Annotated in this window: 40 protein-coding genes, 1 tRNA gene and 2 pseudogenes; 25 read left to right on the forward strand and 18 right to left on the reverse strand. The window is 48.2% G+C overall.

What is annotated here, in order from left to right:
- The first annotated feature begins 177 nt into the window (after positions 1–177).
- Complete coding sequence (locus A8L45_RS04185; protein WP_083228195.1) at positions 178–987, forward strand: hypothetical protein; 810 nt, start codon at positions 178–180, stop codon at positions 985–987.
- Here the strand turns inward: A8L45_RS04185 and plsY are convergent.
- Entirely contained in the window at positions 984–1,604 is a 621-nt protein-coding gene (plsY, locus tag A8L45_RS04190) for a glycerol-3-phosphate 1-O-acyltransferase PlsY (RefSeq protein WP_068899546.1), read from the reverse strand. The two genes, A8L45_RS04185 and plsY, sit on opposite strands and share 4 nt — an antisense overlap.
- A 184-nt stretch (positions 1,605–1,788) precedes the next feature.
- On the opposite strand from plsY, the gene folB reads away from it, so the two are divergent.
- The 3 genes from folB to A8L45_RS04205 are packed head-to-tail and all read left to right on the forward strand — an operon-like array spanning position 1,789 to position 3,504.
- The gene (gene folB, locus A8L45_RS04195; protein ID WP_068899548.1) at positions 1,789–2,148 is read left to right on the forward strand and encodes a dihydroneopterin aldolase; all 360 of its coding nucleotides are present in this window, start codon (positions 1,789–1,791) and stop codon (positions 2,146–2,148) included.
- Positions 2,145–2,639, forward strand: coding sequence for a 2-amino-4-hydroxy-6-hydroxymethyldihydropteridine diphosphokinase (folK, locus tag A8L45_RS04200; protein ID WP_068899550.1), 495 nt, complete (start codon positions 2,145–2,147; stop codon positions 2,637–2,639). The genes folB and folK overlap by 4 nt, the downstream gene beginning before the upstream one ends.
- Before the next feature lie 52 nt (positions 2,640–2,691).
- Positions 2,692–3,504 carry an undecaprenyl-diphosphate phosphatase gene (locus A8L45_RS04205; RefSeq protein ID WP_068899555.1) on the forward strand — a complete coding sequence of 271 codons (813 nt, stop codon included), beginning with the start codon at positions 2,692–2,694 and terminating at the stop codon, positions 3,502–3,504.
- Positions 3,505–3,589: 85 nt separating this feature from the next.
- On the opposite strand, the gene A8L45_RS04210 is transcribed toward A8L45_RS04205, so the two are convergent.
- Positions 3,590–4,813 carry a multifunctional CCA addition/repair protein gene (locus A8L45_RS04210; protein WP_068899557.1) on the reverse strand — a complete coding sequence of 408 codons (1,224 nt, stop codon included), beginning with the start codon at positions 4,811–4,813 and terminating at the stop codon, positions 3,590–3,592.
- 160 nt (positions 4,814–4,973) lie between these two features.
- Here A8L45_RS04210 and A8L45_RS04215 point away from each other — a divergent pair, with 160 nt between their 5' ends.
- The 3 genes and pseudogenes from A8L45_RS04215 to tnpA all read left to right on the forward strand — a co-directional run bounded on the left by A8L45_RS04215 (position 4,974) and on the right by tnpA (position 9,651).
- The gene (locus tag A8L45_RS04215; RefSeq protein WP_068899560.1) at positions 4,974–7,493 is read left to right on the forward strand and encodes an AAA family ATPase; all 2,520 of its coding nucleotides are present in this window, start codon (positions 4,974–4,976) and stop codon (positions 7,491–7,493) included.
- Positions 7,494–8,310: 817 nt separating this feature from the next.
- Positions 8,311–8,607 carry a hypothetical protein gene (locus A8L45_RS04230; protein WP_175401902.1) on the forward strand — a complete coding sequence of 99 codons (297 nt, stop codon included), beginning with the start codon at positions 8,311–8,313 and terminating at the stop codon, positions 8,605–8,607.
- Between the two features lie 610 nt (positions 8,608–9,217).
- Positions 9,218–9,651 (forward strand): annotated as a pseudogene (gene tnpA / locus A8L45_RS04235) (IS200/IS605 family transposase).
- A 103-nt stretch (positions 9,652–9,754) separates the two neighbouring features.
- Here the strand turns inward: tnpA and A8L45_RS04240 are convergent.
- The 3 genes from A8L45_RS04240 to A8L45_RS04250 form a co-directional block, all read right to left on the reverse strand.
- Positions 9,755–10,366, reverse strand: a complete 612-nt coding sequence (locus tag A8L45_RS04240; protein WP_068899640.1) for a TIGR04211 family SH3 domain-containing protein — start codon at positions 10,364–10,366, stop codon at positions 9,755–9,757.
- Between the two features lie 185 nt (positions 10,367–10,551).
- Entirely contained in the window at positions 10,552–11,817 is a 1,266-nt protein-coding gene (locus tag A8L45_RS04245; protein ID WP_068899566.1) for an inorganic phosphate transporter, read from the reverse strand.
- Between the two features lie 34 nt (positions 11,818–11,851).
- Positions 11,852–12,532, reverse strand: coding sequence for a TIGR00153 family protein (locus A8L45_RS04250; protein ID WP_068899567.1), 681 nt, complete (start codon positions 12,530–12,532; stop codon positions 11,852–11,854).
- Positions 12,533–12,731: 199 nt separating this feature from the next.
- On the opposite strand from A8L45_RS04250, the gene A8L45_RS04255 reads away from it, so the two are divergent.
- The 3 genes and pseudogenes from A8L45_RS04255 to glnE all read left to right on the forward strand — a co-directional run bounded on the left by A8L45_RS04255 (position 12,732) and on the right by glnE (position 19,093).
- Positions 12,732–14,255 (forward strand): CYTH and CHAD domain-containing protein, encoded by a 1,524-nt coding sequence (locus tag A8L45_RS04255; RefSeq protein ID WP_068899568.1) that lies wholly within the window; start codon positions 12,732–12,734, stop codon positions 14,253–14,255.
- 214 nt (positions 14,256–14,469) lie between these two features.
- A pseudogene (locus A8L45_RS04260) lies at positions 14,470–16,064 on the forward strand (methyl-accepting chemotaxis protein).
- 179 nt (positions 16,065–16,243) lie between these two features.
- Complete coding sequence (glnE, locus tag A8L45_RS04265) at positions 16,244–19,093, forward strand: bifunctional [glutamate--ammonia ligase]-adenylyl-L-tyrosine phosphorylase/[glutamate--ammonia-ligase] adenylyltransferase (protein ID WP_068899571.1); 2,850 nt, start codon at positions 16,244–16,246, stop codon at positions 19,091–19,093.
- A gap of 59 nt (positions 19,094–19,152) precedes the next feature.
- Here the strand turns inward: glnE and lpxL are convergent, their stop codons facing one another.
- Positions 19,153–20,079 (reverse strand): LpxL/LpxP family Kdo(2)-lipid IV(A) lauroyl/palmitoleoyl acyltransferase, encoded by a 927-nt coding sequence (gene lpxL, locus A8L45_RS04270; RefSeq protein WP_068899643.1) that lies wholly within the window; start codon positions 20,077–20,079, stop codon positions 19,153–19,155.
- Between the two features lie 123 nt (positions 20,080–20,202).
- Here lpxL and hldE point away from each other — a divergent pair, with 123 nt between their 5' ends.
- Positions 20,203–21,633 (forward strand): bifunctional D-glycero-beta-D-manno-heptose-7-phosphate kinase/D-glycero-beta-D-manno-heptose 1-phosphate adenylyltransferase HldE, encoded by a 1,431-nt coding sequence (gene hldE / locus A8L45_RS04275; RefSeq protein ID WP_068899572.1) that lies wholly within the window; start codon positions 20,203–20,205, stop codon positions 21,631–21,633.
- A 91-nt stretch (positions 21,634–21,724) separates the two neighbouring features.
- Here hldE and tolC read toward each other — a convergent pair whose 3' ends face one another.
- A complete protein-coding gene (gene tolC, locus A8L45_RS04280; RefSeq protein WP_068899574.1) occupies positions 21,725–23,050 on the reverse strand; it encodes an outer membrane channel protein TolC in 1,326 nt (441 codons plus the stop codon).
- Positions 23,051–23,309: 259 nt separating this feature from the next.
- On the opposite strand from tolC, the gene nudF reads away from it, so the two are divergent.
- The 8 genes from nudF (at position 23,310) to idi (ending at position 31,817) form a co-directional block, all read left to right on the forward strand.
- Positions 23,310–23,930, forward strand: coding sequence for an ADP-ribose diphosphatase (gene nudF, locus A8L45_RS04285; protein WP_068899575.1), 621 nt, complete (start codon positions 23,310–23,312; stop codon positions 23,928–23,930).
- 137 nt (positions 23,931–24,067) lie between these two features.
- A complete protein-coding gene (locus tag A8L45_RS04290; RefSeq protein WP_068899577.1) occupies positions 24,068–24,496 on the forward strand; it encodes a DUF1249 family protein in 429 nt (142 codons plus the stop codon).
- 37 nt (positions 24,497–24,533) lie between these two features.
- On the forward strand, positions 24,534–25,358 hold the full coding sequence (cpdA, locus tag A8L45_RS04295) for a 3',5'-cyclic-AMP phosphodiesterase (protein ID WP_068899579.1): 825 nt from the start codon (positions 24,534–24,536) through the stop codon (positions 25,356–25,358).
- Position 25,359: 1 nt separating this feature from the next.
- A complete protein-coding gene (gene yqiA / locus A8L45_RS04300) occupies positions 25,360–25,938 on the forward strand; it encodes an esterase YqiA (protein WP_068899581.1) in 579 nt (192 codons plus the stop codon).
- Positions 25,939–26,032: 94 nt separating this feature from the next.
- Positions 26,033–27,925 (forward strand): DNA topoisomerase IV subunit B, encoded by a 1,893-nt coding sequence (gene parE, locus A8L45_RS04305; RefSeq protein WP_068899583.1) that lies wholly within the window; start codon positions 26,033–26,035, stop codon positions 27,923–27,925.
- 26 nt (positions 27,926–27,951) lie between these two features.
- The gene (parC, locus tag A8L45_RS04310; protein ID WP_083228196.1) at positions 27,952–30,219 is read left to right on the forward strand and encodes a DNA topoisomerase IV subunit A; all 2,268 of its coding nucleotides are present in this window, start codon (positions 27,952–27,954) and stop codon (positions 30,217–30,219) included.
- 203 nt (positions 30,220–30,422) lie between these two features.
- Complete coding sequence (locus A8L45_RS04315; RefSeq protein WP_068899584.1) at positions 30,423–31,169, forward strand: 1-acylglycerol-3-phosphate O-acyltransferase; 747 nt, start codon at positions 30,423–30,425, stop codon at positions 31,167–31,169.
- An 84-nt stretch (positions 31,170–31,253) separates the two neighbouring features.
- A complete protein-coding gene (idi, locus tag A8L45_RS04320) occupies positions 31,254–31,817 on the forward strand; it encodes an isopentenyl-diphosphate Delta-isomerase (RefSeq protein WP_068899585.1) in 564 nt (187 codons plus the stop codon).
- 76 nt (positions 31,818–31,893) lie between these two features.
- Here idi and A8L45_RS04325 read toward each other — a convergent pair whose 3' ends face one another.
- From A8L45_RS04325 to arcA, 5 genes are all read right to left on the reverse strand, one after another.
- Positions 31,894–32,283, reverse strand: coding sequence for a RidA family protein (locus A8L45_RS04325; protein ID WP_068899586.1), 390 nt, complete (start codon positions 32,281–32,283; stop codon positions 31,894–31,896).
- A 278-nt stretch (positions 32,284–32,561) separates the two neighbouring features.
- On the reverse strand, positions 32,562–33,029 hold the full coding sequence (pyrI, locus tag A8L45_RS04330; protein WP_068899588.1) for an aspartate carbamoyltransferase regulatory subunit: 468 nt from the start codon (positions 33,027–33,029) through the stop codon (positions 32,562–32,564).
- A gap of 14 nt (positions 33,030–33,043) precedes the next feature.
- On the reverse strand, positions 33,044–33,973 hold the full coding sequence (pyrB, locus tag A8L45_RS04335) for an aspartate carbamoyltransferase (RefSeq protein ID WP_068899590.1): 930 nt from the start codon (positions 33,971–33,973) through the stop codon (positions 33,044–33,046).
- Positions 33,974–34,331: 358 nt separating this feature from the next.
- Positions 34,332–35,336 carry an ornithine carbamoyltransferase gene (gene argF / locus A8L45_RS04340; RefSeq protein WP_068899592.1) on the reverse strand — a complete coding sequence of 335 codons (1,005 nt, stop codon included), beginning with the start codon at positions 35,334–35,336 and terminating at the stop codon, positions 34,332–34,334.
- A gap of 341 nt (positions 35,337–35,677) precedes the next feature.
- Positions 35,678–36,898: an arginine deiminase gene (gene arcA, locus A8L45_RS04345; RefSeq protein ID WP_068899594.1), complete on the reverse strand. Its 1,221-nt coding sequence runs from the start codon at positions 36,896–36,898 to the stop codon at positions 35,678–35,680.
- A 583-nt stretch (positions 36,899–37,481) separates the two neighbouring features.
- Here arcA and rraB point away from each other — a divergent pair.
- Entirely contained in the window at positions 37,482–37,877 is a 396-nt protein-coding gene (rraB, locus tag A8L45_RS04350; RefSeq protein WP_068899596.1) for a ribonuclease E inhibitor RraB, read from the forward strand.
- A gap of 53 nt (positions 37,878–37,930) precedes the next feature.
- On the opposite strand, the gene A8L45_RS04355 is transcribed toward rraB, so the two are convergent.
- Positions 37,931–38,818, reverse strand: a complete 888-nt coding sequence (locus A8L45_RS04355; RefSeq protein ID WP_068899598.1) for a helix-turn-helix domain-containing GNAT family N-acetyltransferase — start codon at positions 38,816–38,818, stop codon at positions 37,931–37,933.
- Positions 38,819–39,156: 338 nt separating this feature from the next.
- Between A8L45_RS04355 and A8L45_RS04360 the strand changes: the two genes are divergently transcribed.
- Positions 39,157–40,320: a YjgN family protein gene (locus A8L45_RS04360; RefSeq protein ID WP_068899600.1), complete on the forward strand. Its 1,164-nt coding sequence runs from the start codon at positions 39,157–39,159 to the stop codon at positions 40,318–40,320.
- Positions 40,320–41,324 carry a M48 family metallopeptidase gene (locus A8L45_RS04365; RefSeq protein ID WP_068899601.1) on the forward strand — a complete coding sequence of 335 codons (1,005 nt, stop codon included), beginning with the start codon at positions 40,320–40,322 and terminating at the stop codon, positions 41,322–41,324. The genes A8L45_RS04360 and A8L45_RS04365 overlap by 1 nt, the downstream gene beginning before the upstream one ends.
- A 68-nt stretch (positions 41,325–41,392) precedes the next feature.
- Here the strand turns inward: A8L45_RS04365 and A8L45_RS04370 are convergent, their stop codons facing one another.
- The 3 genes from A8L45_RS04370 to pepA all read right to left on the reverse strand — a co-directional run bounded on the left by A8L45_RS04370 (position 41,393) and on the right by pepA (position 46,348).
- Complete coding sequence (locus A8L45_RS04370; protein WP_068899603.1) at positions 41,393–44,254, reverse strand: valine--tRNA ligase; 2,862 nt, start codon at positions 44,252–44,254, stop codon at positions 41,393–41,395.
- 15 nt (positions 44,255–44,269) lie between these two features.
- Positions 44,270–44,728 (reverse strand): DNA polymerase III subunit chi, encoded by a 459-nt coding sequence (locus A8L45_RS04375; RefSeq protein WP_068899605.1) that lies wholly within the window; start codon positions 44,726–44,728, stop codon positions 44,270–44,272.
- Between the two features lie 111 nt (positions 44,729–44,839).
- The gene (gene pepA, locus A8L45_RS04380) at positions 44,840–46,348 is read right to left on the reverse strand and encodes a leucyl aminopeptidase (RefSeq protein WP_068899611.1); all 1,509 of its coding nucleotides are present in this window, start codon (positions 46,346–46,348) and stop codon (positions 44,840–44,842) included.
- A gap of 192 nt (positions 46,349–46,540) precedes the next feature.
- On the opposite strand from pepA, the gene lptF reads away from it, so the two are divergent.
- Entirely contained in the window at positions 46,541–47,641 is a 1,101-nt protein-coding gene (gene lptF, locus A8L45_RS04385) for an LPS export ABC transporter permease LptF (RefSeq protein WP_068899613.1), read from the forward strand.
- Positions 47,641–48,714, forward strand: coding sequence for an LPS export ABC transporter permease LptG (lptG, locus tag A8L45_RS04390; protein ID WP_068899615.1), 1,074 nt, complete (start codon positions 47,641–47,643; stop codon positions 48,712–48,714). Before lptF ends, lptG begins: the two co-directional genes overlap by 1 nt.
- Before the next feature lie 67 nt (positions 48,715–48,781).
- On the opposite strand, the gene A8L45_RS04395 is transcribed toward lptG, so the two are convergent.
- Positions 48,782–49,261, reverse strand: a complete 480-nt coding sequence (locus A8L45_RS04395) for an RDD family protein (protein ID WP_068899616.1) — start codon at positions 49,259–49,261, stop codon at positions 48,782–48,784.
- 180 nt (positions 49,262–49,441) lie between these two features.
- Between A8L45_RS04395 and A8L45_RS04400 the strand changes: the two genes are divergently transcribed.
- Positions 49,442–49,526 (forward strand) — tRNA-Leu (locus A8L45_RS04400).
- 216 nt (positions 49,527–49,742) lie between these two features.
- Here the strand turns inward: A8L45_RS04400 and A8L45_RS04405 are convergent.
- On the reverse strand, positions 49,743–51,764 hold the full coding sequence (locus A8L45_RS04405; RefSeq protein WP_217492118.1) for a tetratricopeptide repeat-containing diguanylate cyclase: 2,022 nt from the start codon (positions 51,762–51,764) through the stop codon (positions 49,743–49,745).
- Positions 51,765–52,385: the final 621 nt, after the last annotated feature.

A 52,385-nucleotide genomic window follows, 5' to 3' on the forward strand; every position in this document is an offset into this window, starting at 1 on the left:
CATAACTAGTGACTTAAGCTGTCTGTTATTAAGTCTATTAATAGTAAAACGTCATTTATGCCAACGGAAACTGGCTGCGACATACAAGGGATTGAATACCGCCTGTTGTGACTGTTGAAAGCGACTGCCCGCGTTTGTTGAGATCAGTATCCGATGGTTTGCTGGAAGAACCAAACCATGTTGATTGAAAAGAATTACGTCTTCGCCGTACTTGCCATTCTCGTTGTCGCAACGACAGACGCCGTTGGATCTTTGTTGGGATTCTGGTTTGCCCCTGAAACGGCAGGAAATAAGATGTGGGTGATAAAGGGACTGTTATTACTGGCTCTGGTACTGCTAAGTTTCTCCGTTAAAAGGTGGGTCTATCAACAGACCTCAGACGGGTTTTATCGCAAAGTTGCCTGGCTCAGCCTGCTCTCATTGCTGGTTTGTCTTGGCGGTGACATCACCAATGCCAATTTTTCCGAAACCTTCTATCGCTACGATGGCGTGGTGAAACATGATTATCTGGCGGATTCTGTGATGTTTTTCGGGCCGGGTTATTTGTTGCTGCTTATTAATGGCGCATTAGTCACAAGGCGCAATGGCATAAAACCGACGGTTATCGGGCAGTTCATACTTGCTGGCGTGCTTGCAGGGGCGTTATCGATATTTATTATGCATATACCGGGTACAGGTGTTTTCGTGAAAACGATGACCAGTATCTACGCTGCACTTATCGGTGCCGTTGGCCTGCTGGGCATTTTATTGATTCACTCTTTTGGCGGTATCAGAGCGTCAAAAGGTGTGTGGATGGTGGGTTTCGGGTTTATGTTGGCAGCGATTGCTGATGCGGTGATCGGTCATTTTTGGATTTACGGCAATGGTGGTCAGGGATACTACCCGGATGTTCGCCATGTAAACTGGATTCTCTACGCCGCGTCACAGGCTATGGTGATTTATCTTCCCTTCGTGCTCGTCTCACATGAAAAGGGAAAGACGGCTTAGTCATCACCGTCATTATCTGGTAAAGGCTTGTTTTTATTCCAAATCTTAGGTTCTTTTTTCTCCAGCAGGCGTTTGATATTGGCCTGATGCCTGAGCAGGATCAGACAGCACAACATGGCAACCGGCATGGTGAATTGGGGTTTGATTAACCAAGTGAAAAGCGGGGCCATAAGTACAGTGACAATCGCGGCCAGCGATGAGTATTGAGTGACCACGACCACAATCAGCCAGCAGGCAATCAGCGCCCCTGCCAAATCCAGACCTATCGGAGCCATCGCACCCAGGGCAGTGGCAACGCCTTTACCGCCCTTAAACTGAAAAAATACCGGGAACATATGGCCGAGGCAGGCAGCGACGGCAATCAGGCCAAGAAAAAAGGGATTAATGCCAAGGTAATAGCTCAGCCAGACCGGAATAGTGCCTTTTAACATATCGCAAAACAGTACCAGCACAGCCGCAAATCGTCCGCCGAGCCGCAGTACATTGGTGGCACCCGGATTGCCCGATCCCTCGGTGCGTGGGTCTGGCAGATTCATTGCACGGCAAACCAGAATGGCACTTGAGATAGAGCCAAGCAGGTAGGCGGCAATTATCATGAACAGGGCAATCAATGTCATCCAGGATCCCAATATTGATCAATCGCTAGAGTTTGCAGGATATTACTTGTTATAGTTCGGCACCGTAGCACGACTTCATTGTATCGTCACGAGCTGACAGCATGCTGTTTTGTGGATTATATCCCGAGTTAGCTGATGTTACGCATTTTCAATCGTTTTAGGTATCCGACCTCTGAAATTTTCTATGAACATGGATTTAGTATTTATTGAACAGCTTGAAGTCATTACGACGATTGGTGTGTATGACTGGGAGCAGGAGATTAAACAGAAACTGGTGTTTGATCTTGAAATGGCACACGACAACCGTCCTGCTGCGGACAGTGATGAGGTCTCTCTGGCCCTTGACTACGCGGCGGTCAGTAGTGCGGTGATCGAATTGGTTGCCAATGGCCAGTTTAAGCTGGTTGAACGTGTCGCCGAAGACGTCGCTTCCCTGATCCAGTCCCGCTTCGGGGTGCCGTGGATCCGGGTAAAAGTCAGTAAGCCGGGTGCAGTGGCTGAAGCCCGTACCGTGGGTGTAGTAATTGAGCGAGGCGAGCGGTGACTCAGGTTCTGGTAAGTGTTGGCTCAAATATTGAGCGAGAGCGTCATATCTCTGAAGGACTTCAGGCGCTGAAAGAGTTAGATCCGGCCTGCCGTGTCTCCCGCGTATTTGAAGCGGTGCCGGTTGGCTTTGAAGGACCGAACTTTTTTAATCTGGTGGTGGAGCTCAACACTGAGATGTCACTGGACGGTATCACTGAGGCGCTGCGAGAAATTGAAGCGCGTTGGGGCCGCGAGCGCGACGCGATTAAATTCCGTGACCGGACTCTGGATATCGACCTTTTGACCTACGGTGATCTTTTCCAGCCAGAAGGTCCCACGCTCCCTCGTAAAGACGTTTATAAGTTTGCTTTCACCCTTTGGCCGCTTGCAGAGTTGTGTCCTGATCAACAGATCCCGGGTGACAGTCAAACCTATGCCGAAGCATGGCAGGCGTTTGATGAGGAGCAACCTCTGTGGCCTGTGACTGACTTATCTTTTTTAAATGTTTAAAACGAGACAGTGCTGGTTTAAGTGTGTCTCGAATGACTGATCTGAGAAAAATATGACAAATTTAGAAGCCTTCATGTTGGCTCTGATTCAGGGGCTGACTGAATTCCTTCCTGTTTCCAGCTCTGCCCATCTCATTCTTCCTTCTGCTGTTCTGGGCTGGGCTGATCAGGGACTGGCGTTTGATGTGGCGGTTCACGTTGGTACTTTGCTGGCAGTGCTGGGTTATTTCCGTAAGGAAGTGGTGCAACTGTTGAATGCTTTCTTTGGCTCGATCTTTAAAAAAGAACGCTCTAAAGATGCGATGCTGGCATGGATGATCGTGCTGGCGACCATTCCGGCGGGTTTGTTCGGTCTGTTTGTGAAAGCTTTCGACATTGTTGACCTCTATCTGCGCTCACCTTGGGTGATTGCCACCACGTGTATCGTGTTCGGTGCGCTGCTCTGGTGGGTTGACCGTCGGGCAAGTTGTCAGGTGAATGAATACGAGACGACGCCGAAATCTGCACTGCTGATTGGTCTGGCGCAGGCGATGGCAATCATCCCCGGCACTTCACGTTCAGGCGCGACCATGACCGCAGCTCTGTATCTGGGTTACACCCGTGAAGCGGCTGCCCGCTTCTCCTTCCTGATGTCTATTCCCATCATTGTGCTGGCTGGCGGTCTGCTGAGTATCAGCCTTGCCAAGGGCGAAGCACCGATTATGTGGGAGCCGATGCTGATCGGTGTCGTGGTGTCCTTCATCAGTGCGTATCTGGTGATTCACTGGTTCCTGAAGCTGGTAACCCGTGTTGGTATGTTGCCGTTTGTGATTTACCGCATCCTGCTGGGCTTTGGTCTGGTGTTCTTCCTGTCCATGCATGGCTAGTTTGCTGAGGCAAACCTAGCTTTGCTGAACGGGAAACGAAAAAAGCTGCCATTTGGCAGCTTTTTTTATGGTCGCGGTGAAACCTTTATCGGGTAGCAAGATAGGCTTTGACGGCTTCAACCCGCTGCTGCGTCAGTTGCTCACGAATTGCCGGCCCTTTGAAACCAGCGGCAACGATGGGCTTTACATCCACTTGCTGGGCGGCAGCGAAAGCTTGTTGTAGCCAGTCTGCCTGCGGGTAGTCATTTTGCTCAAACCCCTTGCGGCCGAGATGGTCGGCTTTACTGGCCAACGCCAGTTGCAGTGCCCGCTCAGGCTTACGCCAGAAATCGTTGCGGTCGAAGATTTTGACAAAGGTACTGGCTCTCAGCTCTCCGGCATTGTGAACATTGGTATGTTCAGCACACACTACCAGTGCCGCATCCCGGTATGGGTTGGGCACTTTTAGCCGGGTGCAGAGTGCTTTGATTGGCTTCAGCCCGGTCTGGGTATGCTTGTGATGACTTGGCCATTCTTCTTCCGGGGTCAGCGCTTTGCCAAGATCGTGCAGTTGGGCAGCAAAACGAATCACGGGATCCTCGGTTAGAAGCGCGGCCTGACGGGCAACCATAATATTATGAACGCCGGTATCAATTTCAGGGTGCCAGCGTTCAGGCTGGGGAACACCAAACAAATCATCCAGTTCAGGCAGTACCACTTTCAGTGCGCCGCAATCTCGCAACACAGAGAGAAAAACATCGGGACGCTCGGTGTGCAGGGCTTTTTCCCATTCGCGCCAAACCCGCTCCGGTGTCAGTGCTTCCAGCTCTCCACTGTCACTGATTTGCTGCATCAATGTGATGGTCTCGTCTGCGACGGTAAAGCCCAGTGAGGCAAATCTTGCAGCAAAGCGGGCAACCCGGAGCACCCGGAGTGGGTCTTCTACAAACGCTGGCGAGACATGACGCAGGATCCTATCAGCCAGATCTTGCTGACCGCCATGCGGGTCAACCAGCTCGCCGTCTTCGCCCTGCGCCATCGCATTGATAGTCAGGTCGCGACGAATCAGGTCATCTTCAAGGGTAACATCTGGCGTGAAATCGCAGATGAACCCGGTGTAACCCTGACCGGATTTTCTCTCAGTGCGGGCGAGGGCATATTCCTCATGGGTTTTGGGGTGCAGGAAAACAGGAAAGTCAGCCCCCACCTGCTGATATCCGGCGTCTGTCAGGGTCTGTATGTCTGCGCCAACGACGACCCAGTCTTTGTCTTTTACTTCAAGTCCGAGAAGCTGATCGCGTACTGCGCCACCAACAAGATAGGTTCTCACATCGTATTCCACTATTCTTAAATCACTCTACTTATCTTAAACATCTATGGTGATGAACAAAAATCCAATTGTTATCCTGACTGTGCAACCGCTTTACAGAGTGTATGAGGTTGGTTAGGGTGACGGTCATCGGCGTGTATCAGGGATTAAACAGGTAAAGATGTACAACGACTTTTTCCAGCTAAAGGAATCGCCATTCGCGATTGTGCCGAATCCAAGGTTTTATTACCTCAGTGATCGTCACAAGGAAGCGCTCAAGCATGTGTTGACAGGGATTGCGGACGGAGGTGGTCTGGCACTGCTGTCGGGAGAGGTCGGTACCGGAAAAACCATGACGCTTCGTGCGTTGCGAGAGCGGATGACCGAAAACAGTCAGGTGATTGAGCTGCTTAATCCCGCTGTCAGTGTCAAAGAGTTGATGCAAACCCTGTGTGACGAGCTTGAGCTGCCTTACGACGAAACCGATGGCACCAAGCGGCTCCATGATTTGATTGTCGCCAAACTGAAAGCCAATGACGCCGCTGATATGCAGACGGTATTACTGGTGGATGAAGCCCAGCACTTGCTTCCTGATGTGCTTGAGCAGCTCAGACTGCTGACCAATATCGAAACCAGTGAAAGAAAGCTGCTGAAAGTTATCCTGATTGGTCAACCAGAGTTGCTGGAGCTGCTTCGACAGCCTAATCTGCGTCAGCTTGCCCAACGGATAACCGCGCGCTATCACTTGATGCCTTTGGTGACTGAAGAGGTAAAAGAATACATCTCTCACCGCCTGTCTTGTGCTGGTGGGCTCGACCCGCTGTTTGAACCCGGGGCCATCAAGGTGATTGCCAAAGAGACAGGAGGTATTCCCCGCCTGATCAATCTGGTCTGTGATGCCGCACTGAAGAAAGCCTGTTTGCAACGCTGTTATCGAGTGGACAGCAAGTTGGCTGCAAAAGCGTGTGAAGAGGTGTTGCATTGGCAGGATACGGTTTCCGCCCGGCGCATTCCCCGCTATTGGCCTTATTATTTGGGTACGGCGGCCAGTGCTGTATTGCTGGGTGTGGCAGTTAACACCCTCTTTGAGCGTCAGCCTGTTCAAACAGACGGTGCGACTGTCACGGCGATACCTGCATCATCTAACGTGGCAGGGCAGGACAATGGGCAGAATAGTGCGCTGAACGTCTTGGTCAATCAGCCTGCTTCTCCCGCTCAGCCTGCAGAAACTGGTCCTCCCGTGGCCGCTCAGTCCGTTCGTCAGGTGGATCTGACGCCGCCTGTAGAAAAGAATGAAGGTGATGTCACCGCGCCCAGCGATACGGCTGAGGTGGCAGCTAGTGATATCGAAGAGTCCGAGCCTCAGTTAATTGTGACTTCAGCCCCTGATAGATTTGATGGCAATGATCCACTGACTGACTTCGACAGCTACTTTGAGCCTGAAGATACTTCGCCCTTAGCTGACGGGGTGGCGATGACTGATAATGGCGCAGTCACAGATGACGCGTCCGATGTGATTGATACACCGAAGCCCGCTCCAACGATTTATGAAAAAGCCAGTGTTCCCTCTGTTGCGATACGCAATCTTTATGCCAGTTGGGGAGTCGAGGCGACGGTTGTTAACCAGAGTTGCTCAAAGGCTGTGAAAAATGGCCTCAGTTGTCTGAAAACCTCGCTGACGACATCAAGCCTGTTGACCCTTAACAAACCTGCTGTGCTGACAATCACTGAAAACGGCGCAACTTGGTATGCTGTGCTCGAAGGGCACTATCGGGATCTGGTGGCACTCAATGTGGCCGGAGAACGGATTATTCGCAGTAAGGCATGGTTACAGGCTCACTGGAAAGGCCAGAGCATGGTGTTGTGGCGTCCGCCACTGGGCTCTGCCCGCTCGGTGATTTACGGCCAGCAGGGAGACAGGGTGAAATGGCTTGAAAACATGCTGGGCGTAAAAAGTACAAGGTCCAGTGGCAAGTTCGATGTTCAGTTATGGGAAAAAGTGCTTCAGTTCCAGAAGGATAATAATCTCATTGTGGATGGTATTGCCGGACCCAAAACGCTGATGACCCTTGTCAGTCTCAAAGAGAAAATGGGGCCGGAACTGGAAACCGGCAGATTGGTGCAGGATAGTCAGGAAGATATCCGTTTAGCTTCGACTAGTGAGTCTTCATCGCTGGCGGCTCTGGTTGCCAAGGCGGCCAATGAAACAAAGCCTACCACTTTACCGTCATCGCCATCGCCAGTTGTTACGGCCAAAGCGCCAGTACAGGCAGTATCTCCACAAACGAAACCGCTGGCCGATAGTAAACCAACACCGGATACGGACGAACAGATTGGTCTTGATGATCTGGATCTGTCTTCCCTGCCCAAAGAGCTGGCAGACCGGGTAGAGCTGGCCCTGAGCCGTGACGGCAGTCGAACACTGGATGGTAAGCTGTCTCGTGTCACGCCAACACCATCGAACGTATCGCGTATCTCAGACCTGCCTCCCGGCGTGATGAGTCGCATGCCAAAAATGAACTTCCAGCAACACAATTATGCCTCTGACCCCAATAAGCGATGGGTGAAGGTCAATAACAGAAAAGTGCTGGAAGGCCAGAAGGTCGCCGAGGGCGTGGTGTTGCTTGGTATTGAACCCCAGCAGGTGGTCGTACAGTTTGAGAGGAACCTGATTGCAATCCCTGCATTGTCAGACCGCTGAGTTCTGCTGAGCGCAGTCTGGATCCCTTCGATAAAAAGACATAAAAAAAGCTGCCATGAGCAGCTTTTTTTGTTTTCAGCCCTAAACCACCTACTTCAGTAGGTGGTTATCATTTAGGTAGGCTTTGTCTGTCTAAATACGGTCTTGCCATTACTACTACAGCGTCAGGAGGATATGAATTAGACGTTCCGGGCCAAAAGAGGAGAACGAATGATAAATTTGTCAAGGCTGTCAGATTTGCTAGTATTTTGGGTCTATCAAAAACTACACACTAAGGTCAATTCAGTGATTTTGCTGGTTCCGGTACAGATTATGATGTTTATCTCGGTCCTGGCGGTTTTACTACGGGTGAGTCGGATACTGTTATGCAATCTGCGTCTGTGGGCTTTAGAAGTGGCATATGGGCCTAGGCTATTCGAACTGATACCAGAGTACTTTCGGTTGAGTTTAGTTTAGATGACGGAATTGAATTTCATAATTATGCACCCAGCTGTATTCAGTGGGCTTGTTAACAATATTTAGGGCAAAAAATGGATCACGTTAGCGATAATTTTTTAAATAGTATTGTAATAGTACTATCGTTTACCATCATGATAGTTGCTTTGATGACAGTGGTATATCTGTTTAAAATTAGCAAGGAATTATATTTACACAAGAAAATTGATTATGTTTTATTGGTGAAATTTGCAATATGTATTATTTTTATATTTTCTGTCAGGGAGTTTATCATAGATAGACAAGTAGTCTTTGATATAGGCTACCAAGATACTACTAAAAAATAATTGGCTCTCTTCCCTTTACCGAAAATTTATATGATGTGGGGAAGAGTATATATAACTTAGCAAGTAATGAAGTAATGAAAGAAACCTTTTTCACATTTGTAGGTGGAGCTATTCTGATTAGCGCTATGATTGCATTGACTATTGCAATATTGCATGTGTTTAAATTTTTTTATAAGCTATATATTGAATATAAAATTGAACCATCTGCTCTTTTAAAAGCCATGTTTTTTATTATATATGTTTTTATTTCCTCTCAAGTGATAATTGAATATACAGATTTATTCAATTTTAACTATCATGAGAAAGATATGACTATGAAAGAAGTTAAATAATTAATTTTATTTTAAGATTCCTATTTAGAATTTTTATAAAAATTTGGCATTTAAAATGCATCATCATTGTTCATAAATAACATCTCAGATATGATCTTTTGACTATGATAGGTTAATGTGTCGAGTCACATAGCAATAATTACTCATAAAATTATAAGTCTCGATATAAGTATTGAACACTCGGGAGTGATTAGCTGTCTATCTTCAATTTACACTTATGACTAAAAGTATTAGTTTGTTTTATTACAATCATCAGGAAAAACCACCATAAATAAAAATATGAAAATGATTAATAATTTCAATACAGACTTTCAATACGTGAATTCTTTATGAAATACCATCTAAGTAAGATAGGGCTTTTTATTTAGAGCTAGTAAATCAAACTTAGCTTGGGTCTTAATATTATTATTTTTATTAACTATAAATAAAAGATAAAAAATAATCTTTAAAATTTTCATTGCTAAAAAACTCTATTTTCATCACATAGTAAATAAAAAGTTTAATTGAAATAAAAAGGTTTTTAATTCTTAAAGTTAGTAAATTTTTAATACATTTCTACCCATGCTAAATGGACTCTCGATTTTTAGCGAAGTCGAAGAGGACATAAAGCATGAGTAGATACAAGCAAGCATCGCATGTGTATTGGAAGTGTCAATATCAAATTGTATGAACGCCGAAATATAGATTATTAATTTTAAAGAACAAAGTAGGCAAGGAGGTGTTTCGATGCATCCATGTTTATTGCAGTCAATTAGGATGTGAAGTGGTAGAACTGAGCGTTCAAGTTGACCATGTTCACCTAGTCGTCAAGGTGCCCCAAAACTATCAATATCCAAGCTGATGGGGGCGTTGAAAGGAAAAATAGCTCTGAAGATGTTTAGCAAATTCCCGTATTTGCGTAAGAACAAGCTTTGGGGAAGTCGTTTCTGGCAGAGGGGTTATTTCGTTGATACGGTCGGCATCAATGAAGAAATAATTCGCCGATATGTAAGACACCAAGAAAGGGTGGAAAAGCAAAGTCAGTTAGAGATAGAGCTGGAATAGCCAAAAGCCCCCTTTACGGGGCTAACTGAAAGTAAACATCCACCTTCTTTAGAAGGTGGATGTTTACTTTCAGTTAGCCCTCATACAGGACGAGACTGAACGATTACGCCCAACCGCGTGGGTGCTGTTTTTTCTTCGGGATCAGGTGTGGCAGGAGCAGGCCGAAGAGCAGACCAACACCAGCGACAATGCCACCGTAGAGGAAGTAGCGCATCAGCAGGTCATCTTTTTGCGTGTCCAGCTTGGCGCTGAGTTCGCGTTTCTCCGTCAGTGCTTCTTCGAGCTTCTGACGCAACTGGCTGTTACTCACTTCAAGTTCTTGTAACTGCTTTGAGCGAAGTTCCAGTGATTCAACCAATCCTTTTTGCTTGGAGTCAGCGTCCTGCTGCGCGTTGTTCAGTGCGCTCTTCAGCGTTTTCAGTTCTTTTTCCAATGCAGGCATTCTCACTTTAAGGCCCGGATTGTCAGATACATACTTGCTGTTTATCCAGCCTTTGCGACCACGGGAGTCAATGATTTGAGAATAACCATCCTTTTGCCCACCAATAACAGTGACGGCTTCGCCTGAGTCCACACTGCCGATAATGCGGTACTTCGTACCCGGACCAGAGTGCATGTAGGTAAAAAGGTCTTCGGAGACGTACTGGCTTTTCGCGAATGCGCCGGGTGCCAATAGCAGCATGAGCATCGCCAGAGCTGAAAAGAGTTGCTTCACGGTTTCTTCCTTTGCTGAGGTCGTGAGTAAAATGTCAGACAGATAGTAAAAAATTTCGGATAGAGGCACAACAAAAGGGAGACATAAGCTCCCTTTTTTAGATCACATGATGGCCCTAAACAGCATAGATTCGACCTGTATCACCTTATGAAAGTTCAGTTTACGGTCGAATCTATTTGCAGGTTTTAACGGAAGGCTGCTTCTAGCACGTAGAAGAAGATCACTGACAACAGTGCGCCAGCAGGCAAGGTGACAATCCAGGATGCAACAATGTTGCGAACGACACCCATGTTGAGCGCTGCAATACCGCGGGCAAAGCCCACACCAAGAACTGCACCTACCAGTGTTTGAGTGGTAGAGATCGGCAGACCGGTACCAGAGGCGAGCACTACAGTAGAGGCAGTCGCCAGCTGAGCAGCGAAGCCACGGCTTGGTGTCAGTTCTGTGATACCTGAACCTACGGTTGCCATTACTTTGTGACCCATGGTCGCCAGACCAACAACAATGCCTGCACCACCCAGTGGCAGGATCCACCATGCGATGGTGCTCTTCTCGGCAATGTTCCCCATGTGTTCAACTGTGGACACGATGGCAGACAATGGACCAATGGCGTTTGCCACGTCATTCGAACCATGCGCGAATGCCATGGCACAGGCGGTGACAACCATCAACAGACTAAAGACACGTTCAACACCGGCAAAACCGTTGCTGCCTGTTTCGTTATCGTTTTTGTATTTTTTGTTGATGTAGATGAAACCAAATACCATTACGACCGCTGAAAACGCCACAGAGGCCAAAACAGCTTCAGTGGTGCTGAGGTGCAAGCCGACGTGCTTCAGACCTTTCTTGATGGTTACCATGGCGATGATGACCGCGGTGATAAACATGTATACGGGAACGAATCGCTTAGCGTTCATCAGTGGTCGGTCGGTATCAAAGATAAGTTTTTGAGCACTGACAAAGATCAGATAGGCAAAAATACCGGAGATCAGCGGAGTGATGAGCCAACTGCCAACAATGCCTTGAATCGAGTGCCAGTCTACGGCATCAGTACCGACAGAAACACAGGCAAAGCCGATAATGGCACCTATGATAGAGTGGGTAGTGGATACTGGCCAACCCATGTATGACGCTACCAGTAACCAGGTGCCTGCGGCGAGAAGGGCGGCCATCATACCGTACACCAACACTTCAGGTTGCGATGTGTAGTACGAGGTTTCTATGATGCCTTTGCGTATGGTGTCTGTCACTTCACCACCTGCCAGATACGCACCGGCAAATTCAAAGATCATGGCAACGATGATGGCTTGTTTCACGGTCAGTGCTTTGGAGCCCACTGAAGTACCCATGGCGTTTGCGACATCGTTAGCACCGATACCAATTGCCATCATGAAACCAAAAGCAGCGGCTACTATCACCATGATAGTGCCGTAGTTCGCCAGGATTTCCATTGTATTACCTTGTTATTTATCGTCTATTGGATGACTAAGAACGCGATAGCATCAACTCAAGTCTTGAGCCGACTCGCTGTGCCTGGTCAGCGATAGCGCCAACCCATTCGAGGATCTTGTAAAGAAAAATGACATCAACCGGATTGAACTGGTCTTCAATCTTCATCAGTTTCTGACGCAGTACGATTTGCATGGCGTCAGTATCGTCTTCTATGGTATCCAACTGGTGGATCATTTCTTCAACTAGTGTCACTTCACGACCTTTAAAGCCAGTTTCAAGCAGCTCATCAAGTTCGTTGATCACACGGCGTGCCTGTTCGGCTGCGTCAAGACAACGCTGAACGTAGGCAACAAAATCAGGGTAAAGTGCGGAGGGCATTTGCAGTTGGCGACCAATGACGCGCCCTGCAATATCTTTGGCAAGATTAGCCAGCTTGTCTTGCTGAGTGAGCAAATCAAGCATGTCGGTACGGTCAACGGGCATGAACAAGCCGCGGGGAAGCTTAAGGCGAATCTCACGTTTGAGCACATCTGCATCTTTTTCGATGTCAGAGATCTGCGCTCGCAGTGTCTCGGCTTTGTCCCAGTCTCCCTGTTCACATGCCTCAAAAAATGGCACAAGTAATGAACAGCATTCGTTAACACGCCCAACGTGGCGTTGTAATGGCTTAATAGGGCTCTTAGCGAAAAGCCCGACTATTGTATTTACTGGCATAGCCGTATCTACCTGTTAGCCTTGGTCTCAGGCTAAATATTAAACGACAATTAAACGAGCGGCGAATGTTATCCTAATCACAAAAGCAATGAAACCGCTTTCTTTGATGGAAATGAATGGGGAGATGATTTGCGAATGGGTCTTGCCCGTAAACTAAATTGTCCATATCCTTGGTTTGCTATTGGTTATAGGTACCTATATGGAAACTGAGATAGAACTTAAGTTTTTCGTTTCTCCCGATTTTTCACGACATGTTCGGGACAAGATTGTTGAACTTAAGGTATTGCAGCACAGTCATCGAAATTTGGGGAATATCTATTATGATACGCCCGACCTTCAACTTAGACACAGCGATATCGGGCTGCGCGTCAGGCGCTATGACGATGTCTTTGTGCAGACCTTGAAGACTGCTGGCCGCGTGGTAGCCGGATTGCATCAACGTCCGGAGTACAATGCTGAACTGACAGGCCCAACGCCAGATATCAGCCTGCTTCCTGCGGAAGTCTGGCCTGACAGCATTGAGCCAGAGAGGCTGTCTTCTTCGCTTATTCCTCTGTTCTCGACAGACTTTGAGCGCCAGCAATGGCTGGTGGCAATGCCTGACAGTAGCCAGATAGAGCTTGCCTACGACAATGGTCAGGTCTCGACGGATCAAGGCGGTGTTGATCCTATCAGTGAAGTGGAGATTGAGCTGAAATCTGGCCAGACCGATGCAATATTCACTCTTGCCCGGGAGCTGGCTGAGCATGGTGGCCTGAGGCTGGGTAATCTCAGCAAAGCGGCGCGTGGTTACCGTTTATTCAGTGGTTATGAGGGCGATGAAGTTCGTCAGCTTCCCGCTGTTGAGCTGCAACCCGACCAGAGCACAGAGCAGGCATTTATCCAGATTTTGGAGCATGCCCTTGAGCACTGGCACTACCACGAGCAGATTTATGTTGAGCGTCCTGAATTGCCGGCCTTGCAGCAAATCTGTCAGGCGGTGGCGCTCATCCGACAGGCACTGGTGTTGTATGGTGGACTGATTCCTCGTCGTGCCAGTGCACTCTTACGTCAGGAATTACAATGGCTTGAGGGTGAACTGAGCTGGATTGATGAAGCGATGGCTATCGAACGCCTGCTGGAAGATAAGGCGCATTTTCTGAGAAAGCTCAACAGCCAGAAAGTGCTGAAAAAACACCTTAAGAAAAAATATGAGGCCCTGCCTGAACGCAGCGCTTTACTTGAGTTGTTGCACTCTTCCCGTTATTGCAACCTGCTGCTTGATCTCAGTCGATGGCTGCTGACACAAGGTTGGCGACCTTTCCTTGATGAGAGGGGCAGTAACAAGCTGGCTGAACCGGTCAAAGATTTTGCTGATAAAATGCTGGGTCAGTCGTGGGAGGAACTGTTGGAGGTCTTTGGTACCGCCAATGAGTTTGACCGCTATGGCTATTACGATCAGCAGGCGCGTCTGCAACGTAATCTGCTGACAGGCACTTGCATTGCGGCATTGTTCGATGAGGAAAGGCGAAGCACCTTCCGACTGCCTTGGCTCGATCTGTTACAGGGCATAGAAGATCTTCATCTTCTGGAGCCTGTACGAGCTCTCAGGCCCAAGATTGACAGTGAAGATGACGCGGCACAAATCGACAAGTGGCTGCGTCGTAAAGAAGAGTCTTTACTGCATGCCATGCAACAGAGTCGCTTCATTGGCGTCGGTCTGACGCCCTACTGGTATAACTGATCCAATACGCAAGAAATCATTTGAAGAAGCTGGCTTACTCGCCAGCTTTTTTTATGCGGATAAGATCAATGCGATGTATATCAAGTTTCACTGCATTATTCGGCAATATAAGTAAATTCCCCACAATTTTTACCGATATAGCAATAAGATGAGTGACGTTTCGATTTTGAGGTTGAGAGGTGGAAATAAGTCCACCATCAAGGAGTTGTGAATTATGGCGAAAATGAAGCTGCGCAGATGGGAGCAGGTGCTCGGCAATATCAGGCTGTTGCCCAAAATGATCATTCTGATGGTGTTCAGTACCCTGCTGATTGTGGGAAAACAATTGTGGGACGCGGAGACCTTCCGTTCTTCAATCAATGACTTTTCCAGCCAACAGACCGAACTTGAAGCCGAGCGAATGGCGTCTCTGGCTGCCTTGCTGCTCCGTCAGCCAGACGGTGAAACACTGGTCAAAGAAGCGGTCTCACAACAGAACGTCTTCGGCAATGCTGATTACCTTTTTCTCGCTAACACTAAAACCAGCAAGCTGATTGCTCACCCTAACGCGAGCCGCATGAACCAGCTCAATACCCGCACCGAAGGTGGTAATGCGCTATCTGATGTCCTCCGCAACAAATCGGGTGTGGTGAACTATGTCGAACAGTCTACAGGTCGACGCGGTGCGGTTGTTCCTGTATCAGGCACTGACTGGGTGGCGGTTGCCAGTAAATCTGCCGATGTGGCAGATAGTTACCACAACGGTTTCCTGTTCCAGATTGCCTGGCAGACACTGGTAATGATTGGCGCATTTGTGGTGATTTTGCTCAGTGGTGCGGGTTTCATCCTGCGTCAGCTGCGTCATATTGCGGATGGCATCCGCGCGATGGCACGCCGTGATTTGAGTGAACCTATCGAAATGGATTGTCTTGATGAGTTTGGTGAATTGACCCGTGAGCTGGAGACCGCGCGTGAGCAGCTGGCGATATTGCTCAGCAACCAGCGCGATTCATCGAGCGAGTTGTTCGATATGGCTGATCAGATGACCGATGCCATGGAGCAGACCCATGATGCAGCGCGTGAGCAGTTCGCTGAAATCGATCAGCTGGCATCAGCAATGAGTGAGATGTCATCGACGGTACAGGACGTGGCTGGTCATGCCCGTGCAGCATCCGATGCGACAGAAACGTCACGGACTCAGGCGGACAGCGGTCAGGAGTATGTCAGAAAGACTATCAGCAGTATTCACAAATTGTCTGCGGATCTGACTGAGTCTGCCAATGTCGTCAACAAGGTTGAAGATCGGGTGGAAAAAATCAGCTCGATTGTGGTGACCATTCAGGGCATTTCTGAGCAAACCAACCTGTTGGCACTGAATGCGGCGATTGAGTCTGCCCGGGCCGGTGAAGCGGGACGCGGCTTCTCAGTGGTTGCTGATGAGGTGAGAAACCTTGCCCAGCATACCCAAAAAGCGACGGTGGAAATTCAGAAGATGATCGATCAGTTGCAAGAGATCGCTCAGCAGGCGGTGACCTTGATGAAACAGAGCGTTTCCGAAGCCGATGACAGTGTAGAAACCGTTTCTAAAGCGGGTGAGGAGCTGGAGCTGATTGTTGATCAGATTGCCAAGGTCAACGATATGAACTTCCAGATTGCGTCGGTGCTTCACAGCAGGCGTCGGTCGCTGATGAGATGAACGTGAACCTCACCAGCGTCAGAGAGTTGGTGCAGGGCTCGGTGACTGTGGTGTCAGAGCTATCTGAGACTTCAGGTGCAATCAAAAACAACGCTCAAGAGCTGGACGCCAAGATAAAAGCGTTTTCTATCTGATCGCCGAAACAGCACCTGCAATAAGTCAGGACATGATCTCAGGCCCGCATAATGCGGGCTTGTTTCTATCTAGGGTACGAAATACATAGCGAAACGCATTTTGGCTCCTGATGACGCATCGGAAACCTCATTGCCTGTGCTAAGGTAATGGCATATCGATAGTCTAAAAAAGGAACAGGATGTTGCTGCCACCCTCTCTCCTCACACTGGCAGAGAATGCCATCGAACACCTCAACGAACATCAGTCAGAACATCTGTCGCACTGGCAGGCAGAACAGCGAGAGCAGTTGACTGTCGCACTGGCTATGAGTGACTTTATTCAGGATTCAATCTCTGCCGATCATGACTTGCTGCCTTGGCTGCAGGCGCAGTTACCAGAGAACTTAAGACGGCAAGGGTACCGAACCCAACTTAAGGCATTGCTCGATGAGACCGACGATGAGGCTGTCTTTTTGCGCAGATTGCGCGAATATCGCCGTCGCGAAATGGTCTGGCTGGCATGGAAGGACATTCATGATGCAATAAGTCTGGATGAAAGCCTGCTTCACTTGTCTGAACTGGCAGAGGCCATGATCGTTGAGGCTTACCACTGGCTTTACAAGCATTGTTGTATTGAATGGGGAACCCCTTGTAATTCTGAAGGGGAAGCACAGCCGATGCTTGTGCTGGGAATGGGCAAACTGGGTGGCTCAGAGCTTAACTTCTCTTCCGATATCGACCTGATTTTTACCTATCCAGAAAACGGCGAAACAGTGGGTGCCCGTCGCTCGATTGCTAACGCACAGTTTTTTACCCGACTGGGGCAACGGCTGATCAAAGCGTTGGATCAGCACACGGTTGACGGTTTCTGTTATCGCGTCGACATGCGACTTCGCCCCTTTGGTGACAGTGGCCCTTTGGTAATGAGCTTCTCAGCAATGGAAGATTACTATCAGGAGCAGGGCCGTGACTGGGAACGCTACGCAATGATCAAAGCCCGGGTCATGGGCGATGAACAGGGCGGGGCGTATCAGGCATTACAGCAGATGTTGATGCCTTTCGTATTTCGACGCTACATAGATTTCAGTGCTATCCAGTCTCTGCGGCGGATGAAATCGATGATCCGCAGCGAGGTGCGCCGCCGTGGCCTGACAGATAACATCAAACTGGGGCCGGGGGGGATCCGTGAAATTGAATTTATTGCACAGTCCTTGCAGTTGGTCCGTGGTGGAAGAGAGCCGGGATTGCGTAAACGTGGATTGCCCGAAACACTGACAGAGATAGCAGAGCTTGGCTTATTACCGCAGCCTGAAGTCGACACGCTGAACAGTGCCTATCGGTTTTTACGCCGGGTGGAAAACCTGTTGCAGGCTCATGCGGATAAACAAACCCAGACGCTGCCGGACAATGAGCGGGATCAGCTGCGACTGGCGGTTGCGCTCAAGGAAAAAGACTGGCCTGATTTCTGCGCGACTCTTGAGGATCACATGGTCGCCGTCCATACCATTTTTGCAGGAATGATTGGCGATGATGATACGGAAGATGAACAGACTGTCGATGCGGTTTACCACGAGCTGTGGTCAGTGTCGCGCCATCATGATGAAGTGATCACAATCCTGAATGACATTGATGCTGCGCAGGCAGATTCGATTGCCGATGCGCTGGTGCATTTCAGAACCGAACTCAGCAAGCGAACATTGGGAACCCGTGGCCGGGAGGTGCTGAATCATCTGATGCCTGTCATTCTCAGCGAGATGCTCTCCCGCGAGGACGGTCATATCGTACTGCCAAGAATTGGCAGGCTGCTGCTGAGGATCGCAACCCGTACGACCTACCTTGAATTGCTGGACGAACATCCGGCGACAATCTCTCATTTGGTGAAGCTTTGTGCTGCCAGTCCTATGGTGGCTGAACAACTGGCAAATTATCCCGTGTTATTGGATGAGCTGCTTGATCCGCAACATCTCTATCACCCTACTCCCCCAGAGATGTATAAAACTGAGCTATTTGAATACCTTGCCCGTGTACCTGAAGAGGACATGGAGCAACAGATGGAAATGATCCGTCAGTTCAAACAGACACAGCTTCTTCGAATTGCTGCAGCAGACATTGCAGGAGTGCTGCCCCTGATGAGAGTCAGTGACCACCTGACATTCCTTGCTGAAGCCATCATTGAGGCGGTGGTGAATCAGGCTTGGTATCAGATGGTGGAAAAATATGGTCGTCCTACACATCTGGCGGGTCGAGAAGGCAAGGGCTTCTCTGTGATTGGCTACGGTAAGTTAGGTGGCCTTGAGCTGGGCTACGGCTCAGATCTCGATGTGGTATTCCTTCACGATTGCCCGGAGAATGTTTACACCGATGGCGCGAAAGAAATTGATGGTCGTCAGTTTTATCTCAGAATGGCTCAACGCATTGTTCACCTGTTCTCGACTCGAACAGCCTCTGGGGTTCTTTATGAAATTGATACCCGGCTGCGGCCCTCTGGTGCGTCAGGGATGCTGGTTTCAACCGTTGATTCGTTTCATGAATATCAACATCAGGAAGCCTGGACGTGGGAGCATCAGGCAATTGTCAGGGCGCGTCCTGTTTATGGCGACCAGCCAATGACTGAGGCGTTTCGCGTTGTCCGGGAGAGTGTGTTGTCACAACCGCGTGACCTTGAGCAACTCCGTGAACGTGTGATTGAGATGCGCATAAAGATGCGTGAACATCTCGGCAGCAAGAGTCAGGGAACATTTCACATCAAGCAAGATCCCGGTGGTATTACTGACGTTGAGTTTCTCACCCAGTATTTAGTGTTGGCCTATGCCCATCGAGACAGTGCACTGTTTCGGTGGAGTGATAACGTCCGGATCCTTGAGGACATGGCCCGGGCTGGTGTGCTTGAACAGGAACAGGCTGACAAACTGATTTCCGCTTATGTCACTTTACGTGATGAGATACACCGCCTGAACCTTCTGGATAAAAGCGTAGACGTTGATGACAGTCATTATTCCGACGAGCGTGCAGATGTAAAATCAGCATGGCAACAATGGTTGGACACTTGATGAAATGATAAAGGTGCGCATGCACCTTTATCCCTTATGATATCTACGACGTTCCTGAATTAATCGTATGCTGGCGGTTCGCCATCCGGGCGGCTCTTAAATCTCTTGTGGAGCCACATGTATTGTTCCGGTGCTTTCATGATTGAGCGTTCAATGGCTTTGTTAACCCGCTCTGCTGCAGCCTGTTCATCGCCGTATGGGAAGTCTTCCAGTTCGGGTTCGAGGGTCAGCGTATACCCTGTTCCCTCACTGTTACGAACCAGCGATAAGGGGATCACCCGACATTGACTGGCTCTGGCATACAGAGATGTGCCGGTGGTTGTGCAGGCTTTGTCGACAGCAAAAAATGGCGCCCAGGTATAACGGTGGCGGCCATAGTCATGGTCAGGTGCCAGCCAGACTACATCGCCTTTTTTCAGGCGGCGTATGGTTTGTTTCACATCCAGACGGTCGATCAGGCCGTTCTGGCGGGTTCGGCCAAGATACTGAAACCATTCAAAAACCGGATTAGTATTGGGGCGATAAATTCCATAGCCTTTGGTCAGTAAGCCAAAAGCCCGCGCAGTGATCTCAATGTTGTAGGAGTGAATCGCTATCAGCATGACGCCTCGACCGTCTTCCCTTATCGCGTCGAGTTTCTCAAACCCTTTGTAGGTGATATGTCTGCGTACTCTCCAGTCTGGCCAAAACCACGCAATACAGGTTTCAAATACCGCAAGGCCTGCGTGTTCAAAATTCTCTTTCAGCAGTTTTTCGCGTTCAGCAACTGATAAGTCAGGGAAACAGAGTTCGAGGTTCCGTTCTGCCACTTTTTTCCGGCTCTTGAGTATTTTCATCACCAGTAGCCCGAGTTTTCTGCCTAACATGCGTTGCAGGCGATAAGGCAGCCAGCTGACAAGATACATCAGCAGCACACCTAACCAGGTATGCAAATACCTTGGATGTAGAAAAGAGAGCGAAAACTTGGGTACGTCGAAGTTACTCATTTTTTGTGTATTGACCACCAGCAAAACAAAATAGGGGCGATATTGTAGTGTAAATTTTAGCGGCTGTCGCTTTGAAGCGCTTATGGTAATATCGCCTCCACTCACTGTTCCCTGGAGAAACAAATGAAACTGACTTTGCCAGACTACCAACAAGCAGATGTACTGGTTGTTGGTGATGTCATGTTGGATCGCTACTGGTATGGACCGACTGGGCGTATTTCGCCTGAGGCACCGGTTCCGGTGGTCAAAATTGATCATACCGAAGAGCGTCCGGGCGGAGCTGCAAACGTCGCACTGAACATTGCAGCGTTGGGTGGCCGTACAACACTGGTCGGTCTGACAGGGCAGGATGAACAGGCCAGAGCATTGTCAGATAAACTCAGCTCACTAAATGTGGACTGTGATTTTGTCGAACTGGAAGATTTCCCTACCATTACCAAACTGCGCATTTTGAGCCGTAACCAACAGTTGATTCGTCTCGACTTTGAGGAAGGGTTCCACAATGTTGATGTTGCGCCAATTCTTGCACGCATAGAGGCTGCGCTTCCTACAACAAAAGCGATGATCTTGTCTGATTATGCCAAAGGGGTACTGGAAAATATTCAGCCGATGATCCAAATGGCACGACGCGCAGGTGTCAGCATCTTGGTCGATCCCAAAGGTGCAGACTTTGAACGCTATCGCGGTGCGACGCTGTTGACGCCGAACATGAGTGAGTTTGAGGCCGTTGTCGGTAAAGTGCGTGATGAAGATGATCTGGTTGAGAAAGGTCTGTCTTTGATCCGTCAATATGAATTTGATGCGCTGCTGGTTACCCGCAGTGAGCACGGCATGACACTGCTGCGTGACGGTCAGCCACCTCTTAATCTGCCTACACTCGCCAAAGAAGTTTATGATGTTACAGGTGCTGGTGACACGGTGATCTCCGTGCTGGCAGCATCGTTGGCAGCAGGTAAATCTCTTGAGGAGTCCTGTGCACTGGCAAATGCGGCAGCCGGTGTGGTTGTTGGTAAGCTGGGTACCTCAACCCTGTCAACGATTGAACTGACAGAAGCGGTTCACGGTAGTCATCAATCTGGCTTTGGTGTTGTAACAGAACAGGCACTGATCGCTGCAGTCAGAATGGCGAAAGCGCGTGGCGAGAAGGTGGTGATGACCAATGGTTGTTTCGATATTCTCCATGCCGGGCACGTTGCTTACCTCAATGAGGCTGCAAAACTCGGTGACCGTCTGATTGTTGCCGTCAACACTGATGAGTCGGTAAAAATATTGAAAGGTCCCGGTCGCCCGGTCAATCCAACTGAACGCCGCATGGCGGTACTTGCTGGTTTGGGTGCAGTCTCTTGGGTGGTGCCTTTTAACGAGGAAACACCACAGCGTTTGATTAGCGAAGTACTACCGAGCCTGCTGGTGAAAGGCGGTGACTACGAGCCTGAGCAGATTGCGGGTGGTAAAGAGGTGATTGAAGCGGGGGGAGAGGTGAAAGTCCTTAATTTTGAGGATGGTTGCTCAACCACTGAAATTATTAACTCAATCCTGAGTGGCCACCAATAAATCTGACGCTCAAACGATAGTTGTTTGCACATCGTCGAGCAAAAAATAAGGCGCCTTTCAGCGCCTTATTTTTTTATCAATGAAACAAGGTTTATCCCTTGGTTAGCCCTGCATTGATGTCTTTAAGGTCGCCTTCATTTAGCTCCCCTATGACTTGCTTGAGCTGAAGTTGGTTCAAGATATAGCTATATCTGGCTTCAGATAGTCTTCGGTTGGCATCATAAAGACGCTGAGTGGCGTTCAACACATCAACAACGGTGCTGGTGCCCACTTCAAAACCGGCTTCTGTTGCTTCAAGTGCTGAGTTAGCCGATACCACGCTTTGCTCGTAAGCCTTTATCAGACCAATAGCCGCATTGATGTTGTTATACACCGCCCGGATATTTTTGATGGTCTCACGATAAGCCTGCTCGAGAAGCTGTGATGCAGCTATGTGGTTAGCTTTCTGAACTTCTACATTTGCAGATATGGCGCCACCCTGGTAGATGGGTACGACGAATTTGAGAGTTGCCGCGAGGTTTTTTTGTTTTTCTTTCGAAGCTGGAATTTCGATGTTAAGTATAGACCTTGGCTGTTTACTTAGGGTCTGCTGATATCCACCATCGAGTCGCAATGTTGGTAGGTGCCCTGCGGTTGCTGTCTCTATATCAAACTTCGCCAAATCTTTGCCGATACGCGCTGCCAGAATACCAACATTTCTCTCTGTTGCCGTTTTTACCAAAGCGGGAAGGCTGACTGTCGGCTTACTGGCTGAAAACTTAGCCGTATCTAATTTATCGAGATCCTTAAACTGAATGCCGGTGATCTCGTGAAGTACTTCAAGCTTGTTGATTACCTCATTTTCAGCCTGAATCTCTCGGGCCAAAACGGTATCGTAATCAGCCTGCGTTTCGTTAACGTCAGTAATGGCAGAAAGACCTACATCAAAGCGCTGCTTTACCTGTTCCAACTGACGGCTGATTGCTACTTTTTCAAGGCGAGAAAATTCCAGTGAATCCTGCGCTTTGAGTACGTCAAAGTAAGCCTGCGATGTTTTAAACATGGTTTTTTGCTGTTCAGCCTCGAATAAGACGTTCTGAAGCTGAACGCTCATTTCTGCTTTGTCCAGTCCTATCCAATTCTTGCGGTCGTAAATGCTTTGGGAGAACGCGACCTGAAAACCACTGGAATAGCCTTCACGTAATATCTTGCTTGCGCCACTGCGCTGGTGTGATGCCTCGAAGTTAAAGGAAGGAAGTAGCGCTGCGCGGGCTACACCGATTTGTGCGATGGCGGCATCTCGTTTCGCCTTCGCCTCCAACAGCTCTGGATCATTTGCTTTGGCTTGTTCAAAAACCTCGGCCAAATCTGTCGCAAGGACATTGAAACTGGCTGAGCCCAAAACAGAAGCGATAATAAGAGGGAGCAATTTTTTCATCACGGGTTCCGTCAGTGTATGAATATTGTAAGTTGTAGCCCTAGTCTACCGTCCGGCTTGCGACTTAGGAAATTCCATTTTTATGATGTAGCTCTTAGATTGCTGCGAAAACAGTCAAAAATCTAGAGTTGAATGGTTATATGCGCGCAGTTGAGTGAGAAAAGGTATCAATTTGCGTTGCAGCGGTGGAGCATGCATAGTTATTATTTGCGGTTTTTTATGTTTCTGTATGTTTCAACCCTCGGAGAGTGTGGTGGTAATGCACGACGATAACAAGCAGTTTGGAGTACAGGATATCGTTATGGAAAGTAACGATATTGTGTATAACGGCTATTTTAAAATGATAAAGTATGCATTCCGTCATCGTTTGTTTGCTGGTGGTTGGAGTGGCGAAGTCGTTCGTGAGCTATTTGAACGTGGTCACGCTGTTGCCTTGCTCCCTTATGACCCAGTAACTGACCAGGTTGTTCTCGTTGAGCAGGTAAGAATCGGTGCGATTGCAGCGGGCAGGTCGCCATGGCAGCTCGAGATTGTTGCAGGTGTTATCGACAAAGAGGGAGAGTCTCCAGAGCAGGTTGCTATCCGGGAGACACAGGAAGAGGCGGGTCTCGCTGTGACAAACTTACAGTCGATCACGCGTTTTTTACCCAGCCCTGGCGGATGTTCCGAGTGCATTGAAGTGTTTTACGGTGAAGTGAATGCTGATAACGCGACGGGCATCCATGGCGTACCGGATGAGAATGAGGATATCCTGGTTCATGTTGTACCAAGGGAGCAGGCTTATCAGTGGATTGCCGATGGAAAAATAGAAAATGCAGCGACAATTATTGCCTTGCAGTGGCTGCAACTCAACCTTGATAAGCTTCGTATAGGTAAGTAGGATTCAGTCGGCGAGGAAATTCCAGCCGACCTTTTGGCAACAGAGATATAAACATCTGCGCTCAGTGCTCTAGCCAATACTGATGCGCGACAATACGCCGTGTGAACGGCTTCTTTGATAATCAGACAGGAATCAGCATGATTGGACGAGGGTATCACGTAGATCTCAGTGCCTTGATGCGTGTTTATGAGACTAACTATGCCAAGTTGGTCCGACTTATACCACACAGCGATGATGTGGGAGATTCTTGCGTTTATGATATTCAGGGAAGTGAGTTTCAGATTGATATTTTAGAATCGACGCGATACACCACGCTGGTGGATATCTGGCAAAAAAGCAGCGCGCCTGAGTACATGCGTCCACGACTATCGGTACGGCTATACCACGATGCACGTGTTGCTGAAGTGTGTACCAGCCAGCAGATTTCACGTATTCAGCCGCGTTATGATTATCCGAACCCGCGCATGCACCAGAAAAATGAAAAGCATCAGGTAAATGCTTTCCTTTCCGATTGGTTAGCACATTGTCTGCGAAGCGGTATCGCAAAACACGACATCATTATTTAGTTAAGTTTTTTTACGTTTTTTTAGGATTTTCAGCATTTTGCGGACTTGTGAATCACTTGATGGCCAAGACGGCGTCGTCCGTCTGCTACAAATAACCGATACCCATCTGTTCTCTGATATTCACGGGAGTCTTCTGGGCGTCAATACGCTGGATAGCTTTAGAGCGGTGGTGGACAAAATCATTGCTGAAAACAGGTATTTCGACGCTGTGATTGCCACCGGGGATTTGTCACAGGATCACACTGCTGAATCTTATCGCCTGTTTGTTGAAGGTGTGGCAAAGTTTGATGTGCCCTGTTTCTGGCTGCCGGGCAACCACGATCACCAACCAGAAATGATCGATGTGCTTAACCAAAAACCTATGGTAAGAGCTGACCGGGTCATGCTTGGCGATCACTGGCAAATGATATTGTTAGACAGTCAGGTTGCTGGCGTGCCCTTCGGGGAGCTCTCTGAGTCAGAGCTCGCCAAATTAGTGTCGTTTATTGATGAGTATCCAGAGCGCCACACGCTGATTCTGTTGCATCATCACCCTCTACTCGCAGGCAGCGCATGGCTTGACCAACACAAACTCCGTAATCACGACGCTTTATGGCAGAAACTGGCTCCTAAGAAAAATGTAAGGGCAGTTGTCTGTGGCCATATCCATCAGTCGTTGGACAAAATGCATCAGGACGTAAGAGTGCTCGCTTCTCCATCAACCTGTATTCAGTTCAAGCCTAATTCTGATGACTTCGCTATCGATAACCTTAATCCCGGTTGGCAATGGCTGGAGTTGCTACCCGATGGGCAGCTAGTCAGCAAGGTTGAGCGATTGACGGGAATCGACTTTAAGCCCGATATGGGCTCATCGGGGTACTGAGATGCCATCTTTGCTGCTGTATATTCATGGCTTTAACAGTTCTCCACAATCTCTCAAAGCGCAACAAATATCGGCATGGTGTCAACAGCACCGACCCGATATCCGTATTGAAGTCCCACAGTTGGCCTGTTACCCCGAGCCAGCTGCCGAGCAGTTATCGTCGTTGATAGAAAGGTACAAATCGACGCATCGTATTGGGCTGGTCGGCAGTTCGTTGGGAGGATATCTAGCGACTTGGTTACATAACCTTCACGGTTTTTCTGCTGTAGTAGTAAATCCCGCTGCTAAACCGTATGATTTACTCGCTGATTATCTCGGACCGCAGCAAAATCCCTACACTGGGGAAAATTATTATCTAGAGTCAGTTCATATGGAACAACTCAGAGCTCTGGATTCCCCGGATATAAATCATCCCCCCGCAATATGGCTGTTACAACAGGAAGGCGATGAAGTACTGGATTACCGGGAAGCAGTCGAAAAATACCAAGATTGTCGCCAGTCAGTTGAGTGTGGCGGTGATCACAGCTTTGTGGGTTTTGAGCGTTATTGTGCGAACATAGTCCAATTCTTGGGACTATAAACCTCACTCACAGAATGTCTTCGCTAACTGTGTCATAACATATTAATGACACAGAAGCGCATTAGATCGATAAATACTAGTAAGCCAATCATTTATGACAGAGCAAGTTTATAACGCAGGTGCCATTGAGGTTCTTAATGGTCTTGAGCCTGTAAGACGACGCCCCGGCATGTACACAGACACTGCCCGTCCCAATCACTTGGGGCAGGAAGTCATCGATAACAGTGTCGATGAGGCACTGGCAGGCCACGCCCGCAAAGTGGAGGTTATCCTTCACACTGACCAGTCGCTGGAAGTGATTGATGACGGGCGGGGAATGCCCGTGGATATTCACCCGGAAGAGGGAGTTTCGGGCGTTGAGCTGATCCTGTGTAAGCTTCACGCCGGTGGTAAGTTCTCGAACAAAAACTACCAATTCAGTGGTGGTTTGCACGGTGTGGGTATTTCGGTCGTTAACGCCCTGTCAAAGCGCGTTGAGGTATCCGTTAAACGCGATGGTCAGGTTTACGAAATTGCATTCGAACATGGCGATAAGGTGCAGGACCTGACAGTTGTCGGGACATGTGGCCGTCGTGCAAAAGGCACCCGTGTTCACTTCTGGCCTGATGGCAGCTACTTTGATACACCAAAATTCTCTGTGTCTCGCCTGAAAAACAACCTGAAGGCGAAAGCGGTGCTTTGCCCCGGTCTTGAGATTGTCTTCACTGATAAAAATACCGACGAGACACTGACATGGTGTTATCAGGATGGCCTGAAAGATTATCTCGCTGAAGGTGTTAAGGGCTATGAGCTTCTACCTGCGGAGCCGTTTATCGGTGAGTTTACCGCGCCGCATGAAGCAGCGGACTGGGCGGTTATCTGGTTACCGGAAGGTGGCGAGTTGATCGCGGAAAGCTACGTTAACCTTATTCCGACATCTCAAGGCGGCACACACGTTAATGGTCTTCGTCAGGGACTGTTGGACGCGATGCGTGAGTTTTGTGAATTTCGCAACCTGCTGCCGCGCGGCGTAAAACTGACCGCAGATGATATCTGGGAGCGCTGTGCTTACGTGCTGTCGGTAAAAATGCAGGATCCTCAATTTGCCGGTCAGACCAAAGAGCGTCTGTCATCTCGTCAGTGTGCGGCCTTCGTCTCTGGTGTTGTAAAAGATTCCTTCAGTCTGTGGCTTAACGAAAGACCACAGCTTGCAGAACAACTTGCTGAAGTCTGCATTGCTAATGCCCATCGCAGAATGCGGGCGGCAAAAAAAGTTGTCCGTAAGAAAGTTGCCTCAGGTCCAGCACTGCCGGGCAAACTCACCGACTGCTCGATGCAGGACTTGTCCCGCACTGAATTGTTTCTAGTGGAAGGGGACTCGGCAGGTGGCTCGGCCAAACAGGCTCGGGACCGGGAATTTCAGGCGATCATGCCGCTCAGAGGTAAGATCCTTAATACATGGGAAGTCTCTGCGGATCAGGTACTGGCCTCTCAGGAAGTACATGATATCTCCGTGGCATTGGGAATTGATCCCGATAGTGAAGATCTCTCCGGTCTGCGCTATGGCAAGATCTGTATCCTCGCCGATGCGGATTCTGATGGTTTGCATATTGCTACCCTGCTTTGCGCACTGTTTACCCGTCACTTCCGCGCGCTGGTTAAATCGGGGCATGTTTATGTCGCGATGCCGCCGCTTTATCGCATCGACTGCGGTAAAGAAGTGTATTACGCACTCGATGACGAAGAGAAAGAGGGCGTACTGGAAAGACTAAGTAAGAAGCGTGCCAAAATTGACGTCCAACGCTTCAAAGGTCTGGGTGAGATGAATCCGCTGCAATTACGCGAGACCACCATGGATCCGAATACCCGCCGTCTGGTTCAGCTGACTATTGATGACAGCGAAGAGACCGATCGAATGATGGATATGCTGCTCGGCAAAAAGCGGGCGGAAGATCGTCGTGGCTGGTTGCAGGACAAAGGCGACATGGCCGACCTGACCGAGATTTAACTGAATTTGACTGACGGACGTTATCAATGAGTGATGTAACCTACGACGGTGTTGAACAGCTGCCTCTGCGCAAGTTTACTGAGGATGCTTACCTCAACTATTCAATGTACGTCATTATGGATCGTGCGCTGCCCTTTATCGGCGACGGTCTGAAACCCGTTCAGCGACGCATTATTTATGCGATGTCTGAGCTGGGCTTGTCGGCAACGGCAAAATATAAAAAATCTGCCCGTACCGTGGGCGATGTGCTGGGTAAGTATCACCCGCACGGTGATTCAGCCTGTTACGAGGCCATGGTACTCATGGCTCAGCCTTTCTCTTATCGCTATCCGTTGGTGGACGGCCAGGGGAACTGGGGTGCACCGGATGATCCGAAATCATTCGCTGCGATGCGTTATACCGAATCACGCTTGTCCCGTTTCTCCGAAGTCTTGCTGAGTGAGCTGGGGCAGGGAACGGCTGACTGGTCGCCAAACTTCGACGGCACGCTAAAAGAGCCTAAGTCTCTGCCTGCGCGTCTTCCACACATCCTGTTAAACGGTGTGACAGGTATTGCGGTAGGTATGGCGACAGATATTCCGCCTCACAATGCGCGCGAAGTAGCGAATGCTGCGGTCGCGATGATCGACAAGCCGTCGATGGATTTGGATGAGGTGATGGAGCACGTTAAGGGGCCTGATTATCCAACGGAAGCTGAGGTTATCACCCCGCTGACAGATCTGAAAAAGCTCTATCGTTCAGGCAAAGGCTCGATCAAGATGCGAGCAGTCTGGCACAAAGATAATGGCGACATTGTTATCACTGCCTTACCTCATCAGGTGTCTGGTGCCAAGTTGCTTGAGCAGATTGCTAACCAGATGCGCGCGAAAAAACTGCCGATGGTGGATGACCTGCGCGATGAGTCAGATCATGAAAACCCAACCCGTATTGTGATTGTTCCTCGCTCAAACCGTGTTGACAGCGAACAGTTGATGAATCATCTGTTTGCTTCGACAGACCTTGAGAAGAGCTACCGCGTTAACCTGAATATGATTGGTCTTGACGGGCGACCTCAGGTGAAAGGACTGACGACTGTCCTGTCTGAATGGTTGACGTATCGTCGAACGACAGTCAGACGCCGTCTGCAATACCGTCTCGATAAAGTATTGGCAAGGCTGCACATTCTTGAAGGCTTACTGGTCGCCTATCTCAACATTGATGAAGTGATTGAGATCATCCGGACAGAGGATGAGCCAAAAGCTGAGCTGATACGCCGCTTTGAACTCAGCGAAAAACAGGCTGATGCAATACTCGAAATCAAACTCCGCCAGTTAGCCAAACTGGAAGAGATTAAGATTCGTGGCGAACAGGAAGAGCTGAGCAAAGAGCGCGACAAGCTTGAAAAACTGCTGGGTTCTGAGCGCCGCATGAATACGTTGCTGAAAAAAGAAATTCTTGCTGATGCTGAGAAATACGGTGATGACAGACGATCACCACTGGTTGAGCGCGCAGAGGCCAAAGCCTTAACTGAGCGCGATCTGGTTCCGAGTGAGCCAATTACCGTTGTGCTGTCTGAAAAAGGTTGGATTCGCCACGCCAAAGGTCATGAGGTGGATGCCACCGGGCTGAATTACAAGTCCGGCGACAGCTATCTTGCTTATGCCAGAGGCAAGAGCAATCAGCCCGCGGTGTTCATTGGTACTGACGGCCGCAGCTATGCACTTGAATCCCATACTTTGCCTTCGGCAAGGAGTCAGGGAGAACCGATCACCGGAAGACTGAACATCTCTGCCGGCACTACAATCCGTTATGTACTCATGGGTGACAATCCTGAATTGATGCTGATGGGGTCTGATGCCGGATATGGATTTGTCTGTAAGCATGAAGACCTGTTGTCGAAAAACCGCAGCGGTAAAGCCATGCTGAATTTACCTGCACAAGCGGAGGTGATGCCTCCTGCCCGGGTAACAGACATTGAAACTGATGACATTATGGCTATTACTAATGAAGGCCGGATGCTGGTGTTCCCACTCAAAGAGCTGCCACAGTTGGCCAAAGGAAAGGGCAATAAAATCATCAACATCCCTGCCGCACGGGCAAAGGCGAGAGAAGAGTTGTTGTCTCAGTTGTATGTGGTCCCACAAGGGGCGACAGTCACCTTGTTCGCAGGTAAGCGTAAATTGTCACTGAAACCCGCGGATTTGGATAATTTCCGTGGCGAGAGAGGGCGGCGGGGCAGTATGTTACCCCGTGGACTTCAGCGGGTTACTGACGTTGAAATAGCGGCACCGCCCGTACCAGATGCCGATAGTTAACGCCAAGCGCGCTAAAAAATACCCTCCTTTTGGAGGGTATTTTGTTATTTGCCTATCGATTGTTGATGTCAGCGCATGTTGATATGCGTTTAATCTGAGCCGTTGGATAGATATTGCAATAAAAAATGTATTTTGGGTTCGATTACGTATATCATCTTTCTGCTTATTTTTAGCGCACACTTGTTCGCTTAAAGGAGAGATGAATGTTTTTTATACTACGACTGTTGGCCATTATTCTTTTTATTCTGGTCATATTTGTCTTCGGTTGTGGTTACTGCTTACTCAGCCCTCGTAATCCCAGAAACCTTTTTGTGATCGGCCATAAATTTGGTGCGCTCTATCGTCTCTTCGGGATTCGGCTACAGATAAGAAAGTCAGAAAAAATCGATGGAACCGGTCCTTGCGTCTACATCGCTAATCACCAGAACAACTGGGATTTGGTCACTGTTTCTAACGCACTTCAACGCGGCGCTGTGACGGTTGGCAAAAAGAGTCTGGTCTATGTGCCGTTCTTTGGACCACTATACTGGCTGACGGGTAATATTCTTATCGACCGTAAGAACAAAACCAAAGCGGTAGGCACAATAGGGCAGATCGTTGAAAAAATTAAAGAATGTGATCTTTCTATCTGGTTATTTCCAGAAGGCACCCGCTCACGGGGCCGTGGTTTACTACCCTTTAAAAAAGGCGCTTTTCATGCAGCGATCGCTGCGGGCGTGCCCATCGTACCAATTGTATGTAGCTCCACCAACAAGCTCAGTGTGAACAGGGGCAACAATGGTCATGTACTTGTAGAGTTGTTGGACCCCATCTCAGTCGAAGGCTATAACAAGGACAATGTCAACGAGCTGGTTGACCGCTGTTATAACCTGATGAAAGACAGGCTTGCTGAGCTGGATAAAGAAGTTGTGACTCTCAATGAAGGCGTTGGGGTGTTCGAAAAGCAGTAATTCTTTACTCTTTTTCACTGAAAGGATGCTGTGAAAAGCATCCTTTTTTTGTGTTTATGCCGTATCGATTTAGGTGCCAGACAGATGTTGGAATTGAAAAATCAGGTCGTACTTGTGACTGAAAACGGTGAGCCAACCGGGCTTGCCGAAAAAATGGAAGCTCATCGCGAAGGTTGGCTTCACCTCGCTTTTTCGATCATGGTTTTTCGCAATACCCCATCGGGCAGGGAGTACCTGCTTCAGCGTCGTGCCATGGACAAATATCACAGCGGTGGACTCTGGACCAACACCTGTTGTTCGCACCCGATGCAGAACGAATCATTCCAGACGGCCGCAGTAAGACGAATGATGGAAGAGCTGGGCGTGGCTGAGGAGCTGTCATACCGAATGGGAGATCGTTTTTGTTACCGAGCCGAGTTAGACAATAACTTAGTTGAACACGAGCTGGATCAGATCCTGATTGGTGAGTCTGCTGAGCTGGATGTCAGGCTCATACCGGAAGAAATTATGGATTACGGCTGGTGGCCTGAGTCGCGTATTGAACAATTGCTGGCTAACGCCCCTGAGACATTTACAGCCTGGTTCCCTGAAGTGTTCCTGCGTGTTAAACGCCAGCTCACTCGTGAGATGCTTGAGCAGGTAAGTTAAAACTCGTCCAATGGAATGCTTCACGATGAAAAAAAGCGGCATTGCCGCTTTTTTTATTTTCGATCAGCAATGTTGATTACTTACGAACTGCGATAGCTTCAATCTCAATACCCACATCTTTTGGCAGGCGGGCTACTTCAACGCATGAGCGTGCTGGGTAGTGCGCTACCTGGTGCTCGTCAAAGAATGTGCCGTACACTTCGTTGACGGTGCCGAAGTCGTTAAGGTCTTTGACAAATACTGTCATTTTCACAATGTCTTGTACTTTGAGGCCGGAAGCCTCAACTACCGCTTTAACGTTCTCCAGAGACTGACGGGCTTGTTCTGCGATGTCTGAAGAGACCTCACCGGTAGCAGGATTAACAGGGATTTGACCAGAGGTCATCACCATACCACCGAGATCAACGCCCTGAATATATGGGCCAATTGCTGCAGGCGCGTTATCAGTGTGCAGGACTTTAGTCATTTCGAATTCCTTCTGAAGTAGTGTGTTCTCTAAATGGATAAACAGGGGTAAGTCTGCATCGGCAGGACCAAGAGGTAAAGACTTTCAACTGATTAATGCCGCTGATTGCGGCATTAACAGAAACAGACTGGAAGGTGAGTAGCTGATGAGCACCGAAAGAGAGAGACAGTCCTTACTCATCGCTTTGGTGGGATCCTTCTGGATTGCCCCTCATCATCGTTTTCTTCTTCATTTGAGCCTGAGTACCTGATGCAAAAGTCAGGCGATGAAACAAGCGATTAATGGCTATCAGCGACGATTTCCCGAGAGAACACTTTCTCGCAGTACTTACACTTAAGCTGAATATCATCGACTTTGGTGATCACTCTGAAGCTGCTTTCCACTGCCTTTTCGTCATGAGTAATACAATTGGTATTCGGGCAATGAAACGCTGCGTTAATCGTATCCGGTAAACTAAGCGGCAATTTGGCAACTACCTCATAGCTTTCAATCTTATTCACTGTGGCCTGCGGCGCGAACAGTGCCAACTGATTGGCCTGTTCCTCACTGATAAACACATTTTCAATCTTAATTAAATCTTTGGCGCCCAGTGCCGATGACGGTAAATTCAAACCGATTGTCACTCTTTCATTAGAGTCATTCATTTTGAACAGACTGAGGACTTTAAAGCCGATATGCGCGGGAATATGGTCAATCACAGTACCGTTTTTGATTGCTTCTACCTGCAGTTTATTTTCTTTAGCCATGATGCTTTCCCGCATTAAAGTTGTTCGTTGATAACAAGTGCCAGTAAAGCCTGACGGGCATAGACGCCATTTTCTGCCTGCTGGAAGTAGTAAGCATAAGGCGTCTTGTCGACAGCGACCGTGATTTCATCAACCCGTGGCAGGGGATGGAGCACCTTAAGGTTATCTTTTGCGCCTTCAAGGCTTGGAGTGTCGAGAATGAAAGCCGCTTTGATATGGGCATACTCTGACTCGTCAAAACGCTCTTTCTGTACCCTCGTCATGTACAGAATATCGAGTTCTGGTACTACTTCATCAATACTGGTGTGCAGGCTGTAATGAATGCCTACTTCATCCAGTTCTTCCAGCAAGTAATCAGGCATTGCCAGTGCGTCCGGCGCAATAAAGTAGAATCGGTTGTTGTTGAATTTTGCCAGTGCCTGAGTAAGTGAGTGAACCGTGCGGCCATATTTGAGGTCGCCCACCATAGCGATATTCAAATTGTCCAAACGGCCCTGAGTCTCAGAAATACTGAACAGGTCGAGCAGAGTCTGGGTCGGATGTTGATTAGCGCCGTCTCCACCGTTAATCACTGGCACATTATTAGAGAACTCAGAAGCTAAGCGGGCTGCCCCCTCTTTGGGATGGCGCATCACAAAGGCGTCAACATAGGAGGAGATCACCTGTACTGAGTCAGATAATGTTTCCCCTTTTTTACCGGAAGAGGTATTTCCCGCGTCAGGGAAACCGATGACGGTACCACCGAGTCGCTGTATTGCCGTTTCAAACGATAGCCTAGTTCGGGTCGAGGCTTCAAAAAAGCAACTGGCCACAACCTTGTTCTTGAGCAGCGTTGGGTTGGGCTCTGCTTTCAGCTTTCCGGCTGTGCTGACAATCAACTCAAGTTCTTCGCGTGATAGCTCCGGGATGGAGATGATATGTTTATTGTACAGCGAGTTCGCCATAGTCCCTTTTCCCTCTTACTTTGCGGTTTATCTGGCTAAAAAAAAGCCCCCTGAATCAGGAGGCTTTTTTTGAAAATCCGGTGATAACAAAAACGACGACCATTGCCAGATATCGGCAAGTCTTAACCATGGTATGTAATGCTTGTTTTGGCATACTGGGTCACTTTTGTTACAAATTGCGGTGGATTATACGCCGTTAAACCGTCTATGCAAGCCTGCGTCTAACTGATTGAACGTTAACCCTCTTTACGACGATTATAACCCTAATTATTAAATGGTGAGAATAAAAACGCCCCCGTAAGGGAGCATCTTCTAACAATCAGGCATTAGTTCCGACCACATGGAACCCTGTTTTAGGCTAGTCACCAAGTGTTGCGACTAATACCGCTTTGATGGTGTGCATACGGTTTTCTGCTTCGTCAAACACGATAGAATAATCGGATTCAAAGACATCCTCGGTGACTTCTAACCCTTTTATCCCGTGCTTTTCGGCAATTTCAGCACCAATGGTAGTTTCATCATTATGAAACGCGGGCAGGCAATGCATAAATTTAACGTGAGGATTGCCTGTCGCCTCCATCACTGCCATGTTCACCTGATAAGGTATCATCATCGCAATGCGCTCATCCCATACCTCTTTGGATTCACCCATGGACACCCAAACGTCGGTGTAAATGAAATCGCATCCTTTCACGCCTTCTGTGACATTCTCTGTAAGAGTAATTTTTGCGCCGGTTTTTTTGGCAATCGCCTGACACTGTTCAACGAGCGAGGCATCCGGCCATAATGCCTGTGGAGCGACCAGCCGGAGATCCATTCCCATTTTTGCTGCACCAACCATCAGGGAATTTCCCATGTTGTTTCTTGCATCGCCAAGGTAAGCAAAGGCGATTTCATGTAACGGCTTCCCTCTGCCGTGCTCTTGCATGGTGAGAAAGTCTGCCAGAATCTGGGTAGGATGAAACTCGTTGGTTAAACCATTCCAGACAGGTACCCCGGCGTGAGCACCCAATTCCTCGACGATGTCCTGACCAAAGCCGCGATACTCAATGCCGTCATACATGCGACCGAGAACCCGCGCAGTGTCTTTCATCGATTCTTTGTGTCCTATCTGCGACCCGGATGGACCAATGTACGAAACCTGTGCTCCCTGATCAAAAGCAGCCACTTCAAATGCACAGCGGGTTCGGGTCGAGGCTTTTTCAAAGATCAACGCGATGTTTTTGCCATTCAGACGTCGTTGCTCGTATCCGCCGTATTTTGCCTTTTTTAGATCGGCCGCCAGTGACAGCAGATGGGCAATCTCGCTAGGGGTGTAATCGAGCAGTTTCAGAAAATTCCTGTTTCTAAGGTTAAATGCCATGTCATTGCTCCTTTCAGACGTCTGTTGCACACTCTGCGTCAGCTTATTGAACTGGCGTGCTTAGAATTCTTATCCATAAAATTTGAATAATTATTAATAATAGGTGAGATGATATTCGGTGATGACGCAGTTTTCAAGAAGGTTTTCTAATTAAACATTCATAATTAGACAGACTTATTACGCCACAAATTGTTATTCATCCAGAACATGGCACTGATAGTGAGTCGCGACAAGGAGGTTTACAGAAAGCGGTGGCAGATAAGGTAGGGAGGAGATCAATGTTTCTTTTGCTTCGATATGAGGGCCGCTATAAATCAAGCGGCCCAAAGCGATAAATATGATTAGATATCGTCTCTTTCCAGAGGACAACTCATACAGCGAGCGCCACCTCGTCCACGGCCAAGTTGGTCGCCAGGGATAGGTAACACAGTAATACCGGCTTTATCGTACTTCTCATTGGTGTAGTGGTTGCCTTCATAGCCTATGACTACGCCCGGACGCACTGTCAGAACGTTGTTAGCATCGTTCCATTGTTCCCGCTCAGCTTCGAAGCTGTCGCCGCCGGTCGTAATGATTTGCAGCTGAGGGATCCCCAGCGCTTTTTCTACTGCAGACAGATAATTGCTATTTTGACTCACTTTCACCTGTCCGTCGCCCTTGTCAGTCAGGCTCCAGCACTGCATTGACGTGTTAATGACTTCGGGATAGACAGAGAAGGTATCTTTGTCCACATGGGTCATAACGGTATCGAGATGCATGTAAGAGCGGTTCTTAGGCAAGTCCAATACAATCACTTCTTTGGCTTGCTTGTGCTCAAACAGGCCGCGCGCCAATGCCTCAACACCCTGCGGCGTGGTGCGCTCCGACATGCCAATCAGTACGGTCTGGTTACCAATAACCAGTACATCACCGCCTTCAACCATGGCGTTGTCATAGTCGCAGACTTCTGCGCCAAGATAAGTCACGAAGTCGCCCTGAGCAAAATCTGGATGCCAGCGGTAAATGGCTCTCAAGTGGTTGGTTTCCCGTTGTCTGGCTAGCTTTGCCATTGGATTGAGGGATACGCCACCGTAAACCCAGCAGGATGTATCTCGGGTAAATAGGTGATTAGGCAGAGGTTCGATAATGAAATCGGTTTTCTGATGAACCGACTGCATAATAGATTGAGAGGTGATATGGAAATCAATATAGCTCAAACCGCCAAGCAGTATTTCGGCCAGTTCATTGTGGTTAAGCTCATTGAGATAATGGCGAACATCGCTGGCAAACTGGTGACCAAGGCGATAGGGACTGACCTGTGTATCAAGCAGCCAAGCTTTGGCTTCCGGTACGGCCAGGGTTTCAACCAACAGGTCGTGAAGCAGTAATACTTCCACGCCCTGTTCTGTTAGGGTCTGTGCAAAAACATCGTGTTCTTTGCCTGCTCGCTCAACAGCCAGCACATCATCAAACAGGAGCTCCTGAAAGTTTGATGGCGTCAAGTGATTCAGGGCTCTCTCTGGGCGGTGTAACATTACCCGTTTGAGCTGGCCCACTTCTGAACCCACGTAAAATCGACTCATATCAATTCTCTCTCGCGATATAAATTCTCTCAGGCCAGTCTTTGTGCGACATAATTTTGTCTCGCATTTAAGAGTGAGACAAAATTTAATGCCATATCACAACAGTAGGCGTGAAAACTCGGCGTGACAAAGTGAATGGAATTCGGCAGGTGAGCAATTTTAGCGAAATTGTGCCTGAATATGCGTAAATCCATTTATCACGTAATTAAGCTTTATTCACTTTGGCTGACTAGCGTTCCCGCTAACATCAAGATATATATACAAAGTGAATAAGTACTTCCATTTAGTGTTGCTTATCTATGCTTATAAGCTGCAAAACTTAATCTTATCAACTTAATGACAATGTGCGCAAAATGATTTTTAATTCAAAATCAATAACTTGTGGTTTTTCTATGCGTGCACAGATAATGGCAAGGTTCGCAGGCAAGGTCAAATCTTGTTGTTTGTCAGGGTTGTCTGTAAGACTGGCAACAGAGACTGCTGAGTACCGCTGGTCAGGTTGAAAACCGTAAATTTGCCATAGCCAAACCGTGTAATTAATGAGATATTGCGCCGGATTAATGAATAACGCTGGAGTATCCCGATGAGCACCGCCGAACTAATTGAAGAACAGAAAGCCGAAACCCGCGAGATCATCGAGGCACTGCTGGCCGATGGCAGTGATCCGGATGCGCTTTATACCGTTGAGCACCATCTTTCTGCAGACCGCTTTGAGCAGCTCGAAGGCGCCGCTGTTGAGGCATTTAAACTGGGCTTCGATGTGTCGGAAGCAGAAGAGCTTGAGCTGGATGACGGCAGCAAAGTGATTTGTTTCGATGCCGTAATGGACAGTGCTCTGGATGCTGACCGTATTGATGAGCAGGTTGAGCAACTTGTCGCGTTGGCAGAAAAACACAACATTGATTATGACGGTTGGGGTACCTACTTTGAATCCGAAGGGGATGAAGAAGGTGACGACGCCGAGAGTGATGCTGAATAAGCACTCTCATCTTGCGAGATAAAGCCAGCGATCACGCTGGCTTTTTTGTCTGTTCAGCGCAGCATTTTTCTCATCGTCACGAAATCTACCTGTTGTCGGTCGGTGTCTGCATGTTCAACGGAGTGAAAACCAAGTGTTTGAAATAACGCGATAGCACCAGTCTGGTCTGTTGCTACGACTACCTCACAATAGTTGAACCCGTGTTTCCGCGCGCATTTAAGAGCCCTGACTGCGAGTAGACGGCCAAAGCCTTTCCCACGTAGTGATTTGGTCAGGTAAAGATTGTGTAGCTGCGCGCCAGTTGCATCTTCCTCAATCGGCCGGATACCGCCACCACCAAACAATTTGCCCTGTTTTACGATCACCCAGTAGGCACTTTGCGGTGATACTGGGTTAAGCTGTAAATCCGTTTGAGTACTTGCCGCATCTTTCTTTTGTTCTGTCAGACACCTAGCGATAATGGTGGCCATAGCCGCATGGTCAGCAGGTTCGAAGTCCCTTACCGTATAAGGCTTTTGGGCTTCGGTCATTTCCATCGCACGGTTATAACGAAACAGCGACAAAGAAAGCTGTTCAATTTCGTCATTATCTAACTGCGCCAGATAGTGATCGATTTCTTCGTTGATTTGAAGGTGATGAGAGCCTAGACGTTGTTTTCCTTGTTCAGTCAGTTTGTATAAAGGCTGGTTATTATCGGGACTCACTTCATAGCTAACATTGCCATTGTTTTGCAGAATTGCCAGAGTGCGTGAAGCATTTGCGGTATCAATATTCAGCGTTCTTGCCAGTGTATCCGCCGCCATTTCGCAGTGCTCAAGCTCGATCATCGCATGGCATTGAACGGTTGTCAGTCCTGCATTCCCGTAGATATTGTCCAGCAGTCCCCTGTGACGTAATAACTGTCTGACCAAACCCCGAATTTCTCTGGCTCCTGTCGCCATTGTCGACCTTTTCCTTATTGCAGACTTTGGTCTTCACCACAGTCAGTATTCTGATTTGTTTTTATTATACCTGAGCCGTTTCAATATGCAGGCTTGAGAGGAGGTTGGTATTAGTCCAACCTGCTAATGTTTTTTGAGACCTTTCCTGATGGTTAATATGAAAAAGGTGAAAAAGGTGTATAGGAAATTCAACAAAGATGGCAGTTTTTGGCAGCACTCGCATTATGGATAGATGGAGTAAGAATTAACCCGCAAATATTGCTGCTAAAGCCCTTTGATTTTTCGTTAACTGTCAGAATATTTTCGCTTTTACTATTCGTACAAGGAGAAAATAAAAAATGCAAAATCGGTTGGTATTCCATGGTAAGGCTGGAGAGTTCTTCGGTATCTGGATTGTAAATCTGGTGCTGTCGATAATCACTCTGGGAATTTACTCAGCATGGGCCAAAGTCAGAACAAAAAAATACTTTTATGGGAACACAGAGCTGGCTGGCGACCGCTTTGACTACCATGCTACACCTGTTCAGATTCTGATTGGTCGAATTATTGCTGTTGTTCTTCTCGCAGCTTGGGTGATCTCTCAGAGCCTTCTTCCACAGGTGGCGCTTATTGCCGCCCTGATCTTCATGCTACTGCTACCTGTTCTGGCGAGAAACAATGCCAGATTTGATTCAAGCATGACAAGTTATCGCAATGTGAGATTCAGTTTCGCGGGTGACTTGTTGGGAGCCTATATTGCCTTTGTTGGCCGTCCTCTGCTGCTGGTCGCTGTTGTTGCTGGTGCGACGTTTCTCGCTTTCGGTGTGAGCGGTGCAGTGGGCATGGTGGTGTCAGTGCTGGCCTTTCTTATCGCTGCGATTGTCGGCTATGGCTGGGTAATCCGGGGCATCATGTCTTACTTTGCCAACGGTTACCGTTATGGTGAAAAGGCATTTTCTGCGACGCTTTCAACGGGTTTCTTTGTTAAAACCTACTTACAGGCTTGGCTGATCGGCTTGGCGATTGGCATCGCGTTGATGGTGGTGGGAGCGCTATTTTTCTCCGGTCTGGCACTCACACTTATTTCGGTGGCGAGTTCAGGCGATCCTTCCAGTATCTTTAATAGCGATCTGGCGTCAGGTAGCACATTTGCGCTCGTTATCGGCTTGTATCTCTTTGCTCTCGTTTGCGGGATCGTGGTGACGTCGTTTGTTGCTGTCCGCACCCGAAACTATGTTTTCGGCCAAATGCTGACAGAAGGTGAAGACAAGTATCAGTTACGCTCTGAGATAACGCTGGGTGCTTTTGTTTGGCTGACTGTATCAAACTTTCTTGCTCAACTGGTGACTTTGGGTCTCGCAAGACCGTGGGTGCTGGTTCGGACATCGCGCTATCTGGCTTCGGTAACGGCTGTAGAGGGCGACATGAGCCTACTGCGCACCGCAGATTCTGGAGATCAAGCAACATCATCAATTGGCGACGAAGTCTCGCAGGCCTTTAATTTGGAAGTTGGGCTTAACTGATGATCTCGGGCATCGCCTATCAGGCTGGACGTTCAGACAAGTACGATGCAGAGCTGGATATGTTGCCGGGCGACCGTGTGAGGTTGAATATTGATGGTATTTGGGTTGAGTCAGCGTTAAGTGAGCTGGAACTCGGCTCAGATGTTGGCGGTTTAAGGCTTCAGGTGCGGTTTCCTCAGGGACAACTTTTCATTCCTGATGATATGGCAAAGGTGCCCGACGCCTTGAGGCCAAAACGTGGCTGGCTCAAGCGGACAGAAGACAACATCCTACTGGTTCTTGCCAGTGTGGTAATTTGTCTACTGTTTGTCTGGCTTGGATACTTTCATGGTTTACCAGCAGCTACACGCGGCATTGTGTCGGTTTTGCCAGACGATGTGCCCGAGCTGGTGGCCGAGCAGGTGATGACCGAGCTGGACAAAACCACGTTTCAGTCATCATCGTTGACGGCAGACAAACAGGCTGAGCTTCAACAGCGCTTTGCCGGACTGGTCAGCCAACTTCCGCCGATGCCCTTTGCGCCCAAACTTGAATTCCGATCATGGGAAATGGGGCCTAATGCCTTTGCTCTCAGCAATGGGACCGTGGTGGTGATGGATTCACTGGTCGCGCTGAGTAAAGCTCCTGAGGAACTCGACAGTATTATTCTGCACGAGCTCGGTCATGTTTATCATGAGCACGTCATGAAATCTGTGGTCAGGGCAGGGCTGTTGTCTGTGGCTGTGACTGTGATGACAGGGGAAAGCTCCGGCGCTATCGATATGTTGGCAGGGGCAGGAACCTTGGTTGCTGTGACGGGCTTTTCTCGTGAGTTGGAGACCGAGGCTGATGCGTTCTCGGCCCAGTATATGATGGAAATCTATGGCACGACTGCACCGATGGCTACCATGTTCCGCCGACTTGCTTCATCTTCTGACTCGGGTGAGCTGCCGCAATGGTTAAGCACCCACCCCGATATTGATGACAGGATCCAAGCGGTTGAGAATGCTGGTATGACGGACTGACATGTCATCGGGAAATAAAAAAGGGCTACCCGTCAGGCAGCCCTTTTTTTGTATCGCTCTATTGAATATTACAGAGCGGCAATGGTCGCTTTTTGTTCTTCAAGTTTAACCAGTGCTTCTTTGTAGCCGTCGAGTTTTTCGCGCTCTTTAGCAACAACTGCTTCTGGTGCTTTAGCAACAAAGCCTTGATTGTTCAGCTTGCCATCAATGCGTTTGATCTCGCCCTGAGCTTTAGCAATTTCTTTATCGAGACGCGCTAGTTCTGCATCCTTGTCGATAAGGCCAGCCATAGGGATCATCAGTTCAGATTTCTCTACCAGTGCAGTAGCACAGGCAGGTGTTTCTTCACCTGCATCCAGAACTCGGATACTTTCCAGCTTAGCCAGTGCAATCAGAACCTGCTGGTTAGCATTCAGTCGGGCCGCATCTTTCTCGTCTGCCGCTTTCAGCATGACGTCCAGTGGTTTGCTCGGCGCGATATCGTACTCTGCACGCAGGTTACGGATTGAGGTGATGAAGCTCTTCACCCACTCGATATCCGCTAAAGCGTCAGCATCAAACTGGCTGTCATCGTACTGAGGAAGTTCCTGCAGCATGATGGTATCGCCCTCTACACCCTCAACCATTGGCTTAACGCTCTGCCAGATGGATTCAGTGATGTATGGAATCACCGGATGTGCAAGACGCAGTGTTTTCTCCAGCACAGTGATCAGGGTACGGCGGGTACCGCGTTGTTGCGCTTCAGTGCCTTTCCAAAGAACAGGCTTGGTCAGCTCCAGGTACCAGTCACAGAATTGGTTCCAGATGAACTCATACAGCGTGTTGGCTGCCATATCGAGACGGAAGTTGCTGATGTGGCCATTGAAGTCTTTCGCTGCCAGCTGGAACTGAGATTCAATCCACTTATCTGCCAGTGAGTATTCCACGTTGCTGCCTGCGGCAAAACCACAGTCCTGATCTTCGGTATTCATCAGCACATAGCGGCTGGCATTCCACAGCTTGTTACAGAAGTTGCGGTAACCCTCAAGACGCTTCATGTCCCAATTGATATCACGACCCGTCGATGCCATCGCCGCAAGGGTGAAACGCAGGGCATCGGTGCCATAAGGTTCAATGCCGTTCTCGAAGGCTTTACGGGTGTTCTTCTCAATCTTCTGCGCCAACTTAGGCTGCATCATGTTGCCAGTACGTTTGGCTACCAAAGACTCAAGATCGATACCATCAATCATGTCAATCGGGTCCAGGACGTTCCCTTTCGACTTCGACATTTTGTCGCCGTTTTCATCGCGGATCAGACCGGTCACGTAAACGGTTTTGAATGGTACCTGTGGTTTGCCATCCTCATCTTTGATGAAGTGCATGGTCATCATGATCATCCGGGCAACCCAGAAGAAGATGATATCAAAACCGGTGACCAGGGTATCTGATGGATGGAAAACTTTCAGTGCATCGGTCTGCTCAGGCCAGCCTTGCGTGCCAAAGGTCCATAGCGCAGAAGAGAACCAGGTATCCAGTACATCATTGTCCTGACGAAGAACAACAACAGGTGCCAGATTATTTTTCTCACGCACTTCTTCTTCAGTACGGCCGACATAGACGTTACCGTCGTTGTCGTACCAAGCCGGGATACGGTGACCCCACCAGAGCTGACGTGAGATACACCAGTCCTGAACATCACGCATCCAGGAGAAGTACATGTTTTCGTACTGCTTAGGAACGAACTTGATATCACCGTTTTCAACGGCTTCGATAGCAGGCTGTGCCAGCGGCGCAGTGCGAACGTACCATTGGTCAGTCAGCATAGGCTCGATGACTACACCACCACGGTCGCCGATTGGCAGAGTCAGATCGTGATCTTTGATCTCGTCCAACAGGCCGAGTGCTTCGAATTCAGCGACGATGGCTTTACGGGCGGCATAACGCTCCATGCCATGATACTTTTCAGGCAGTTCGGCACTGTAAACATCGCTTGGTTCACCGTTGGTGGTGAAGACTTCAGCGCGGTCACGTATGTCAGCGGTGAAGGTCAGAATATTGATCATTGGCAGGCTGTGACGCTTACCGACTTCATAGTCATTGAAGTCGTGAGCGGGGGTGATCTTCACACAACCTGTGCCTTTTTCCATGTCAGCATGCTCGTCGCCCACGATAGGAATACGACGGTCTACGATCGGTAGGATGATCTCTTTGCCAATCAGATCTTTGTAGCGAGGATCTTCAGGGTTAACGGCAACACCTGTGTCACCCAGCATGGTTTCCGGGCGGGTGGTGGCGACGATAATATGGTCGTTACCTTCAGCAGTCTTTACACCATCTGCCAGTGGGTAACGGAAGTGCCACATGTGGCCTTTTTTGTCCTGATTCTCCACCTCGACGTCAGAGATAGCTGTCTGCAGTTTAGGATCCCAGTTCACCAGACGTTTGCCGCGATAAATCAGGTCTTCTTCAAACAAACGAACAAAGACTTCCTGAACGGCATTTGACAGGCCGTCATCCATGGTGAAACGTTCACGATCCCAGTCAACAGAAGCCCCCAGACGACGCAGCTGTTTGGTGATAGTGCCGCCAGACTGGCCTTTCCATTCCCAGATCTTGTCGATGAAGGCATCGCGACCATAATCGTGTTTGGTCTTACCTTCTTCTGCCGCTATCTTGCGCTCAACAACCATTTGCGTTGCGATACCAGCGTGGTCAGTACCGACTTGCCACAAGGTGTTTTTGCCTTTCATGCGTTCACAGCGGATCAGGGTATCCATAATGGTATCTTGAAACGCGTGGCCCATGTGAAGGCTACCGGTGACGTTTGGCGGTGGGATCATAATGCTGTAAGCATCTTTAGATGTATCACCATGAGGCTTGAAGTAACCGGCCTCTTCCCAGCGCTGGTACAGCGCTTTTTCGATTGATGTTGGATTGTATGTCTTTTCCATAGCGCTCTTGATGGATCAGTTTGAGTTAGGAGATTCGTTGACAGCCAGCGTCTGCATTTGACGGCCAGCCATACGATAAATTTTGTAGCGTTCTCGCGCCTGCTGTTTGCGGCTCTCTTCGCAAGGCACGAAGTCTACCACTTGTGCGAAGGATGGCGCAAAAGTTGCTGCATCATGAGCCAGATTGATCAGTACGCTGCGGTGACCGCTATGTCTGACATCCGGCCAGCCAATTTCGACCAGTGCCCCAGCTCTTGGCCCCTCACCAACAAGGTTGTGAGGAACAAAGTTATCTGGCTCACGTTGCCAGAGTGCCTCATCTATTTGTTCTGCCTGACACTTATCCGCTGCTGCAATATACACTTTCTGGCCTTGTTGGCAGAAATCACTGGCAAATCGACAAGTCAGCTCAATCATTTGCTGATCTGACGGCACACCATCATCGCTCAGCAGATAAAAGGTTGCCCTAGCCATAAACTCTCCGGAATGATGCGGTTGTATATTTCATGTTCAGCTAATTCGTCATTATGCGCTGTCAGGACAAAAAAAAGGAGGCCTTTTGGCCTCCTTTCTTAGTGTTGGATGTTACTCCGCACTTTCATGGCCAGAACGGTTCAGTAAGAACTGGACAAGCATTGGGACAGGGCGTCCGGTTGCGCCTTTATTTTTGCCGCCTTGGAATGCAGTGCCTGCAATATCCAGGTGCGCCCAGTTATAGGCTTTAGCGAAGCGCGACAGGAAGCAACCTGCAGTGATAGTACCGCCACCTTTACCGCCAATGTTAGCCATATCAGCAAATGGGCTGTTAAGCTGTTCCTGATACTCTTCCGTCATTGGTAGACGCCACGCACGGTCGCTGGCTTGCTCAGAAGCATTTACCAGTTCATGTGCCAGTGGGTTGTGGTTAGACAGTAGCGCACTGATATGGAAACTCAGTGCCATAATGCAGGCACCTGTAAGGGTTGCTACATCTACTACGCATTCTGGTTCGTAACGCTCAACATAGGTCAGCGCATCGCAAAGTACCAAACGGCCCTCTGCATCAGTATTCAACACTTCAACAGTCTGACCTGACATAGTCGTCAGAATATCACCCGGACGATATGCATTGCCGCCCGGCATGTTTTCACAGCCCGCCAGAACACCGACAACGTTGATTGGCAGATCAAGTTCTGCCAGTGAACGCATGGTTCCGTATACAGATGCAGCACCGCACATGTCATACTTCATTTCGTCCATGGCTGCGGCCGGTTTCAGTGAGATACCGCCAGCATCAAAGGTCAGGCCCTTGCCCACCAGAACAATTGGTTTGGCATCAGGATCTGGGTTGCCCTTGTACTCCATGATCGACATCATAGATTCGTTTTTCGAGCCACGGCCAACCGCCAGGTATGATGTCATACCCAGTTCTTGCATTTCCTGTTCACCGATAATTTTGGTGGTCACTTTTTCAAAGTCATCAGCAAGGCGACGAGCCTGAGAAGCGAGGTATGCAGGGTTTGCAACGTTTGGTGGCATATTGCCCAGGTCTTTACAGGCTTTAACACCGGATGAGATACCCAGACCGTGAGCGATTGCACGCTCACCAAGGTTCAGCTCACGGCGAGTGGGTACATTGAATACCAGTTTACGCAGTGGACGTCGTGTTTCAGGTTTAACGCTCTTGAACTGGTTAAAGGTGTAGAGACCGTCGTTGGTACTTTCTACAGCCTGACGCACTTTCCAGTAAGTGTCGCGACCTTTCACATGCAGTTCGGTCAGGAAACAGACCGCTTCCATCGAACCCGTTTCATTCAGGGTGTTGATGGTGTTTTTGATAATTTCCTTGTACTGGCGCTCACCCAGTTCACGTTCTTTACCACAACCTACTAAAAGAACGCGCTCTGACAATACGTTTGGTACATGGTGAAGCAGTAACATTTGGCCCGGTTTCCCTTCGAGATCACCGCGGCGTAATAGGCTACTAATATATCCGTCACTGATTTTGTCGAGTTGCTCCGCGACAGGTGAGAGACGTCGTGGTTCAAAAACGCCTACCACGATACACGCACTGCGCTGTTTTTCGGGGCTCCCGCTTTTTACACTGAACTCCATGCGTACTCCTACATCCTAAAGACAATTGAGGTCAAATGTTGGATAATGCCGGTTTCGATTGCTCCCCACTTTTTTCTTGTGGGGCGGCCCGTAAAAGCGGTTAACATTTGACCGAAAGATTAAAAAACAACTAATTTACCGAAAAACTATAGTTATTCGAGTAAAAAAACAAGTTTTCTAAAGGTAGATCGCGTGATTATCGTTCGGTATCTGATCCGAGAAACAGTTAAAACACAATTTGCGGTGTTGTTCATATTATTTTTGGTATTTTTTAGCCAAAAATTCATCCGCCTTTTAGCAGATGCTACGGACGGCTCCATCCCTAGTAGTGAGGTCATGACGTTGGTAGCGCTTTATCTACCATATATGACTATGCTGATGCTTCCATTAAGTTTATTCATCGGTATCTTGCTGACGTTTGGTCGGCTATACGCTGAAAGCGAAATTACCGTGATGAATGCGACGGGCATAGGCAATAAATTCCTCGTACGTGCAGCCTTGTATCTAGCACTGATAACGGGGGCGATTGCTGCTTTTAATGCTCTGTGGCTGGTGCCATGGGCAGCAAATAAAGAGGCCAGCGTTTATGAAAATCTGGATGCAGATTCAGGCATTAAGCTGTTAGTGAAAGGCCAGATACAGCAAACGCCTGATGGACTGGGTGTCGTGTACGTCAATGACATTCAGGATAAAGGGAAAGTGCTGAAAGATGTGTTTATTGCACAGCCTGTTGCCAAAGGGTCACTCCAACCTACCGTTGCCGTGGCGAAAAACGGTATTGTTTCCGAGTTGCCAGACGGTCGTCAGGTGCTTGAGTTGTCTGATGGCGAGCGTTTTGAAGGTATCCCAACCCGGCTCGATTACTCAATCACTGATTTTGACATCTATCAGGTGTTAATCGGTCAGCGCAAAGTAGACAAACGAAGCCGCGGATGGGACGCGATCCCAACCATGGAACTCTTGGGTAAGTCGTCGATACGAGCGCAGTCAGAACTTCAGTGGCGTATCTCTTTAGTTCTGTGTGTTCCTCTTATGACCATGCTGGTTGTACCACTCTCGGCTGTTAACCCAAGGCAAGGGCGTTTCGCTAAGCTGTTTCCTGCCATTCTCATCTACCTTACCTACTTTCTATCGCTCAGTGCCTCACGCTCCGCGATGGATGATGGAAATTTACCTCCTGAAGTCGGTTTGTGGATGGTAAATATTTTGGCGTTACTCGTTGCCTGCATATTGATTAGCTGGGATAGCCTGCCAATGCGAAAACTGAAAGATAAACTCCGGAGAGTGGGCTGATGCTTAAGATATTAGATGTCTATATTGGCCGAACTATCATTGCCACAACGTCTCTGGTACTCGGCACCTTGGTTGGTCTTTCTGCAATCATCAAATATGTCGATCAGCTGAGAGGGGTAGGTATTGGCTCCTATGATTTCGTTACGGCTTTGCAATTTGTCCTGCTGAGTATGCCAAGAGATATCGAGCTCTTTTTCCCGATGGCGGTGTTACTCGGTGCACTGATTGGCCTTGGAGCACTGGCTTCCAGTTCTGAACTCGTGGTGATGCAGGCAGCGGGCTATTCGAAAATGAATATTGGGGTTTCGGTGTTAAAAACAGCGATTCCTCTCATGTTCTTGGTAACACTACTTGGTCAGTGGGGCGCACCGGAAGCACAAAAAGCGGCGCGTGAACTGAGAACATTTGCTCAGTACAGTGGCAGGGTAATGTCTGTGCAACAGGGCGTTTGGGCAAAAGATGGTAAAGACTTCATCTACATGGCCAAAGCGGAGCAGCAAAAGACGCTCAAAGGTGTCAATATTTGGCGCTTTGACGACGAGCAATCGCTGAAGCAGCAAATTTTTGCTGAACGTGGTGACTTTGACAGCGATAACTCCTGGCATCTGTATAAGGTGACCATCACCAACTTTGCAGGTGAAAAAGAAATCAGCAAACAGCAGATCCCCATGTATAAATGGCAGACAACGCTGACACCAGAAAAGCTTTCTGTGGTTGAGGTGAAACCGGAAGAAATGTCGCTAAGTGGCATATATGATTTTGTCAGTTACCTCAAAGACTCCGAGCAGGACGCTTCCCGCTATGAGCTGGCTCTGTGGCGTAAATTACTTCAGCCATTTACCATCGCTATCATGATGCTGATGGCGCTGAGCTTTGTCTTCGGTCCGCTCCGCTCTGTCACAATGGGAGCTAGGGTGTTATCTGGCGTGTTGTTTGGCTTTGGCTTTTACATTGCCAACGAAGTCTTTGGGCCAATGATTATGGTCTATCAAATGCCACCTGTTATTGGTGCTGCTGCGCCTAGTCTGGTGTTTTTGTTGGTCACTGTCTACTTGCTTAATCGAAAGCTCTAATCAGCGAGACCAAGGTATAGAAGGGAATAGATGCTCCTTTCCTCTCAAAGGAACGTCATCTTTTCCTCTATACCTGATTGAGTTTTATGGTCTGGCATTTTGCCATCATGTCTTGCAATGATTGGTTGTTACTATCAATAAGTACAACCAGATTGCCTAGCCCAAATGCTGACGTTGCCATTCTAACAAGCGCCTGAGAGAAGGTTATTCTCGTCCCATCTACATTCTGTATCCGCAATTTCCACGCTCTCATGCCCAGAGTCTGCCCACCCTTAGACCAGAAATAGCCAAAAAACATAACGGCGACCAGAGCAATATAAGCAGTGAAAAGTGGGCTTGCTACAGGATGGCGTGAAAGAAAGTCACTGGCATCAATATACTCTTCCAAAGATACCCCTAATGAAAAAGCAATGGCGAAGCCTGACATAACCAGCGCAACCGCAAGCATTTCCACTGCGGTCAGTACCAGGACATCGTAAATCCATGCTGCAAGACGGCGAAAAAAGCCTGCCCCCATGGGTATATCAATGACTGTTTGCTCCGACATAGCTTCACCTTTACTGACTATTTTTAATCAAGTCTATCAGTCCTGATACGTTGGTAACATCGTTGAAGGCTTTGTTCTGACTATAAATTAGTCGCGATGATGAAAAAAGAATCACTTAAAACCTTTTTTCAAATTATGGGCTTGTGTTGAATCTAAGCATGGGTATAATTGCTCGCACTTGCCCGAGTGGTGAAATTGGTATACACGACGGATTCAAAATCCGTTTCCTTCGGGAGTGTCGGTTCAAGTCCGACCTCGGGCACCAAAATTAAAAACAAAAAAGCCTCAGCGAAAGCTGGGGCTTTTTTGTATCTGCGTCAACCCATGCGGTTAAAAAAATATTCGGTTTGTTTTCTGTATCTTGAAAAAGGGAAGGCAAACGACGCCCTCCATGTCTGCAATTTATATAGCAGGATGCCTGACATCCCAATACTTTTTAAAATTAAGCATTGATTGTTAGGCATCTAAGCGCTGTAAATTTTCAGACTATTTCAGTCTCTTTATTTGCAGCAGAAACAGAGCGGTATTTGTTCTTACCTTCTTGTTTTGCTTTATAAAGTTCAACGTCTGCACGATGTAGAATAGATGGCCAATCAGATGCCAGTTTACTCACAGGGATATGGTTAACGGCTCCCATTGTGAGGGTTACATTCAATGACAGGTCACCGATGATAAAAGGTGTGCTGCCTACACTTTTACAGAGGCGGTCCATCACTATATCGATATTTTTCGAATCTGTGTCCTGCAGTACGCAGAGAAATTCCTCTCCGCCCCATCTGACAAGAGTATCCTCTCTACGAATTGCTTTCTGAAGGCGTTTCGCGGCTTCAATGAGAACCAGATCCCCTATGTTATGGCCATAATCATCATTGAAGTGTTTGAAGTCATCCAAATCGAGAATGCCAATAGTAAAACTTAGCCCAGTCGCAAGAGGAGATGTCGTCAGCTGTTCCAGGTAATGTGAGAGGAAACGACGATTCCGAAGACCAGTCAGGCTGTCTTTGTTTGCTTCTTCGTTTAACTTTGAGTTAGACGTCAGCAGTGATTCATTCACCGCTTTCATTTTCCTCAGGCGTCTGATCTGGTTGAAAACGAAAAATAGAATTAACAGTACAACGACAACTAATACATTGTTTTGCATTTGCTCGCGTGCGAGCTTGGATGCTTTCAGCGCTCTCTCTGTCTTAAGTATCGTAATTTCTCTTTCTTTGACACCTTCGTAGTATTCAATGCTGATCTTATCCATCTCATCCTGATGCATTGACTGCTCGTACTCGAAACGGGCATTGTAGTGCTTCTTCAAAAAGTTGTAGGCAGATTGAATATCACCTTTCCTCTCATAAGCATCTGATAGGCTCTTATAAATCACAGCCTGATGGCTGATATCTTTAGCCAATACCTTTTTATTGAGCAGTGTCAGGTAAAGCTCTTTCGCTTCCTCTATTTTGTTCATCGCCAGCAGTATGTCGGCCTTTGTCAGTTGGGCGCTACTGTAGTCGTAAACGAACGGTTTGAACTCTTCTGACGAGAGTGCGTCGTTTATTGATTGATAGGCCGAATCCAGTTTTCCTTCATCCAGATAAATGGATGCCTCGACGGTCTTATAAAAGCCCTCGAAACCACTGTCACCCATCTGGTCGATGATGTCTCGTGCTTTATCTAGGTATGCCCATGCTTGTTCAAGGTTATTTCTTTTCGCTTCTACGAAAATAAGGTTGAAGTAATGCATTACATTCGTCGACAACTCTAACGGCGAACCATCAATATTTGGATCATCCAAGCCTAGCTTTAGATAATATTCTGCGTTATCCCAGTCCTCAAAACGGATTGCTAGCATTGCCTTCAATCCTTGAATAATGGACTTAACGCCGGGCTCCGGCAGCCTTCTCTCATAGTTTTCAGCTTTTGAGAGATAGTATTTAGCAGTAGCCAGTTTCTGGTTTTGTAGATGGACTGTGGTGAAATTGATATTAATTGTCATCAACGCATGAAGATCGTTAGACTCCTCGGCATAGGGAAGTGCCTCATTAAGATTCTTCTGAGCAAGATCGTATTGGCCCAGTCGCAGGTTGTCGTAGCTTTTATGTGTTAGCACTCTCGCGCACAACCACTTTTGATCACTGGACTGGCAGTAGTTCCATGCTTTCTCGCGCGCCTCTTCAACACCATCTCTATCATTGCCTCGAAGAAAAGCCTCAATTTCGACCAGTAAGAAGCTGGCATATAGAAGAGGGTTAGACTGCAAAATATTTTCTGCATCAATCTTCTCTAGTTGTCTTAACCGCTCTTCAGTGTCTAAATCAGGCGAAGTCCGGATCAGTGAAAGCTCCCGCCCAATCTCAGTGAGCTGCAGGGCCTTCTCAACGCTAAAAATTTGCTTTTTGGCATTTTCTTTGTCGTTTTCGTAGCGCTCAACCAGTGAGGGATAAAGGATAAAGCTGCCAGTGACCATACTCGCGATGATAAGGAAGTAAAAATACCAACTTGTTTTAATGTTTCTCATCCAGTCTTTTTCTCTGTCGGCAGTGAAAGGCATGTAAATTGCGAGGAGCTGTGTCTGCAGAGCATTAATGAAAGGAGGAATGTTTCAGACCAGTCATAAAAGCAAGGTGCTCGGCAGGCTTTTAGTGCGCATTTGCCCATTAAGAGCAATCATAATAGGGAATGAGAGACCAATCACTATTATAAAGTAAAAAAATCGAATTCATGCAATATTGACTACATAATGTTCATCGGAGTCGCATTATGATGTCTTTTTGACCGCTTGAACATATTGGATTGAAAAAAATCAATTTAGGGGTTGCCAACACGATCCATGTCTCTATAATGCCGCCTCGCTGACACGGGAAAGCACTGCATTATCCGAGTCAGACACCTTAATAAGGTGAGTCAACAAGACATTTTGATTGAGCAAATCAAGCCTCAGAAAAACATCAAAATTTCTTCTTGACTTAAACGTCGCACAGCGTAACATACGCAGCCCTGACGAGATGAAGCCAAGCGCTTAATCAGTCAACGTTCTTTAACAATTTGACCTATGCAATCTGTGTGGGCACTCGTGAATGATAGACATAAAGATTTATCGATGTTTACTGAGTGGCCAAACGAAAACTCTTCGGAGTAA

It is taken from the genome of Veronia pacifica (assembly GCF_001707825.1).
Classification (GTDB): Bacteria; Pseudomonadota; Gammaproteobacteria; order Enterobacterales; family Vibrionaceae; genus Veronia; species Veronia pacifica.

Coding starts and splice junctions, on each gene's coding strand:
- A8L45_RS04355 (WP_068899598.1), bottom strand. CDS start 38,818: ATGGCGACAGGAGCCAGAGAAATTCGGGGTTTGGTCAGACAGTTATTA.
- pyrI (WP_068899588.1), bottom strand. CDS start 33,029: ATGGCTAAAGAAAATAAACTGCAGGTAGAAGCAATCAAAAACGGTACT.
- A8L45_RS04365 (WP_068899601.1), top strand. CDS start 40,320: ATGATCTCGGGCATCGCCTATCAGGCTGGACGTTCAGACAAGTACGAT.
- A8L45_RS04315 (WP_068899584.1), top strand. CDS start 30,423: ATGTTTTTTATACTACGACTGTTGGCCATTATTCTTTTTATTCTGGTC.
- A8L45_RS04185 (WP_083228195.1), top strand. CDS start 178: ATGTTGATTGAAAAGAATTACGTCTTCGCCGTACTTGCCATTCTCGTT.
- A8L45_RS04290 (WP_068899577.1), top strand. CDS start 24,068: ATGATTGGACGAGGGTATCACGTAGATCTCAGTGCCTTGATGCGTGTT.
- A8L45_RS04395 (WP_068899616.1), bottom strand. CDS start 49,261: ATGTCGGAGCAAACAGTCATTGATATACCCATGGGGGCAGGCTTTTTT.
- A8L45_RS04370 (WP_068899603.1), bottom strand. CDS start 44,254: ATGGAAAAGACATACAATCCAACATCAATCGAAAAAGCGCTGTACCAG.
- A8L45_RS04255 (WP_068899568.1), top strand. CDS start 12,732: ATGGAAACTGAGATAGAACTTAAGTTTTTCGTTTCTCCCGATTTTTCA.
- A8L45_RS04245 (WP_068899566.1), bottom strand. CDS start 11,817: ATGGAAATCCTGGCGAACTACGGCACTATCATGGTGATAGTAGCCGCT.
- pyrB (WP_068899590.1), bottom strand. CDS start 33,973: ATGGCGAACTCGCTGTACAATAAACATATCATCTCCATCCCGGAGCTA.
- A8L45_RS04375 (WP_068899605.1), bottom strand. CDS start 44,728: ATGGCTAGGGCAACCTTTTATCTGCTGAGCGATGATGGTGTGCCGTCA.
- A8L45_RS04215 (WP_068899560.1), top strand. CDS start 4,974: ATGTACAACGACTTTTTCCAGCTAAAGGAATCGCCATTCGCGATTGTG.
- A8L45_RS04250 (WP_068899567.1), bottom strand. CDS start 12,532: ATGCCAGTAAATACAATAGTCGGGCTTTTCGCTAAGAGCCCTATTAAG.
- arcA (WP_068899594.1), bottom strand. CDS start 36,898: ATGAGTCGATTTTACGTGGGTTCAGAAGTGGGCCAGCTCAAACGGGTA.
- pepA (WP_068899611.1), bottom strand. CDS start 46,348: ATGGAGTTCAGTGTAAAAAGCGGGAGCCCCGAAAAACAGCGCAGTGCG.
- rraB (WP_068899596.1), top strand. CDS start 37,482: ATGAGCACCGCCGAACTAATTGAAGAACAGAAAGCCGAAACCCGCGAG.
- A8L45_RS04360 (WP_068899600.1), top strand. CDS start 39,157: ATGCAAAATCGGTTGGTATTCCATGGTAAGGCTGGAGAGTTCTTCGGT.
- A8L45_RS04405 (WP_217492118.1), bottom strand. CDS start 51,764: ATGAGAAACATTAAAACAAGTTGGTATTTTTACTTCCTTATCATCGCG.
- parE (WP_068899583.1), top strand. CDS start 26,033: ATGACAGAGCAAGTTTATAACGCAGGTGCCATTGAGGTTCTTAATGGT.
- yqiA (WP_068899581.1), top strand. CDS start 25,360: ATGCCATCTTTGCTGCTGTATATTCATGGCTTTAACAGTTCTCCACAA.
- lpxL (WP_068899643.1), bottom strand. CDS start 20,079: ATGAGTAACTTCGACGTACCCAAGTTTTCGCTCTCTTTTCTACATCCA.
- folB (WP_068899548.1), top strand. CDS start 1,789: ATGAACATGGATTTAGTATTTATTGAACAGCTTGAAGTCATTACGACG.
- idi (WP_068899585.1), top strand. CDS start 31,254: ATGTTGGAATTGAAAAATCAGGTCGTACTTGTGACTGAAAACGGTGAG.
- A8L45_RS04205 (WP_068899555.1), top strand. CDS start 2,692: ATGACAAATTTAGAAGCCTTCATGTTGGCTCTGATTCAGGGGCTGACT.
- A8L45_RS04325 (WP_068899586.1), bottom strand. CDS start 32,283: ATGACTAAAGTCCTGCACACTGATAACGCGCCTGCAGCAATTGGCCCA.
- plsY (WP_068899546.1), bottom strand. CDS start 1,604: ATGACATTGATTGCCCTGTTCATGATAATTGCCGCCTACCTGCTTGGC.
- tolC (WP_068899574.1), bottom strand. CDS start 23,050: ATGAAAAAATTGCTCCCTCTTATTATCGCTTCTGTTTTGGGCTCAGCC.
- hldE (WP_068899572.1), top strand. CDS start 20,203: ATGAAACTGACTTTGCCAGACTACCAACAAGCAGATGTACTGGTTGTT.
- glnE (WP_068899571.1), top strand. CDS start 16,244: ATGTTGCTGCCACCCTCTCTCCTCACACTGGCAGAGAATGCCATCGAA.
- lptG (WP_068899615.1), top strand. CDS start 47,641: ATGCTTAAGATATTAGATGTCTATATTGGCCGAACTATCATTGCCACA.
- parC (WP_083228196.1), top strand. CDS start 27,952: ATGAGTGATGTAACCTACGACGGTGTTGAACAGCTGCCTCTGCGCAAG.
- nudF (WP_068899575.1), top strand. CDS start 23,310: ATGCACGACGATAACAAGCAGTTTGGAGTACAGGATATCGTTATGGAA.
- argF (WP_068899592.1), bottom strand. CDS start 35,336: ATGGCATTTAACCTTAGAAACAGGAATTTTCTGAAACTGCTCGATTAC.